Origin of the sequence: Kurthia senegalensis (assembly GCF_000285595.1) — a bacterium.
Taxonomy (GTDB): Bacteria; Bacillota; Bacilli; order Bacillales_A; family Planococcaceae; genus Kurthia; species Kurthia senegalensis.
In genome coordinates this window covers 102,170-159,840 of record NZ_HE611068.1, presented here as the reverse complement: position 1 = coordinate 159,840, position 57,671 = coordinate 102,170, and the positions used below count along the sequence as shown (strand labels likewise).

Annotated in this window: 54 protein-coding genes, 4 pseudogenes and 1 other annotated feature (1 of these 59 cut by a window edge); of the genes and pseudogenes, 44 read left to right on the top strand and 14 right to left on the bottom strand. The window is 39.1% G+C overall.

Annotated features, from left to right (window positions below):
• The 9 genes from KSHG_RS12340 to KSHG_RS12300 all read left to right on the top strand — a co-directional run.
• A protein-coding gene (locus KSHG_RS12340) for a coproporphyrinogen III oxidase (protein ID WP_010307067.1) crosses the window boundary here: on the top strand, positions 1–1,346 show its 3' portion. It extends 181 nt beyond the left edge of the window; only the last 1,346 of its 1,527 coding nucleotides appear in the window; its start codon lies beyond the left edge, outside the window; its stop codon occupies positions 1,344–1,346.
• 50 nt (positions 1,347–1,396) lie between these two features.
• Positions 1,397–2,215: a DUF2785 domain-containing protein gene (locus KSHG_RS12335; protein WP_010307062.1), complete on the top strand. Its 819-nt coding sequence runs from the start codon at positions 1,397–1,399 to the stop codon at positions 2,213–2,215.
• A 572-nt stretch (positions 2,216–2,787) separates the two neighbouring features.
• A complete protein-coding gene (locus KSHG_RS12330) occupies positions 2,788–4,407 on the top strand; it encodes a peptide ABC transporter substrate-binding protein (RefSeq protein WP_010307059.1) in 1,620 nt (539 codons plus the stop codon).
• Between the two features lie 89 nt (positions 4,408–4,496).
• Positions 4,497–5,426, top strand: coding sequence for an ABC transporter permease (locus KSHG_RS12325; protein WP_010307056.1), 930 nt, complete (start codon positions 4,497–4,499; stop codon positions 5,424–5,426).
• On the top strand, positions 5,426–6,361 hold the full coding sequence (locus tag KSHG_RS12320) for an ABC transporter permease (protein ID WP_010307053.1): 936 nt from the start codon (positions 5,426–5,428) through the stop codon (positions 6,359–6,361). The genes KSHG_RS12325 and KSHG_RS12320 overlap by 1 nt, the downstream gene beginning before the upstream one ends.
• Before the next feature lie 21 nt (positions 6,362–6,382).
• Positions 6,383–7,462, top strand: coding sequence for an ABC transporter ATP-binding protein (locus KSHG_RS12315; protein WP_010307051.1), 1,080 nt, complete (start codon positions 6,383–6,385; stop codon positions 7,460–7,462).
• A 2-nt stretch (positions 7,463–7,464) separates the two neighbouring features.
• Positions 7,465–8,364 (top strand): ABC transporter ATP-binding protein, encoded by a 900-nt coding sequence (locus tag KSHG_RS12310; protein ID WP_010307047.1) that lies wholly within the window; start codon positions 7,465–7,467, stop codon positions 8,362–8,364.
• Positions 8,365–8,636: 272 nt separating this feature from the next.
• Complete coding sequence (locus tag KSHG_RS12305; protein WP_010307044.1) at positions 8,637–10,268, top strand: peptide ABC transporter substrate-binding protein; 1,632 nt, start codon at positions 8,637–8,639, stop codon at positions 10,266–10,268.
• Between the two features lie 181 nt (positions 10,269–10,449).
• Complete coding sequence (locus tag KSHG_RS12300) at positions 10,450–11,241, top strand: HAD family hydrolase (protein ID WP_010307042.1); 792 nt, start codon at positions 10,450–10,452, stop codon at positions 11,239–11,241.
• Positions 11,242–11,893: 652 nt separating this feature from the next.
• Here the strand turns inward: KSHG_RS12300 and serA are convergent.
• Positions 11,894–13,480, bottom strand: coding sequence for a phosphoglycerate dehydrogenase (gene serA, locus KSHG_RS12290; protein ID WP_010307038.1), 1,587 nt, complete (start codon positions 13,478–13,480; stop codon positions 11,894–11,896).
• Between the two features lie 15 nt (positions 13,481–13,495).
• On the bottom strand, positions 13,496–14,668 hold the full coding sequence (locus KSHG_RS12285) for a pyridoxal-phosphate-dependent aminotransferase family protein (RefSeq protein ID WP_010307035.1): 1,173 nt from the start codon (positions 14,666–14,668) through the stop codon (positions 13,496–13,498).
• A 72-nt stretch (positions 14,669–14,740) separates the two neighbouring features.
• Positions 14,741–14,976: a binding site (T-box leader), on the bottom strand.
• Positions 14,977–15,326: 350 nt separating this feature from the next.
• Here KSHG_RS12285 and KSHG_RS12280 point away from each other — a divergent pair.
• Complete coding sequence (locus KSHG_RS12280; RefSeq protein ID WP_010307030.1) at positions 15,327–16,109, top strand: enoyl-CoA hydratase; 783 nt, start codon at positions 15,327–15,329, stop codon at positions 16,107–16,109.
• 53 nt (positions 16,110–16,162) lie between these two features.
• Here the strand turns inward: KSHG_RS12280 and KSHG_RS12275 are convergent, their stop codons facing one another.
• The gene (locus KSHG_RS12275; RefSeq protein WP_010307025.1) at positions 16,163–16,348 is read right to left on the bottom strand and encodes a YhzD family protein; all 186 of its coding nucleotides are present in this window, start codon (positions 16,346–16,348) and stop codon (positions 16,163–16,165) included.
• Between the two features lie 198 nt (positions 16,349–16,546).
• Here KSHG_RS12275 and yhaM point away from each other — a divergent pair, with 198 nt between their 5' ends.
• Together yhaM and KSHG_RS12265 are read left to right on the top strand one after the other, a co-directional pair.
• Entirely contained in the window at positions 16,547–17,485 is a 939-nt protein-coding gene (gene yhaM / locus KSHG_RS12270; protein WP_010307021.1) for a 3'-5' exoribonuclease YhaM, read from the top strand.
• A 73-nt stretch (positions 17,486–17,558) separates the two neighbouring features.
• Positions 17,559–18,278 (top strand): alpha/beta hydrolase, encoded by a 720-nt coding sequence (locus KSHG_RS12265; protein WP_010307017.1) that lies wholly within the window; start codon positions 17,559–17,561, stop codon positions 18,276–18,278.
• Positions 18,279–18,332: 54 nt separating this feature from the next.
• On the opposite strand, the gene KSHG_RS12260 is transcribed toward KSHG_RS12265, so the two are convergent.
• From KSHG_RS12260 to KSHG_RS12230, 7 genes are all read right to left on the bottom strand, one after another.
• On the bottom strand, positions 18,333–19,238 hold the full coding sequence (locus KSHG_RS12260; protein ID WP_010307013.1) for a peptidylprolyl isomerase: 906 nt from the start codon (positions 19,236–19,238) through the stop codon (positions 18,333–18,335).
• Positions 19,239–19,395: 157 nt separating this feature from the next.
• Complete coding sequence (locus KSHG_RS12255) at positions 19,396–19,581, bottom strand: hypothetical protein (RefSeq protein WP_010307010.1); 186 nt, start codon at positions 19,579–19,581, stop codon at positions 19,396–19,398.
• 59 nt (positions 19,582–19,640) lie between these two features.
• Complete coding sequence (locus KSHG_RS12250; RefSeq protein WP_235728381.1) at positions 19,641–20,189, bottom strand: DUF3267 domain-containing protein; 549 nt, start codon at positions 20,187–20,189, stop codon at positions 19,641–19,643.
• Between the two features lie 150 nt (positions 20,190–20,339).
• The gene (locus tag KSHG_RS12245) at positions 20,340–20,858 is read right to left on the bottom strand and encodes an HTH-type transcriptional regulator Hpr (RefSeq protein ID WP_187119981.1); all 519 of its coding nucleotides are present in this window, start codon (positions 20,856–20,858) and stop codon (positions 20,340–20,342) included.
• 150 nt (positions 20,859–21,008) lie between these two features.
• Positions 21,009–21,413, bottom strand: coding sequence for a YtxH domain-containing protein (locus tag KSHG_RS12240; RefSeq protein WP_010307001.1), 405 nt, complete (start codon positions 21,411–21,413; stop codon positions 21,009–21,011).
• 165 nt (positions 21,414–21,578) lie between these two features.
• Positions 21,579–22,106, bottom strand: coding sequence for a tryptophan transporter (locus tag KSHG_RS12235; protein WP_010306998.1), 528 nt, complete (start codon positions 22,104–22,106; stop codon positions 21,579–21,581).
• A 211-nt stretch (positions 22,107–22,317) separates the two neighbouring features.
• A complete protein-coding gene (locus tag KSHG_RS12230) occupies positions 22,318–22,740 on the bottom strand; it encodes an HIT family protein (protein ID WP_010306995.1) in 423 nt (140 codons plus the stop codon).
• 125 nt (positions 22,741–22,865) lie between these two features.
• On the opposite strand from KSHG_RS12230, the gene KSHG_RS12225 reads away from it, so the two are divergent.
• Both KSHG_RS12225 and KSHG_RS19280 read left to right on the top strand, forming a co-directional pair.
• Positions 22,866–23,606 (top strand): ABC transporter ATP-binding protein, encoded by a 741-nt coding sequence (locus tag KSHG_RS12225; RefSeq protein WP_010306992.1) that lies wholly within the window; start codon positions 22,866–22,868, stop codon positions 23,604–23,606.
• A pseudogene (locus KSHG_RS19280) lies at positions 23,599–24,785 on the top strand (ABC transporter permease). Before KSHG_RS12225 ends, KSHG_RS19280 begins: the two are co-directional and overlap by 8 nt.
• Before the next feature lie 48 nt (positions 24,786–24,833).
• On the opposite strand, the gene KSHG_RS12215 reads toward KSHG_RS19280, so the two are convergent.
• On the bottom strand, positions 24,834–25,376 hold the full coding sequence (locus KSHG_RS12215; protein ID WP_010306982.1) for an antibiotic biosynthesis monooxygenase family protein: 543 nt from the start codon (positions 25,374–25,376) through the stop codon (positions 24,834–24,836).
• A 221-nt stretch (positions 25,377–25,597) separates the two neighbouring features.
• Here KSHG_RS12215 and hemE point away from each other — a divergent pair, with 221 nt between their 5' ends.
• The 8 genes and pseudogenes from hemE to KSHG_RS12175 all read left to right on the top strand — a co-directional run bounded on the left by hemE (position 25,598) and on the right by KSHG_RS12175 (position 33,762).
• Positions 25,598–26,644, top strand: coding sequence for a uroporphyrinogen decarboxylase (gene hemE / locus KSHG_RS12210; protein ID WP_010306979.1), 1,047 nt, complete (start codon positions 25,598–25,600; stop codon positions 26,642–26,644).
• 18 nt (positions 26,645–26,662) lie between these two features.
• Positions 26,663–27,595 carry a ferrochelatase gene (hemH, locus tag KSHG_RS12205; protein WP_010306976.1) on the top strand — a complete coding sequence of 311 codons (933 nt, stop codon included), beginning with the start codon at positions 26,663–26,665 and terminating at the stop codon, positions 27,593–27,595.
• An 11-nt stretch (positions 27,596–27,606) separates the two neighbouring features.
• Positions 27,607–29,055, top strand: a complete 1,449-nt coding sequence (gene hemG / locus KSHG_RS12200; protein ID WP_042232003.1) for a protoporphyrinogen oxidase — start codon at positions 27,607–27,609, stop codon at positions 29,053–29,055.
• A 133-nt stretch (positions 29,056–29,188) separates the two neighbouring features.
• Positions 29,189–30,127: a hypothetical protein gene (locus KSHG_RS12195; RefSeq protein WP_010306969.1), complete on the top strand. Its 939-nt coding sequence runs from the start codon at positions 29,189–29,191 to the stop codon at positions 30,125–30,127.
• Between the two features lies 1 nt (position 30,128).
• A pseudogene (locus tag KSHG_RS16970) lies at positions 30,129–30,817 on the top strand (response regulator transcription factor).
• Positions 30,814–32,217 carry a sensor histidine kinase gene (locus KSHG_RS12185; protein ID WP_010306959.1) on the top strand — a complete coding sequence of 468 codons (1,404 nt, stop codon included), beginning with the start codon at positions 30,814–30,816 and terminating at the stop codon, positions 32,215–32,217. The pseudogene KSHG_RS16970 and the gene KSHG_RS12185 overlap by 4 nt, the downstream one beginning before the upstream one ends.
• The gene (locus KSHG_RS12180; RefSeq protein WP_010306955.1) at positions 32,201–32,563 is read left to right on the top strand and encodes a hypothetical protein; all 363 of its coding nucleotides are present in this window, start codon (positions 32,201–32,203) and stop codon (positions 32,561–32,563) included. Before KSHG_RS12185 ends, KSHG_RS12180 begins: the two co-directional genes overlap by 17 nt.
• Before the next feature lie 164 nt (positions 32,564–32,727).
• A complete protein-coding gene (locus tag KSHG_RS12175; RefSeq protein ID WP_010306951.1) occupies positions 32,728–33,762 on the top strand; it encodes an LLM class flavin-dependent oxidoreductase in 1,035 nt (344 codons plus the stop codon).
• A gap of 178 nt (positions 33,763–33,940) precedes the next feature.
• Here KSHG_RS12175 and yhfH read toward each other — a convergent pair whose 3' ends face one another.
• A complete protein-coding gene (yhfH, locus tag KSHG_RS17800) occupies positions 33,941–34,066 on the bottom strand; it encodes a protein YhfH (RefSeq protein ID WP_010306947.1) in 126 nt (41 codons plus the stop codon).
• A 137-nt stretch (positions 34,067–34,203) separates the two neighbouring features.
• Between yhfH and KSHG_RS16965 the strand changes: the two are divergent.
• The 6 genes and pseudogenes from KSHG_RS16965 to KSHG_RS12140 all read left to right on the top strand — a co-directional run bounded on the left by KSHG_RS16965 (position 34,204) and on the right by KSHG_RS12140 (position 41,083).
• Positions 34,204–35,195 (top strand): annotated as a pseudogene (locus KSHG_RS16965) (lipoate--protein ligase).
• A gap of 27 nt (positions 35,196–35,222) precedes the next feature.
• On the top strand, positions 35,223–35,930 hold the full coding sequence (locus KSHG_RS12160; RefSeq protein WP_010306937.1) for a response regulator transcription factor: 708 nt from the start codon (positions 35,223–35,225) through the stop codon (positions 35,928–35,930).
• A gap of 3 nt (positions 35,931–35,933) precedes the next feature.
• Complete coding sequence (locus tag KSHG_RS12155) at positions 35,934–36,926, top strand: sensor histidine kinase (protein ID WP_010306934.1); 993 nt, start codon at positions 35,934–35,936, stop codon at positions 36,924–36,926.
• Positions 36,927–36,937: 11 nt separating this feature from the next.
• Complete coding sequence (locus KSHG_RS12150; RefSeq protein ID WP_010306932.1) at positions 36,938–37,711, top strand: ABC transporter ATP-binding protein; 774 nt, start codon at positions 36,938–36,940, stop codon at positions 37,709–37,711.
• Entirely contained in the window at positions 37,683–39,614 is a 1,932-nt protein-coding gene (locus tag KSHG_RS12145; RefSeq protein ID WP_010306928.1) for an FtsX-like permease family protein, read from the top strand. The genes KSHG_RS12150 and KSHG_RS12145 overlap by 29 nt, the downstream gene beginning before the upstream one ends.
• 68 nt (positions 39,615–39,682) lie before the next feature.
• Complete coding sequence (locus tag KSHG_RS12140; RefSeq protein ID WP_010306926.1) at positions 39,683–41,083, top strand: AMP-binding protein; 1,401 nt, start codon at positions 39,683–39,685, stop codon at positions 41,081–41,083.
• A gap of 245 nt (positions 41,084–41,328) precedes the next feature.
• Here the strand turns inward: KSHG_RS12140 and KSHG_RS12135 are convergent, their stop codons facing one another.
• Together KSHG_RS12135 and KSHG_RS12130 are read right to left on the bottom strand one after the other, a co-directional pair.
• The gene (locus tag KSHG_RS12135; protein ID WP_010306923.1) at positions 41,329–41,619 is read right to left on the bottom strand and encodes a hypothetical protein; all 291 of its coding nucleotides are present in this window, start codon (positions 41,617–41,619) and stop codon (positions 41,329–41,331) included.
• A gap of 122 nt (positions 41,620–41,741) precedes the next feature.
• Positions 41,742–43,109: an amino acid permease gene (locus tag KSHG_RS12130; protein WP_010306921.1), complete on the bottom strand. Its 1,368-nt coding sequence runs from the start codon at positions 43,107–43,109 to the stop codon at positions 41,742–41,744.
• Positions 43,110–43,326: 217 nt separating this feature from the next.
• Between KSHG_RS12130 and KSHG_RS12125 the strand changes: the two genes are divergently transcribed.
• The 16 genes and pseudogenes from KSHG_RS12125 to hisIE all read left to right on the top strand — a co-directional run bounded on the left by KSHG_RS12125 (position 43,327) and on the right by hisIE (position 57,621).
• Positions 43,327–45,303: a S9 family peptidase gene (locus KSHG_RS12125; RefSeq protein WP_010306918.1), complete on the top strand. Its 1,977-nt coding sequence runs from the start codon at positions 43,327–43,329 to the stop codon at positions 45,301–45,303.
• 117 nt (positions 45,304–45,420) lie between these two features.
• Positions 45,421–46,062, top strand: coding sequence for a VTT domain-containing protein (locus KSHG_RS12120; protein ID WP_010306915.1), 642 nt, complete (start codon positions 45,421–45,423; stop codon positions 46,060–46,062).
• 129 nt (positions 46,063–46,191) lie between these two features.
• Positions 46,192–47,418 (top strand): EAL and HDOD domain-containing protein, encoded by a 1,227-nt coding sequence (locus tag KSHG_RS12115; protein WP_010306913.1) that lies wholly within the window; start codon positions 46,192–46,194, stop codon positions 47,416–47,418.
• 66 nt (positions 47,419–47,484) lie between these two features.
• Entirely contained in the window at positions 47,485–47,784 is a 300-nt protein-coding gene (locus KSHG_RS12110) for a c-type cytochrome (RefSeq protein WP_042232013.1), read from the top strand.
• Between the two features lie 126 nt (positions 47,785–47,910).
• Positions 47,911–48,840 (top strand): HPr(Ser) kinase/phosphatase, encoded by a 930-nt coding sequence (gene hprK, locus KSHG_RS12105; protein ID WP_010306907.1) that lies wholly within the window; start codon positions 47,911–47,913, stop codon positions 48,838–48,840.
• 19 nt (positions 48,841–48,859) lie between these two features.
• A pseudogene (gene lgt / locus KSHG_RS16960) lies at positions 48,860–49,670 on the top strand (prolipoprotein diacylglyceryl transferase).
• Positions 49,671–49,779: 109 nt separating this feature from the next.
• Entirely contained in the window at positions 49,780–50,430 is a 651-nt protein-coding gene (gene ppaX / locus KSHG_RS12095) for a pyrophosphatase PpaX (protein WP_010306900.1), read from the top strand.
• Complete coding sequence (locus KSHG_RS12090) at positions 50,423–50,926, top strand: acyltransferase (RefSeq protein WP_010306897.1); 504 nt, start codon at positions 50,423–50,425, stop codon at positions 50,924–50,926. The genes ppaX and KSHG_RS12090 overlap by 8 nt, the downstream gene beginning before the upstream one ends.
• 254 nt (positions 50,927–51,180) lie before the next feature.
• Positions 51,181–52,347 (top strand): ATP phosphoribosyltransferase regulatory subunit, encoded by a 1,167-nt coding sequence (locus KSHG_RS12085; RefSeq protein ID WP_010306894.1) that lies wholly within the window; start codon positions 51,181–51,183, stop codon positions 52,345–52,347.
• Positions 52,344–52,979 (top strand): ATP phosphoribosyltransferase, encoded by a 636-nt coding sequence (gene hisG / locus KSHG_RS12080; protein WP_010306891.1) that lies wholly within the window; start codon positions 52,344–52,346, stop codon positions 52,977–52,979. Before KSHG_RS12085 ends, hisG begins: the two co-directional genes overlap by 4 nt.
• Before the next feature lie 3 nt (positions 52,980–52,982).
• Entirely contained in the window at positions 52,983–54,269 is a 1,287-nt protein-coding gene (gene hisD / locus KSHG_RS12075) for a histidinol dehydrogenase (RefSeq protein ID WP_010306888.1), read from the top strand.
• Positions 54,266–54,856, top strand: a complete 591-nt coding sequence (hisB, locus tag KSHG_RS12070) for an imidazoleglycerol-phosphate dehydratase HisB (RefSeq protein ID WP_010306884.1) — start codon at positions 54,266–54,268, stop codon at positions 54,854–54,856. Before hisD ends, hisB begins: the two co-directional genes overlap by 4 nt.
• An 11-nt stretch (positions 54,857–54,867) precedes the next feature.
• Positions 54,868–55,518, top strand: coding sequence for an imidazole glycerol phosphate synthase subunit HisH (gene hisH, locus KSHG_RS12065; protein ID WP_010306880.1), 651 nt, complete (start codon positions 54,868–54,870; stop codon positions 55,516–55,518).
• Complete coding sequence (gene hisA / locus KSHG_RS12060) at positions 55,515–56,252, top strand: 1-(5-phosphoribosyl)-5-[(5-phosphoribosylamino)methylideneamino]imidazole-4-carboxamide isomerase (RefSeq protein WP_010306876.1); 738 nt, start codon at positions 55,515–55,517, stop codon at positions 56,250–56,252. Before hisH ends, hisA begins: the two co-directional genes overlap by 4 nt.
• The gene (gene hisF / locus KSHG_RS12055; protein ID WP_010306873.1) at positions 56,252–57,010 is read left to right on the top strand and encodes an imidazole glycerol phosphate synthase subunit HisF; all 759 of its coding nucleotides are present in this window, start codon (positions 56,252–56,254) and stop codon (positions 57,008–57,010) included. The genes hisA and hisF overlap by 1 nt, the downstream gene beginning before the upstream one ends.
• The gene (gene hisIE, locus KSHG_RS12050; protein ID WP_010306870.1) at positions 57,007–57,621 is read left to right on the top strand and encodes a bifunctional phosphoribosyl-AMP cyclohydrolase/phosphoribosyl-ATP diphosphatase HisIE; all 615 of its coding nucleotides are present in this window, start codon (positions 57,007–57,009) and stop codon (positions 57,619–57,621) included. Before hisF ends, hisIE begins: the two co-directional genes overlap by 4 nt.
• Positions 57,622–57,671: the final 50 nt, after the last annotated feature.

Below are 57,671 nucleotides of genomic sequence, written 5' to 3'. Positions count from 1 at the left end.
AAGATGTTGCAAGCCAAGCTGTTTTTTATACGAACCATACGCAAGCATACGAAGAAGAAGGAACGGAGCGGGAGCAAAATATCCGTTTGAAGCGTGGTGTTTCGTACGTACTATTAGAAGCGTTAGAACAATTAACGGATATGCATCAAAAATGGGGCATTTTAACGGGGATTCGTCCGACGAAACTGTATCATAAATTCCGCAAAGCCGGCATGGATAAAAATGAAATTCGCGAAAAATTAATTAGTGAATTCCGTCTTTCGAATGAAAAGATTGATTTGCTTGAAAAAATTGTCGACGTACAATTAAAAACGATTCCGGATTTAGATACGATCGGCAATGAAGTGAGTATTTATATCGGTATTCCGTTTTGTCCAACGAAATGTGCTTATTGTACATTCCCAGCATATGCAATTCAAAGTAATCGAAAACAAGGTCGTGTGAACACGTTCTTAGACGGCTTACACATTGAATTAGAACGCATGGGTCAATGGTTAACGGAAAGAAATATGCGTATCACTTCTGTTTATTGGGGTGGTGGTACACCGACATCAATCGAAGCAGATGAGATGGATGAGTTGTACGATACGATGTATAAAAACTTCCCACATCCTGAAACAATTCGTGAAGTAACGGTTGAAGCGGGACGCCCAGATACGATTACTTCTGAAAAACTAGCCGTTCTTCGTAAATGGGGAATTGACCGTATTAGTGTAAATCCACAATCTTATACCGATGAAACATTGAAGGCGATTGGTCGTCATCATACGGTACAAGAAACGATAGATAAGTTTTGGCTTGCGCGTAAAGAAGGTATGAACAATATTAATATGGATTTAATTATTGGTTTACCGAACGAAGGAATTCCAGAGTTCGAGCATTCTTTAGCAGAGTCGGCTAAAATGTTACCAGAATCCTTAACGGTGCATACACTTTCGTTCAAACGTGCATCTGAAATGACGCATAACCGTGATAAATACCAAGTAGCAGATCGCTACACTGCTGAAAAAATGATGCAACGCGCACATGAATGGACGGCGGAGCAAGGCTACACACCGTATTATTTATACCGTCAAAAAAATATTCTCGGTAATTTAGAAAACGTCGGGTATTCGAAACCAGGGGAAGAAAGCATTTATAACATCGTTATTATGGAAGAAGTCCAAACGATTATCGGTCTTGGTTGTGGTGCTTCAAGTAAGTTTGTTGATGCGAAAACAGGACGTATTACACAACATCACAACCCGAAAGAACCAGCTGCGTACATTTTAACGTACGAAGAAGCAATCGAGAAAAAAATCGAAATTTTAAATGAGATGTATCCTTCTACTGAAAATAGGGAATAACCTTGAACGTAATCGTTTATTTACGATGAAATGGAAAGGGGTGCGGCGCATTGACATTCACAAATGAACAACTCATGAAACATATAAGCGAAGAGACGCTCGACCTATCTGATTCACAAATAATAGAAGAAATCCTACCACTTCTTAGCACATTGGATTGGTCGGTTCGCGAAAATGTCCTTCAACTATTGCAGCGTATTTCAACAGAACGACAAATAAAGACGACGAGTAAAGCGGCCGTTTTGAATCAATTGATAGGGGATCGCTATTTATTTTTCAATATCGGTTCTTTACAAAGTACGGATCTTTTAAAACGAGCAGCGACTGTGCAAACGATTGCCACTTTCGTAAAAGACGACGCAACGATGGCATTCATTGATAATGAACTGTACGAAAAAATTTCCCATGCATTATTACTTTATGTTGATTTAGAAGCAGACGTACGTAGTTATATAGAAGATTGGCAATTTGTTGAGCCCGTACGCTATGCGACGGATGCTATTTTGACCTTGCTACGTGACGAACGTTTCCATATGGAGGATTGTAAAAAAGTATTTCGCGTTTTAGCGAATAAAATTGTAACATCGTCGACTTTATATGTCGGAAAAGAGCAAGATGTACTGTCTGAAACGTTTCTATATTTACTTTCAATTCATTTGGATGAAAAAATGATTGAAGATTTCTTAGTTCGTATACCGAAATTTATTCAGAAACAACAAAATAAATTAGAACGAAAAGAAGCGTATTATTTAAAACGTAATGTATATCAATTTTTAACGATTTTTCATGTGTATTTATATCGTCAAAATCCACATCATAGCTTATTAAATAGCGTTGCTCATTGCTTAGAAAAAACCGTATCACTTTAAAATAGGAATAATTGAAAAGAAGATGGAAGCCTTTCCATCTTCTTTTTTTGTAGTTTGAAACGTATGAATATGCAAATATAAATTATTTTAATATATTTAAAAGGAAATAAAGAGGATAAATATGAAATATCTGACGTCTAACTTTAAGTAAAATAGTTTAAAAATTCAGAAAAAATATATTGTAATAGCGAGAATTAAATTTATTTATGGATAAAAATCCTTATTTTTACATAAAACTGGTTGTAAATGGATAGTGTTGTGCAGGAAGAAGAAAAAACAAAAAATTTTTTCTGAAATGTGAACGTTATTTATTTATTCTGAAATTTATATTTATTAATAAAAAATAATAAAAATTGAGTATTAGCGAGAAAATAATTGCTTCATTTTATAAAAATACAAAATATGTTGAACTTTTCTGACTACTTAAACATCTAAATGAATTGCTTCAATTGTTTATGATTTGAAAATTTTCGGAATACTTCTTTTCTTCTATTTATTTGTTTGATATAGTATTCATATGCTATTGAACATAGCAAAAAATTTTTACGGTTATAAAAGGGGATCTCAGAATTATGAAGAAAAACTTCTTATGGTTAGCAATCCTCGCAGCTCTTACTCTTGTACTAGGTGCATGTGGTTTCGGTGGCGATAAATCTTCTGATGACAAATCAGGTGAAAAAACGCTAAACCTTGCAATCGCATCAGAACCACCTAGCTTAAACCCACAATTAGCAACAGATACTCAATCTGGATCAATTTTAAACGGTGTATTCGAAGGATTAACTCGTGTAGATGATCAAGGTAAGGTTGAAAATGCAATGGCTAAAGATGTAAAAGTTAGCGACGACAAACTTACTTACACATTCACATTACGTGATGCAAAATGGTCGAACGGTGACCAAGTTGTTGCAGGCGACTTCGAGTACGCTTGGAAATGGGCTTTAGAGCCTAAAAACGCATCACAATACTCTTACATTTTCTACGCTATTAAAGGCGCAGAAGCGTACAACACAGGTAAAGGTAAAGTTGAAGACGTAGGTATTAAAGCAATCGATGACAAAACGTTAGAAGTGACATTAAACAACCCAACTCCTTACTTCTTAGAATTAACAGCATTTTATTCTTACATGCCAGTTAATAAAAAAGTTGTAGAGAAAAATGACAAATGGTTCGCAGAAGCTGGCGATAACTACGTTACGAACGGACCGTACACGTTAAAAGAATGGAAACATAATGACTCAGTAACTCTTGCAAAATCAGATACATACTGGGATAAAGAAAACGTAAATGTTGATAAAATCAACGTAGCAATGGTTGAATCATCAACGACTGCTGATCGTATGTTCCAATCAGGCGATCTTGATTTCTTAGGAGCACCTTTCCAAAGTATCGCGCTTGATAAAGTCAACTCTTACAAAAAAGACAAATCATTAAACATCAAAGATACTGCTGCAATTTATGTTTATAAATTCAACACGAAAGATGATGTAATGAAAAACAAAAACATCCGTAAAGCATTAACTTTAGGGATGGATCGTCAAGGCTTAATCGATAATGTGACAAAAGGTGAACAAAAACCGGCTAACGGTGTTGTTCCTAAATCAATTAACGGTTGGGATTCACAAACAACGTTTTTCAAAGACAATGATATGACAGCTGCAAAAGAAGCTTTACAAGCTGGTATGAAAGAATTAGGAATTAAAGATGCATCAGATATTAAAGTGAAATTATCAATTAACACAGATGAAGCGCACGCTGCAATCGCACAATATATCCAAGAAGGCTGGAACAAAAACTTAGGCATCAATGTAACAATTGATAACTCAGAATGGCAAGTTTACTTAGATAAAGTTGATAATGGTGATTTCCAAGTCGCTCGTATGGGTTGGTCTGGTGATTACAATGATGCAACAACTTTCTTAGATCAATATACAACAGCTTCAAACGGCAATAACCAAACAGGTTGGGAAAGCAAAGAGTACCAAACTTTAATGGCGAAAGCTCAAAAAGAAACGAATGATGAAACACGTCTTGGTTACTTACAAAAAGCTGAGCAAGTATTAATGGCAGATTATCCGGTAGCACCAATTTATGACTACACAACATTATATGTAGTGAAAGATGGTATTACAGGTATGGAACCAGATGTTCTTGGTAACATTAATCTGAAAAATGTAAAAATTTCTAAGTAGTTTTAAGTGAAGAAGTTTCAAATTGGACTGCCAAATGACGAAAGTTTGGGCAGTCCTATTATTCTATAAGAGGTTAAGGAGGTAGCAAAATGATTAAGTACATTTTTAAACGTTTAATGTATATTTTAGTAGCGCTTTTTGTCATTGTTTCATTAACATTCTTCCTGATGAGAATTGCTCCTGGTAGCCCGTTCGCATCTGAGAAAAGTTTATCACCAGAAATTGAGGCAGCACTACAAGCCGAATATGGTTTAGACAACCCCTGGTATGTTCAATATAAAGATTATTTAATTTCAACTGCTAAATTTGATTTCGGTGAATCAATGAAATACAAAGGTCGTTCTACGAATGACATGATTAGTGAAAGTTTCCCGATCTCGTTAACATTAGGGATTGAGGCGATGATTTTAGCAGTCGGCTTAGGTGTTTTAATCGGTGTTGTTACAGCACTTTATCATAACCGATTCCCTGACTATTTAGGTACGACGATTGCCGTCCTCGGTATTTCCGTACCATCCTTCATTTTAGCGGGTCTATTACAATACTTTGTCGGACTGGAAATGAAACTCCTTCCTATTAGTGGGTGGAATGGGTTCGCCTATAGTATTATGCCAGCGCTCGCTATTGCAATCACGCATATGGGGTTCATCGCGAAACTCGTGCGTTCTTCTATGCTTGAACAAAATAGTAGCGAATACGTAAAAATGGCACGAGCAAAAGGGCTCGGTAAATGGACAACCGTCTTCAAACACACTCTTCGTAATGCGCTTCTACCAGTCGTTACGTACTTAGGACCATTGTTCGCTGGTGTTATTACAGGTTCTTTCATCATCGAGCAAATCTTCGCTATTCCTGGTCTAGGTAAATACTTCGTAACGAGTATTACAAACCGTGACTATACAGTAATCATGGGTACGACAGTATTCTACTCAATTATTTTACTGTTCGCGGTCTTAATTGTGGATATTATTTACGGATTCGTAGATCCACGTATTAACTTGAAAGGGGGCAAAAAATAATGAATCAGCCAAAACAAGAAATTCAGAAAATTTCAAAAGAAAAATTTAATATTGTAGGTGGACGTCACGAACAAACTGAACAATTAGCCGAAACATCGGTATCGTTCTGGAAGGAAGTACGTATACGTTTCTCTCATAATAAATTAGCAATCGTTGGTTTCGTTATTTTAATCATCGTTGCCTTAATGGCTATTTTTGTACCTTTCTTATCTCCTTACAGCTATAAAGAAAACTTAGGTGCATACAACGCAGCACCTTCATCAAAATATTGGTTTGGTACAGATGATCTCGGTCGAGACGTTTTCGTCCGTGTTTGGATTGGGGCACGTATTTCACTGTTTATCGGTATTACAGCAGCTGTCATCGATTTAATTATCGGTGTTGCCTGGGGTTCAATCTCAGGTCTAGTAGGTGGACGTGTTGATGATATTATGATGCGTATTGCCGACGTATTAACAGCTGTACCGTATCTTTTAGTTGTCATTATCCTTTTAGTCGTATTACAACCAGGTTTAGTACCAATGATTATCGCATTATCTATTACAGGTTGGGTGAACATGGCACGTATCGTACGTGGTGAAGTTCTTTCTATTAAAAATAGAGAATTTGTACTTGCAGCGCGTACGCTTGGTGCAGGTACAGGACATATTATTATGAAACATTTAGTTCCGAATGCATTAGGTGCGATTTTAGTAACGATGACATTAACAATTCCAAGTGCTATTTTCACAGAGTCATTTTTAAGTTACTTAGGTTTAGGGGTAACACAACCAATGGCTTCTTGGGGTACGATGGCATCAGACGGTAATAACGCATTAGATACTGCACCGTGGCGATTAATTTTCCCAGCCATTTTAATTTCTATTACAATCTTCGCATTTAACGCGGTAGGCGATGGCTTACGCGATGCATTAGATCCAAAACTTCGTAAATAAATCATAAAAGTAGGTGAGAACATGAGTGAAAAGTTATTAGAAGTCAAAAATTTAAAAATCAATTTCAAAACATATGCAGGCGTCGTTCAAGCGGTACGTGGTGTGAATTTTGATTTAAAACAAGGTGAAACACTTTGTATCGTAGGTGAATCAGGTTCTGGGAAGTCAGTAACGAGTAATGCTTTAATGAAATTAATTCCACAACCACCAGGTATTTATGCAGAAGGTGAAATTTTATTTGAAGGTCGCGACTTAATTAAGCATAGCGAAAAAGAAATGACGAAAATTCGTGGGAATGAAATCGCGATGATTTTCCAAGATCCGATGACGGCATTGAATCCAACGATGCGTGTCGGCAAACAAATTATGGAAGTTATTTTGAAACATAATAAAAAAGTGACAAAAGATGAAGCGAAACAACGCGCAATCGAATTAATCGATCAAGTAGGGATTCCATTCCCCGAAAAACGTTTCAAACAATATCCACATGAATTTTCAGGTGGTATGCGACAACGTATCGTCATCGCAATCGCACTTGCAGCAGAACCGAAATTATTAATTGCCGATGAACCAACGACGGCACTTGATGTAACGATTCAAGCACAAATTATTGAGTTAATGAAAGAAATTCAACGTACGAGTAATACATCTATTATTTTCATTACGCATGACCTTGGTGTCGTTGCAAATATCGCGGACCGTGTAGCTGTTATGTATGCGGGACAAATTGTAGAATACGGTACGGTGAATGAAATTTTCTACAATCCAAAACATCCATATACTTGGGGACTTTTAGGTTCAATGCCAGACTTAGATAATAGTACGGATGAACTTCTTCGTACGATTCCGGGTTCTCCACCGGACTTAATTCATCCACCTGTTGGGGATGCATTTGCACCTCGTAATGAATATGCGATGCAAATTGATTACGAACAAGATCCACCGATGTTCGCAGTTAGCGAAACGCATTTCGCTAAAACGTGGTTATTGCACCCGGATGCACCAGAAGTGCCAATACCAGAAGCAGTTCGTAAACGTATCGATGGATACTTAGAAAAAAATAAAGCGAACGGCATTAACATCGAAAAGGTAGGTGAATAACAATGAAAGAGAAAATTTTAGAAGTTAAAAATTTAAAACAACATTTTGGTTCTATTAAAGCGGTAGACGGTATTAGCTTTGACGTATATAAAGGCGAAACGCTCGGTTTAGTTGGAGAATCAGGTTGTGGTAAATCAACGACAGGTCGTTCAATTATTCGCTTGTATGATATTACAGATGGTGAAGTGATATTCCAGGGCGAAAATATTCACGGAAAAAAATCAAAAAAAGAATTGAAAAAATTCAATAAAGATATGCAAATGATTTTCCAAGATCCATATGCGTCTTTAAATCCACGTATGACTGCTGGTGAGATTATCGCAGAAGGTTTCGATATTCATGGGATGCACAAAGACAGTAAGAAGCGTAAGCAAGTTATTGGGACATTGCTTGAATCTGTCGGTTTAAACCGTGAACATGCGAATCGTTATGCGCATGAATTTTCAGGTGGTCAACGTCAACGTATCGGGATTGCACGTGCACTTAGCTTAGATCCGTCATTCATTATTGCGGATGAACCGATTTCGGCATTAGACGTATCAATCCAAGCACAAGTCGTAAACTTACTGAAAGAACTTCAAAAAGAACGTGACTTAACGTATTTATTCATCGCGCATGATTTATCGATGGTTAAATATATTTCGGATCGTATTGCGGTAATGCGCGCAGGTAAAATTGTTGAATTAGGAAGCTCAGAAGATATTTACAATTATCCTGTGCATCCGTACACGAAATCATTGTTATCTGCTATCCCATTACCAGATCCGATTTCAGAATCAACACGTACACGTATTCCGTATAAAGAGGAAGAAGCAACTGGTGAATTATCAACGCATGAAGTATTCCCAGGGCACTTCGTATACGGCACGGATGAACAAGTAAAACGTTGGTATAAAGGATAGGTCTTTACTCTTACAATAGAAAAACAGTCATTCAATTTAAAACAGTCAAGAGCATCGCAAAAGCGATGCTCTTTTTATGTCATTTTGACTCTCAAAATATAGTTGTATAGTATATACATTTATGAATACAGCAGAAATTGCTTTAAATAAATATAATTTTCGGAAAAATAAATATATTTGTTTTTTCTGAGAATAATTTTGGTATAGTTATATGTAGTTACTCACGGTTAGTAACTCAAAAAAATTTTAGAATATGATAGGGGGATATACTTATGAAGAAAAAATTCTCATTACTCGCTTTATTATCTGCATTGATGCTTGTGCTAGCGGCATGTGGCTTCGGTGGATCAGATGATAAAGACAGCGGCTCTTCAGATGATAAATCAAAAGACAAAACATTAAATTTATCGATTACTTCTGAGCCACCATCACTAAATCCACAATTAGCGACAGATAGTACATCTGGTGCAGTTGTGAAAAATGTATTTGAAGGCTTAACTCGTGTGGACAACAAAGGCGAAGTGCAAAATGCACAAGCTGAAGATGTGAAAGTGAGTGACGATAAATTAACGTACACATTCACTTTACGCGATTCAAAATGGTCTAATGGCGACACTGTCGTAGCTGGCGATTTTGCTTACGCTTGGAAATGGGCATTAAACCCAAAAAATGCATCTGAATACGCTTCAATCCTTTACCCAATCAAAGGTGCGCAAGCATATAACGAAGGTAAAGGGAAAGAAACAGATTTAGGTATCAAAGTAGTAGATGACAAAACTTTAGAAGTAACTCTAGAAGCACCAACACCATATTTCTTAGAATTAACAGCATTCTATACGTATATGCCAGTAAATGAAAAAGTTGTTTCTGCAAATGCAAAATGGTTTGCTGAAGCTGGCGATAAATACGTAACAAATGGTCCATTCACTTTATCTGAATGGAAACATAACGACAAAATCGTATTAAAGAAAAATGCAGATTACTGGGATAAAGATGCTGTAGCACTTAACACAGTTAATATCCAAATGATCGAATCAGAAGCAACTGCTGGCCGTGAGTTCGATAGTGGCAACCTAGATTACTTAGGTTCTCCTTACAACACTGTTGCACTTGATAAAATGAACGCTTACAAAGACAAAGGTATTTTAAAATCTCAACCTTATGCTGCTGTTTATGAGTACAAATTAAACACAACAAAAGGTCCAACGAAAAACGTTAATATCCGTAAAGCGTTAGCGATGTCAATCGACCGTGATGGTTTAATCAAAAATGTTCTAAAAGGTGGCCAAACAGCTGCTTACGCGGACGTTCCAGTTGCCATTGAAGGTTACAAAGATGACAACAACTTATTCGAAGGCAACAACCTTGATGAAGCGAAAAAATATCTTGAAAAAGGTATGAAAGAATTAGGTATTTCTAAAGCGTCAGATCTAAAAATTGGCGTATCAATCAACACTTCTGAAGCACATGCTGCAGTTGCACAGTACATTCAAGAAGGTTGGGAGAAAAACTTAGGCATTACAACAAAAATCGATAACTCTGAATGGCAAGTATTCTTAGATAAAGTATCAGCACTTGATTACCAAGTAGCACGTATGGGTTGGATTGCTGACTACAACGATGCTTACACATTCTTAGAGCGTTACAACACAGCTAGCAATGGTAACAACGATACTGGTTGGGAAAATGCTGAGTACAAAGATTTAATGGCGAAAGCTGCTAAAGAAACAGATGAAACAAAACGTACTACTTATTTAAAAGATGGCCAAAAAATCTTAATGGATGAAATGCCTGTTATCCCAGTTTACTTCTACTCAAATGAGTACGTAGTAAAAGATGGTGTTAAAAACATGGCTCCAGATGCATTAGGAAATGTTTCACTTAAAGAAGTAGACAAAGACTAATTGTATAGTCGAAGAAAAAAACCTTGAGGTCCACTTGGATTTTAAGGTTTTTTTCTATTTCGAAATAGTGTTTGATTCGCTTAAAAAAAACGAAATGTAATTGTTGTTTGAAATTTCTGATATTTGAAAGAGGAAATATGTTACGATTGAAACATAGAAAATGATTAGGGAGATGTGGAAAGTGACGATAAAAACGATTATTTTTGATTTAGATGATACGCTGTTGTGGGACAAGTATAGCATTTCGAAAGCTTTTGAAAAAACATGTACACAAGCTATAGAAAAATACCCACAGCTACAACTCAATGAATTAGAACGCCAAGTACGTGAAGAAGCGCGTCATTTGTATGAGCATTATGACATTTATCCGTATACGGTAAACATCGGTATTAATCCATTTGAAGGGCTGTGGGGACATTTTGACGATCCAACAGAACAATTCCAACAAATGAAAGAAATCGTACCGACGTACCGTAAAGATGCATGGACGAGGGGGTTGCGTGCTTTTGGTATTGAAGATGCTACATTTGGTCAGCAACTAGGGGAGCAATTTATTCAAAATCGTATCGAAAGCCCGTACGTTTATGCGGAAACTTATGAAGTGTTAAATCGTTTAAAAGAAGAGTACCAATTAATTTTGTTGACGAATGGCGCACCGAGCTTACAAAATAAAAAACTCGAAATTACACCTGAACTCGTACCGTATTTTGACCATATTGTAATTTCAGGTGATTTTGGGATTGGGAAGCCGGACGCTTCTATTTTCGAATATGTGTTAACGTTAGCAGAAGGAAACGTAGACGAGTGTATAATGGTTGGAGATAATTTAATGACGGACATTTTAGGCTCTTCACGTGTAGGTATGCGCAACATATGGGTTAATCGTGAAAGTAAAAAACCAAACGGTCTTGTGAAGCCGACGTTTGAAATAGATAAATTAACGAAGATTGAACAATTGGTAAGCGAGCGATAGCTCATATGTTGCCGTAGTGAAGTTCATTTCATGTGCGAAAGGAAGCGACATCTTATGTTTAAGAAAAACAAACGACAAACAGCTTTTGCTGCATTTTTAGCTACCGCTGCCATCGTACTTTACCGGTTGTATACGAAAAATTTATAGTGCCCACAAACAACAAATGAAGTAGGCATGGGCACGGGCTTGCGAAAGTGAGCTAGTGAAAAACACTTCGTTTAATTCGAATTTGATGGATTTTTTTCTTGAGCAGGATGGACGCCTCCTCGTTTGCAAGCTTTTTGCGAGTTCTTCCGTTTATGCTTTTATTAAGAGTCACTGTCAAATTTTTGTTGAACTATCTTTTTCCGATATTGAATCGGTGAAAGGTGGTTTCATTTCAACAAAATTCGTGTGTTATGACAGTAGTGGATGTAGTATTGAGCAACAATGTCAGTTTTTGTGTTTAAAAATTATTCAACATCAAATGTTTCTATATTGTTTACTGATTGATTGTTGTCATCAAAAAAACACTTTCAAAGATCTGATGTCTTTGAAAGTGTCTTTTTCTTTTTATATTGTTTCAGATGGTTAGATTAATTCCTATATCATTTCATTTTTAACATTAGAAAGCCTCTTTTATTTCCCAAGAAATAAAAGAGGCTTTCGTCGGTTATAATTTGATTTCTTTTGCGTCAAATACGCCCTCTGTTGCGACGACGAAATCTAAGCTTTCCACGACATTGTCGATTGCTAACATCATGATGGCATCGCCACCTTCATCTGCACGCCCTACTTGCATCGTTGCGATATTGACATTTTGCTCAGCTAGAGACGTACCAACGCGACCGATGACACCTGGTTTGTCGGTATGTTTAATGAACAGCAGATTACCTTCTGGTACGACGTCTACTACGTATTGATCAACTTGCACAATACGTGGACCTAGTCCGTTTAATAAAGTGCCTTTAACCGAATGTTTATCTTTATCCGTTATAACTTCAACTGTAATTGAACTTAAAAATGCACGTGCTTGAGTTGATTTTTGTTCACTAATTTTAATGCCATTACGATCTGCTAAATAACGTGCATTCACATTGTTTACGTGATTACCTAAGTGACGAGTTAACACACCTTTAACCGTATTGTTCGTTAAAGGACGTACATCGTAGTTTGCGACATCACCTGAATAATAAATGTTCACTTCGTTAATTGGCTCGTCTGTTAAATTCGTTACAAAGGCACCAATTTTTTCTCCTAAGTCGAAGAAAGGTTCCACTTTTGCAACGACATCTTTCGGAACAGATGGCATATTAACAGGGTTTAATACAGTGCCCATCTTGAAGTAAGATAAAATATCGTTACTTACGTCGACAGCTACAGACTCCTGCGCTTCAATAGTAGAAGCACCTAAATGTGGTGTTGCGATGACTGCAGGAAGGTCTAGTAAACGATTTCCTACGAAAGGTTCTTCTTCCATTACGTCCAGTGCAGCACCGACAACTTTGCCAGATTCGATAGCATTGTACAATGCTTCTTCATCGATAATACCACCACGTGCACAGTTCACGATACGTACGCCGTCTTTCATGATATTGAAAATATCTTCATTAATCATATGGCGTGTTGAGTCGAGTAGCGGAGTATGCACAGTAATGAAGTCCGCTACTTTTGCAACGTCTTCTACAGAGCCATAATCGACACCTGCTTTTTCCGCTTTTTCGGCTGTTAGGAATGGGTCATAAGCGATTACGTTCATACGATTTCCTTTAGCACGATGCGCTACTTCTTGTCCGATTCGACCGAAGCCGATGACGCCGAGTGTTTTATTTTTAAGTTCGACGCCGACGAATTTTTTACGGTCCCAACGACCTTCTTTTAAAGAAGTGTATGCTTGTGGGATGTGGCGAGATAAAGCAAAAATCATCGCTGTCGTATGTTCCGCAGCAGAGTTTGTATTACCATCTGGTGCATTGACGACGATAATCCCTTTTTCTGTTGCAGCGTCGAGGTCAATATTATCGACACCAACACCCGCACGTCCGATTAGTTTAAGTTGACTTGCAGCTTCGATAATGTCACGCGTCACTTTCGTTTGAGAACGAACGAGTAACACGTCGTAATTGCCGATAATTTCTTTTAATTGCTCTGGTTGAAGGCCAGTTTGAATATCGATATTTAAATCTAATTCTGTTTCTTGTCTTAGTGGATAAATACCGTCTTCGCTTAGTGGGTCACTGATTAAAATGTTAATAGCCATCGTAAAAATCTCTCCTTATTGTGTCACAGTTGTAGTAGTATGCTGTAAATAAATTTGTTGTGCAGCTCGAGTGCCAGCGCCGAGTTCTACACGCTTACCAACTTTCGTTAAGGCAATTTCAAATGCGCTAACATATTGCAGCACATCTGTCGGTGAGCAATAGCCCATATGACCAACGCGGAAAATTTCATCCGTCATTACGTCTAAGCCACTCGCTACATCGATGTTGAAATCTTCTTTTAAAATTTTTCGGAATGCTTGCGCATCGAAGTCATCAGGTTTCACGGATGTCACAGAAGGGGAGGCAGCATCATCACTCACAAGAAGTGGCACGTTTAATGCTTTAAAAGCAGCACGCGTCATATCTCTCATAAGTAAGTGTCTCGCATAAACATTTTCAATGCCTTCTCTCTCTAGTTGATCCAATACTTCTTTTAATCCGTAAAACAAGCTAAGTACAGGTGTGAATGGGGTCGTTCCATTCGTTAAAGCATCGCGATGTTTTACTAAATCTAAGTAATAGCCACGTGTTTTATTTTGTTCGATTACTTTCCAAGCACGCTCACTTACAGCGATGAAAGCAAGACCTGTCGGTAACATGAATCCTTTTTGAGAACCTGTAATGACGAGGTCAAGACCCCATTCATCCATTTTCGTTTCGACGCATGCGATAGCTGAAACACCATCTGCAATAACGATGATTGAATCATTAATCGCATGAATTGCTTGTGCTAATTCACCAACAGGGTTTAAAACACCTGTTGACGTTTCACAATATGTCGTATAAACAGCTCGCAAATTAGGATGTTCGCGTACGTAATCGATGACCGCCGCAACGTCAAATGCTTGACCCCATTCAACGGTCAGTTCATGCACGTCTAATTCATAGCTTTCGCAAATTTCGGTATAGCGATGGCCGAATACACCTGTTGAGATGACGAGAACGTGATCTCCTTTTGAAGCAACGTTTACAATTGCTGCTTCAAGGCTAGATGTACCACTACCTGGGACCATTAAAATATCTTGTTCAGTTCCGAAGAATTTCTTCAGACGAGGTTTAATATTTTGAATAATCTGATTAGTTAAGGGGGCATGATGCCCTGCCATTGCTTGCGTCATTGCGCGGTTCACACTAGGTGGAACGGGAGTTGGACCTGGAATACGTAACACTTGATAATCTTGTAACATAATCAAAAGCTCCTCTCAAAGTTATAAAATAAAAAGCCTTTCATCCCCAACGATTGCACAAAAAGACAATCTGTTAGGGGCGAAAGGCTAAATCATTTTCATTTAGACACGCGGTACCACCCTAATTTCTCATTCAAAAAAGAATGAGCTTCATAAATGCATAACGGACATGGACCGGACTTCTATACTATGATTTCCAGAAGTCTACTCAAGAGTGGAATGAAAAATTAGAAACCGCTGATTTGCACCGACCACCAGCTCGCTGTGAGGCTTTCTAAAAGTTCATATGTCTCTTTCAATGTATTTTTGCTTGATTTGAATGTAAACCAATCTTAAAGCTATTGGTCGGGATTGTCAATTATAATTTAAAAAATAATTTAGAAATGTCTGAAAAATAATAATAAAGACGTCTAAATACGAATATTTAATTGAATTAAAGTTTTAATTATTCGTTCTTTTCAGGGAGACAATCTAGAATAATATTTACTGCGCATCGTTGAGGATGAATGAAATTGGTACTACATATAGTGTACGTTTTTTCGGTAAAATGAACAGCGATAAAAATATATTTACTAATAAAGTTAAAAATATTCTACTTTAAGTATAAAATATAGTGTAAAATGATGAATGAATGACTATTCATAAAAGGGGTGTTTTCATGAATTACGAAACGATTTTATGTGAAATTGAAGGACGAAAAGCAACGGTCACATTAAATAGACCAAAGGCGATGAACACTTTAAATGAACAGATGGCTATTGAATTAGCACAATGTTTTGAATCGCTTCATGAAGAGAATGTTCAGATTATTGTGTTACGTGGGGCAGATCGTATGTTCTCAGCAGGTGGCGATATTAAGGAAATGCTTCAAGGAATGGCTGTCGGCGCAGATACGAAAGAAGTCATGCAATATTTAACACGCGCAGTGAAAGCTTGGTACACGCTACCAGCAATTACAGTAGCAGCTGTACAAGGTGCAGCTGCAGGATTTGGACTTAGCTTAGCACTTGCTTGTGATTATGTGTACGTAGAAGAAAATGCGAAAATCGCCATGAACTTTATCGGCATTGGCTTAATTCCAGATGGCGGTGGCAACTTCTTTATGAAGGAACGTGTCGGCCCGTTAAAAGCGAAACAACTTATTTGGGAAGGTCGTATGATGAGTGGCGACGAAGCAGCAGATTGGGGTCTTGCAGACGTCGTCGTAGAAGATGGTACCGTTCATGAAATGGTACAAAATTTCGTAGAAGAGCAGTTGGCAACACCGTTATTAGCAAAAATTGAAACGAAGAAAATGATGAACACTTCACAATTAGGTGAGCTACAATTTTTCTTGAATGCAGAAGCATCGATTCAACCAGAAATGCGTAGAACGGGGGATCATTTGGAAGGCGTACAAGCATTTGTTGAAAAACGTCAGCCTGTATTCAAAGGCGTATAACGATTAATAAAAAAGACATCATCCGTAAAGGAGAGATGTCTTTTTTGCCGGTCTTATATGTGGAAAACGATTAATTTTCCTTTATTGTTTACTAAACGATGCGTTTTATTACTAACTTGCAGTTCTTCAATTTTTGGAATGGCTTGTACTTTGGCAACATCATCTGACTCGAATTGCCATTCTTCATCAAATAATGTTTCACCAGTCGGTTCAAAAGCTGTAAAACGATATGCTTGCATAAAAATCACACCCCTGAATAGTTTAATAAAAAATGAATCTCCATTCATTATATAAAATCTTCACTGAATTTGCATTAAAAAAGTACATCTTTGTCTTATTAATATCACAACTTTCATTGAAATGGTACAATGAAAGCGGTATAACAAATAAGTGCCCTTGTTAGAGGCAAATTGAATACGAAAGGGGACTAACTCCACATGAACGGCATTGCGACGTTAAGAGCAGGAGATCCAGTCGATCAATATTTATTAATTAAACAATCTACAAAAGGTGTTACAACGATGGGAAAACCATTTTTAACGCTTATTTTACAAGATAAAAGTGGTAGCATCGAAGCAAAATTATGGGATGCGGGGGAAGAACAAGTTAAATTGTACCCAGCAGCTCAAGTCGTGCATATTATCGGTGAAATTCAAGATTATCGTGGTAAATTACAATTACGCATTAAACAAATTCGTCAATCACAACCAGAAGAAAATATTGGCGTAAATGATTTAATCCAATCTTCTGAAACACCGAAAGAGGAGCTTTTCGAAGAATTACGTCAATATTTCTTTGAAATTAAAAATCCAAACATTTCACGCATTACACATCATTTATTGAAAAAATTCCAAGAGCCGTTATTAACGTATCCAGCTGCAACTAAAAATCACCATGAATACGCTTCAGGTTTATTAGAACATGAAACGTCTATGTTGCGTCTTGCTAAATCAATTTGTGATTTATATCCAACATTAAATCGTGATCTTTTATATGCAGGTGTCATCTTACATGATATCGGTAAAGTAATCGAACTTTCAGGACCTGTATCAACAGTGTATACAGCGAAAGGGAACTTACTTGGACACATTAATATTATGGTGTCAGAAGTTGAAAAAGCAGCGACTGAACTTGAAATTGATGGTGAAGAAGTCATGTTATTAGAACATATGGTTTTATCACATCACGGTAAAGAAGAATACGGTAGTCCTAAAAAACCAATGTTACAAGAAGCAGAAATGTTATTTTACATCGATAATATCGATGCGAAAATGAATATGCTAAAACGTGCATTAGGTAAAACAGAACCAGGCGAATTCACAGAGCGTTTATTCGCATTAGATAACCGTTCATTCTACAAACCAACGATTGATTAATTCAATAAATAGTCAAAAAACACTTTCAAAGCATTTATGTTTTGAAAGTGTTTTTGTATAAGGAGGTGCACGTTTGGAATTTCACTACGAAGGGAACGATTATAAAATAGAAGTGAGCGTTCCAGAAATGCCTTTTCCAGAGCAAGGGTTTCCCGTTTTATACGTATTGGACGGGGAGTGGAACGGCACACTCGTAAATGAAATTGTACGTACGCAAATGCAAATGCGCAAGCAAACGAAATTGCCTCGTATGATTGTCGTTACGATTGCTCAACCGGCGCAACAACGCTTTCAAGATTTCACCCCTTTCTCGGAAACATATGCCGTCTCGACACAATTTCCGATGTCAAAAGAAGGACCGTTTGGAGGTGCTGAAACTTTTTCTACATTTATAGAGGAAGTGTTGAAACCGTATGTATCAACGCATTATCCAGCAGGAGAGAGAACAATTTTACTTGGACATAGCTTATCGGGCTATTTTGTTATGTGGCAAATGATTACGCAACCGATGCGTTTTAGGAGCTATATCGCGATTAGCCCTTCTGTTTGGTGGAACGACGAAGCGTTAGTGTATGAAGATTTCACTGAACTAGCAATTCATCCACCGGCATCACTTTACGTGGCAGTCGGTGAATTTGAAGGCTCGATGATTAGTCCGATTGAACGACTTCTATCGAAGCTGCCGCAAAACTTTCCACAAAAATTCGATGTGGCGGCAGAAGAAAATCATCTTTCAGTTTTTCCTTCTGTGTTAAGCAAGGCACTACGCTACGTACAAGCGCATAAAAAATAAAAAGCGAAATCCATTGGATTTCGCTTTTTACAATTATATATCGAGTAAGAAAAATTATTTAGATGATGAAGTACTTAGGAAGCTAGCTAATGCGTCTTTTAAATCTTTATCTTCGATTTTAATGTCAGCATCTTTCATCATTTTAGAAATTTTTTCTTGTAGTTTTGTTGAGTTAGGATCTTCAGCTTTTGCTTTTGATAATTGAAGAGTTTCTTTGATTTCAGCTTTCTTATCATCTAAAGAACCATCGACTTTTTTCGTACGAGTATCTTCTAATTTGATGATATGGTAGCCGTAATCAGATTTAATTGGTTCAGAGATTTCGCCTTTTTTCAATGAATAAGCAGCATCTGTGAATGCAGCAACCATTTGATCTGGACCGAACCAACCAAGTTCTCCACCTTTTTCAGCAGAAGAAGTATCTGTAGAATTTGCTTTCGCTAATTTCGCGAAGTCAGCACCTTCGTCTAATTCTTTTTTCAGTTTTTTAGCTGTTTTTTCGTCAGCAACTAAAATGTGGCTCGCTTTTACTTCTTTACCTAAGCGATCGTAGTAATCTTTAATTTCAGCATCAGAAACTTTTACGCCATCACGTTGAGCTTCTTCTTGTAATAAGTTTAATTTTGCATAGCGTTTGAATGTATCTTCATCCATGCCTTGAGAAGCTAAGTATTGTTTGAAGTCAGAACCTTGTGCTTTGATTTGTTTCTTCTGTTCTTCTACTTTTGCATCCACTGCTTTATCTGTCACTTTGTATTTATCTTCAAGAACTTTTTCAATCATCATTAATTGAATTGCTTGGTCCCCAGCAGTAGCTTTCATTTCGTCATAAAGGTCTGCTTTTGTAATATCGCCAACTTTAGAAGTTACGACTTTTTCGTCCATTGAGTTGCCACATGCAGAAAGTGCAAGTACAGATGCTGCAAGTGATAATGTTAAAATACTTTTTTTCATTTTCATTTGATTTTGTCTCTCCCAACTTTTCTTCATAAAACGCTGCTTTTGTAACTATAACATAAACGTTTTTAAAAGGAAAAGGTTTCCTATAAGAGAGTATAAATAACGTTTTTTTCCAAAAGAAAAGCTATATCGGCATAGTGCGATATAGCTACATGGGTTACGCTAACATCGTTACTCGAAGGTAAAGAGAAACGAGCAAGATCGTGATTAAGATGTTAATAGTTTTATAAATTTTCGGTTGTTTTTCTTCGGGAATCTCTTTACGGGCACATAAAGTGGCGGTCATTTTATTTATTTGGAATAAATAAAAGACAGAGAATAAAATGACAAAAAGAACGATCAAGTCAATTCCTCCTTTATACTACTCATTAGCATATCAAATGACAGGGGACTATGACAACTTTAATGTAGTGGAACTAATATTTGGAACCCTTTTTCATTTTCTTCAATCAATGCTTTTTTAGGAGCCTTTACTAAATGTTTCACGTAAAGTAAGTCAACTAAACATAACCCACAATGAAATGCGAGTAACAATGCAAAATAGTGGCGATACGAGCTAAATTCCATTGCGCCGATGACAAGTCCACTATTTAATAAGAAGAATGGCACGAGTAAAGAAGTAATGTAGTGTGATTTTCTAACGGGTTCTGCGACGTGCATTTTAACAGTTGGTATGACTTTATAATGTATGTTGAGTTGAAATTGTATTTTTCGTTTTGCGTGTATAAGTGGCAAGAAATGTAATACTTTGTGTATCGGATAGATCATCAATAGTACGATAATGAACAACGGGAACAGTTTGTCTGTAACCGGTCCATGACGGAATACATTTAATGCGATGTAAAAGACAGAAAAAACAGCGAGCATACTCATAATCGATAAAAGGATTAGACGGTCATGACCGTACTGCTTCTGTACATTAATCGTTTTCCAGCAATGCAAGATTGACATCTCCATTCATTTAAAATTCTCGATACATAACATTAATGTTTTTTATAAAGAAAAGCAAGCCTTTTTTATTGATGAAGGTAGAAAAACGTTTCTATCTAGAAAATTTAAGCATAAGAAAAAGCCTCCTGCTTAGCAGAAGGCTTTTATTTATTATTCTTCAATATTGAATGTCTTTTCGAAAATTTCCATAAAGTCATTTCCATAGACGTTGCGGATGACCGCTAACAAATCTAAAAATTGAGGGAATTGACCGTACATATCTTTTAATGGTTGAGAACCTTCTAATACTGCGTGTTTATTTTTTACGAAGTTGTTGTCGATTTCTTTTAGTAAATCTTCGCCTTTTTTCGTAATTTCCACGTATGTATTTCGCTTGTCATCATCACGTTTAGAAAATGATAGCAGACCGCGTTCTTCAAGGTTTTTTGAGAAGTTGAAGGCCGTTGACACATGCATAACGCCAAATTTTGCGATATCAGAAATCGACGCACCTTGCAGACGAGACGCAATACTTAATACATGATGTTCGTTTATGTTCAAATCAAATGGTTTAATCCACGATTGCCAATCTTTTTCGACAGCTTTCCAAAGTGCCTTAGAGAGATGGGCAATACGCTGATTGTAAAGCATGGCTTCTCGAGCCGAGTTTACTTCTTCAGACATTGCTATCACCACTTTCGTAATTTTCTTTATATTATAACATTATTTCCAAAAAACATACAATATCGTTTTCATGAAAATACAAATTATTCAAATAATTTAAGCATTAAGACGTCAATACATTATTTAATGACGTCTTACGTTAAAAGAAGTTACGCACTACGCTTTTTTAAACGTTAAACGATTTGTTAATTTTTCTACTTCTGACGTTATTTCGTCAGCTGCTTGCTCTAATTCGCTCGCACTCTTACTTACGGCATCAATATTACCTTTTAGGCGATTTTGAATAGGTGCAGTTTCTTGTTGCCAATTTTGAACGGAAACTTTTACGTCTTCTACGACAGAAGGTACAGTAGTTTGGACTTCATCTTTAATCGATAACACGGCATCCTTTATACTAGAAAAACGTTGTTTAAATTCTGAGTTGAGTTGTTGACCAGCATCTTTCGTTGACTTCATTGTAAGGCGAACGTCTTTACCAGATTGGGGTGTTGTTAATAGCACAGTTGCTGCGCCCCCCACAATTCCGACTGCTAGACCGATAACGGTTGATTTTAAATGCATATACACGACCCCTTTCAATAAGTATATTTCCTTGATTTACTTTATTAAAACATATTATTACGATATAAAGCTATGAAAAGCCAATAATTGGACATTTTCTTCCAGCAAACGTAAAAAAAGCTTTCATTATGCGAGTGCACAATGAAAGCTTTTTCGTTCGACTGCTTACGCGTGAGAAACAGACGTGTCAAATTTTGAACGTTTGACAAGGCTTGTAACAATCGGATAAATAATCACGAAAGCTACGATGTTAATAACAATAGCAGGAAGTACCACCGAAACGATTAACGCTACGAATGGAATGTTGGCACCGATGACTACAATAGCTGATCCTAAAAAGACACTGCCCGAAATGAATGTTCCTAAACCGACAAGAACAGCTGAAACAGCCGTTTTTTGAGCTGCTTTTTTCAATACGACAAGAAGCGCAAAGAAAATGAATGCAGTGACAAATTTATCGATAATGTTCGGAACGAAACCACCAGGGAATGTAGAAAATAGACCAGATAAAATACCCGTCGTTAACGCTAGTAAAAAGACATCACGCGAATTGGGAAATAGTAAAATACCGATGAACATCATCGTTAACATGAAGTCTGGTTTCATACCACCCATAATGCCGGGAATTACGAGGTACAATGCTGCACCAACCCCTACAAGTAAAGCCATTAACACTAAATTTTTTGTTTTCATAATCTCATCTCTCCTAAGCTAATCATTTGTTTCGTTTCCGCATGTCTCCTCGTGAGCATACGCGAAACTTATCCTGATTCTACAGGTCCTCTACAGTAAAAGCAAGACGTTGGACATCTATTATAGAAGAAAGTGAAAAAGGCTACAGTGTTGTTACGACGTTTCAATAAAAAACGAGCCGATTGAAAATTAGGCTCGTTTTGATCGCATCTTAAGAAAGATGTGATTTGATTTCGTTTGATAATTGTGTAAGAAGTTCTGGTGTATATTCATCTTGTTTCGTATTCCAAGTAGCTTTGAAGCCATCTGTTTCATCGTAACGTGGAATGAAGTGAAGATGGAAGTGGAAGACGCTTTGCCCAGCAGCTTCACCGTTGTTGTTTAATAAGTTCATCCCTACTGGATTGAAAGCTGTTTTAATCGCGTTCGCAATTTTAGGAGCAACAGAGAATAAGTGACTTGCTACTTCTTCAGACATTTCAAATACGTTTGCAGCGTGTTCTTTCGGAATTAATAATGTGTGACCTTTTGTAAGAGGACCGATATCCATGAATGCGAATACGTGTTCATCCTCATAAATTTTAGTACTTGGAATTTCTCCAGCGATAATTTTGCAAAAAAGACAATCTGACATGTCAACACACACCTTTCAAATATTTGTTTCCATTTTACCACATGACAACTGCGTGAATTTAGGATTTTTGCTAAACTACTAAATAGCGAAGCTTTTCAAAGCATAACTAAAATGGAGTGACGACAATGACGATTTTAGAAGTAGAGCAATTAACAGGCGGTTATACGAGAAAACCGGTTATACATGATTTAAACTTTGCTATTCAACCTGGAGAACTTATCGGATTGATTGGATTGAACGGAGCGGGGAAAAGTACGACGATTAAACATATTATCGGAACGATGACGCCTCAAAAAGGAACGATTCGTATTGATGGCATGACGATGAAAGAAAATATGGATACGTATCGTACATCGTTTTCATACATTCCAGAAACGCCGGTTTTGTACGATGAACTAACATTAAAAGAACATTTAGAACTAACAGCGATGGCCTACAACATTCCATTAGAAGTTATGGAAGAGAGAGTAGCTCCTTTATTGAAAGAATTCCGTATGGAAAAACGTTTAAATTGGTTCCCATCTCACTTTTCAAAAGGGATGCGCCAAAAGGTCATGATTATGTGTGCCTTTTTGGTCGACCCAGCACTTTACATTATTGATGAACCTTTTCTTGGATTAGATCCATTAGCGATTAGTTTATTGTTAGAACAAATGGATGAAAAGAAAAAAGCGGGAGCGGGTATTTTAATGTCGACTCACGTTCTTGCGACAGCAGAGCAACATTGCGACAAAATTTTATTATTACATGAAGGTTATGTTCGTGCGTTCGGAACGATGGATGATTTGCGCCAATCATTTAATATGCCGGGAGCAAGCTTAGACGACCTTTACATTCAAATGACGAAAGAACAAACGAATGCGTAATTTAGATGAATTATGGCGCAAACGGTCGACGTACAATCGACAAGAAGTTCAAAAATATATGCGCTTCGTATTTACAGGGCATATGGCTTTAGTCATCGTCTTTTTACTCGGAGCAGGTATTTTTCAATATAGTCACTTTTTAGATACGTATCATGGAGACGATGCGATTCCAGCGACGCTTATTACCGCTTTAGTCGTCGCCTTATTTATGACATTAAGCCGCCCGACAACGCTAATTAAAAAACCGGATGAAGTGTATTTATTGCCACTTGAAACGAAGTTGATGACGTATTTCAAACATGTGCTCATTTCTACGTACACATCTCAAGTTGTCGTAAGCGGTCTTTTGTTTATCATCATGTGGCCGATGCTTCGTCAAGTAGCCTTACTGCCAATTTCGACGATTGTGATCGGTTTAGCAAGCGTATTCGTCTTGAAATGGTTAAACGTGCAACAAGAATTTACGTACCGCTGGGTGATGATCGGTCGTCGTCTTTGGTTAAATCGTTTCATTCGTTACGTATTGAACGGCGGTATTTTGTATACGTTACTTGAACAAATGTGGCTCGTTGCAATCATTTTGATTATCATCTTTGTTTTTATTTTATGTATTATAAAAAGCAATTAAACGGACAACCTTTCCCGTACGAACATTTCGTTCCGGTAGAAGCGAACCGGATGATGGGGATTTATCGTTTTGCGAATTACTTTACGAACGTACCGCAAGTACACGGCAGCATTAAGCGCCGTCCGTACTTCGACTTCATTTATAAACTCGTACCTAAAACGCATCAACAAACATTTTCATACTATTTATTCAGAAGCGTACTTAGAACGGACGACCATTTTTATTTATGGTTACGCCTCGTTGTCATTAACGGACTTGTTGTAGCTTTCGTAGACTTACCAATCGTATCGATTATCGTGTCAGCTGCGCTAGCTTTTGCGGTAGCGATTCAATTGAAACAAGCACTCGGTTCTACACATGAATTTACGATGAGCATGCTGTATCCGTTGCCACAAGACGCACGTAAAAAAGCGACTATTAAAATTAGTCGCTACATGATTTTGGCACATGCCATCATCGTATTACTTTGTAGTATCATGCAACCGTACTTTTACGTATATGCACTCGTCGTTTTCCTCATAGGGGAATTGACGTTACGTATTTCTAAATAACAAAAAGCTTCCGAGGAGATGGTCGTCTCGGAAGCTTTTTAAATTGTTTTAACGATTGTCATCTTCATCTGGATAGTCGACGTCGTCAATATTTGTCGTATACGTTTTCGTAAAGATAGTCGGTTCAAACGATTGGCTATTCATATTGATTGTTCCGGCTTCTGCATAGCTTGCAATAGCCTCTTTGTAATCATCTGTTAATTTCCAAGCATCGAAAGAAGCAGGACCTGTCCATTCTGTTAACACGAGATAATCGGTATCATTTTTCGGACGTAATAAACGGAACGCAACGAAACCAGGTTCTTGTGAAATGGCATGTTGGCGTTGTAAAAAACGATCTTCAAATACGTGGTGTTGTTCGCCCATAATCGATACGTAAATGAGTGCGAAGAAGCCGTGTTCAGCTAAGTCACCTTCAGACGCTACGACTTCGAACTTTTTAGGCGCTGCAAACTTCGTTTTTTTGTCCGTTTCATGTAAAAGTAAAGAATGGACACCGTTATGCAACAAAATCATACGTTCTTTTTCATACTTTTTCCACAGTGTTGTCATATAATCGGCAGTGCCGAGTGCGATATAGAAATTTTTCATTGTAAGAGCTCCTTTAAATTCGGATGTCTATTTAGTATATTACCTGAATTTTTCAAGGTAAAACGATAATCGACAAAAAACTGTCACCAATTCGTAAAATTGTATGACAAATTGAGCCGAAAACTATACATTAAACGATTGAAAGATTATAGTGAAAAATGGATGCAATTGTCGGATTTATAATAGGAAGTAAAAACAGAGAGAAGGGAAATAACAAAAATATGACAACGTTTAATGATACATTGTTACGAGCAGCGAAGGGTGAGCGTACGGAACATACACCCGTTTGGTATATGCGCCAAGCAGGACGCTCACAGCCGGAGTATCGTAAAATTAAAGAGAAATATTCATTAGAAGAAATTACACACCAACCGGAACTATGTGCATATGTGACACATTTACCTGTCCAAAACTACGATGTCGACGCAGCTATTTTGTACAAAGATATTGTGACACCACTACCTGGTATGGGCGTAGACGTGAAAATTCAAGCGGGCGTGGGACCTGTTATTTCAAACCCTATCCGTAGTGAAAAAGACGTGGATCGCTTACAAATTTTTAACCCAGAAGAACATGTTCCATTCGTGTTAGATACGATTAAACTATTAACGACAGAACAATTAAATGTACCGTTAATCGGTTTTGCAGGAGCCCCCTTCACATTAGCGAGCTATATGATTGAAGGCGGTCCTTCTAAAAACTACGCATTAACGAAATCCTTCATGGTTTCACAACCGCAAGCGTGGTTTAAATTAATGGATAAACTAGGCGACATGATCGTGACGGACTTAAAGGCGCAAATCAAAGCAGGTGCGAAAGCATTCCAAATTTTTGACTCTTGGGTTGGGGCTTTAAGCCACGAAGACTACACGATTTTCATTAAGCCAGTGATGACACATATTTTTAACGAACTAAAAGGGGAAGGCGTTCCGATGATTATGTTCGGTGTTGGAGCGAGCCACCTCGTATTAGACTGGCAAGAGTTACCTTTAGACGTCGTAGGGCTTGATTGGCGTTTGCCGATTAAACAAGCGCGTCAAATGGGGATTACAAAACCAGTACAAGGAAATCTAGACCCTACATTGTTATTAGCGGATTGGGACGTTTTAGAAGCACGTACGAAAACAATCATCGATCAAGGATTAGAAGTACCGGGTCACATTTTCAACTTAGGACACGGTGTTTTCCCATCAGTTGATCCAGATGTATTGAAACGTTTAACAGCATTGATTCATGACTATAGTAGCGAGCAAATTCGCTTAAAATAATTTTTGAGGTGAACAAACATGAAAAAACAAGTTGGTTTATTAGTGATGGCCTATGGCACACCACAAAAAGATGAAGATTTAATTCCGTATTACACACATATCCGTCACGGACACCGTCCAACAGACGAACAAATTGAAGATTTACGTAGCCGTTACCAATCAATCGGTGGTATTTCACCATTAGCGGCGACGACTGAAAAACAAGCATACGCATTAGGTGCACGCTTAAACGAAGTACAAGATGAAGTAGAATTCAAAGTGTACATCGGTTTAAAACATATCGCACCATTTATTGAAGATGCGGTAGAACAAATGGTAGCAGATGGTTTAACAGAAGCTGTAGCAATCGTTCTTGCACCACACTTCTCATCATTCTCTACGAAAGCTTACCAAACACGCGCGATTGAAAAAGCGACTGAACTTGGTAGCACATTAGCGATTACAACAATCGATAGCTGGTATAAAGAAGAGAAATTCTTACAATACTGGACAGAAAAAATTACAGCAGAATTTGATGGGATGGATGAAGCAGAACGTAAAGACGCTTGTTTAGTCGTTTGCGCACACTCATTACCAGAAAAAATTATTGCGATGGGCGACCCATACGCAGAGCAATTGTTCGAAACGAAAGATATTTTAAAACAACGTACAGGGATTGAAAACGTTGAGTTCGGTTGGCAATCAGCTGGTCAAACGAAAGACCCTTGGTTAGGACCAGACGTTCAAGATTTAACACGTGATTTATACAACGAAAAAGGTTATCGCTCATTCACTTACGTACCAGTAGGTTTCGTAGCGGAGCATTTAGAAGTGCTTTACGATAACGATTATGAATGCCAAACAGTATGTAATGAATTAGGCGCTGCTTATCACCGTCCAGCGATGCCGAATGCACAGCCATTATTCATTGATGCGCTAACAGACGTCGTATTAAACGCATATAAAAAATAAAGTAGAAAGTGATGATAGATGTGACTGAACAGAAGCGAAAAATTGCTGTCATCGGTGGAGGAATCACTGGATTAACGGCAGCGTTTTATTTGCAGGAACAGGCGAGATTACATCACTATCCACTTGAGATCGTATTAATCGAAGGTTCTCACCGATTAGGTGGTAAGCTTCAAACGCTGCGCAAGGATGGTTTTATAATTGATCGCGGGCCAAGTTCTTTTCGAGATCCTAAAGGAATCGTTGCACAGTTGGCAAAGCAATTGAATATAGAAGATGAAATTGTAACGACAACGAATGCAAAAACCTTTATTGCGATTGACAAAGATCTTCAGCAAGTCCCTCAAAATACAATTATGGGAATACCTACGAAATTCAAACCATTTATGGCATCAGAATTAGTGTCATGGAGCGGAAAAGTTCGAGCTACAGCAGATTTAATTATTCCACCGAGTAAGGTTGATGGGGATCGATCTCTCGGTAAATTTGTACGTCGCCGTTTTGGCGAAGAATTTGTCCAAAGTTTAATTGAACCTCTTTTATCAGGCGTCTATTCAGGCGACATTGATGAATTGAGTTTACAATCTACATTGCCATCGCTACTTCGTTACGAACAACAGCGTGGCAGCGTTATTAGAGGGATGCGTCACGAGATGAAATCATCCGAGCCGGGTGATTTTACGGTGCGTCATAATTCTAAAAACGTTCAAAAATTCAGAGGTGGTATGAGTACACTTACGCATGCTTTGACGGACGAACTAACAGATTGTGAAATTTTGAAAAGTGTAAAAGTGCAATCGATTACGCCATTTCAAGACAAAACATGTCTTTCTTTAAATAATAAGTCTACGATATTAGTCGATGGCGTGATTGTTGCGACACCGCTTCATATGGTGACAAATCTTTTTGAAGAAGAAGAAGTGCGACAGTTACAAACTGTACCGTGCAATACAGTAGCGACGGTGACGATGATTTTTAAAGAAGACTCGTTGCAGTCGTTTGATGGAACGGATGTCTATATTTCACGTAACAGCGACTATTCATTTACGTCGGTTACGTTTGAACATAAAAAATGGCCGTTCATTGCACCGGAAGGCTATGCCGTCGTCAATTGTTATATTGGTCGCACAGGCGATACTGCAATTGTTGATTTATCTGATAGTGAGATTGAAAAGGCGCTATTAGAAGATTTTCAACAGTTGTTTGGTCTAGATCAACTGCCACTTGAGACAATCGTTTCAAGATGGAAAGACTCTATGCCACAATATACGATTGGGCATGCAGACCGTGTTAAAAAAGCAAAAGATACGTTGCGAAAACTGTATCCAACGATGCGTTTAGCAGGAAACTCTTACAACGGTATTTCGATTCCGAAATGTATTAAACAAGGAAAACATAGCGCGGATCAATTACTATGCGAATTGTTTGAGCATACACCACAATTTACGAATTCTTTTGATTAACGATCATTATTTGGACGGTTCTTCGGAGCCGTTCTTTTTTATGTGAAAATGACCATTCGTTGCAATTTTTATGAAAAAGTTTCACACACATTTCACAACCATTCGGTACAATGAAAAAAAGGAGGCATGCATCGTGAAAAAAATCATTCTTTGTTTCGCTATCATTTTCGGACTTGCGGCTTGCAGTCATCCAACATATCCGAAAATCGAAAAAGGCGACCCTTTTCTCGCATCTGTGAACATTCAAGAACCGTCTATTCAGTTTTTTGATAAACGAAAAGAAGTTATGGCGACGTGGTCGTTGAAAGAAGCATATACAGGAGCGGTACTTGTAGGGGATGATCGAATTTTCTTATATGGACACGGTCTCGATCATGGAGATCTAGTACAGTTAAGCACAGGCGAGCATGTCGGGAAAATAAAAACAGCTACAGGCATTTCGAATGCGTTATATGACGAGCAGACGAAAAGCTTATTTCTCGCAAATAGCACTCAAAATACGGTAACATCATACGATATAAATGGACGAAAGAAAGCGGAAGTAGCAACGGGGAATTATCCGATGGCGATGCTCGTATACAATGCCCGTCTTTTCGTCGTGAATTTTAAAGATACGCAATTAATGGTGTTCGGTACGGATTCTTTACGAAAAGAAGCGACGTGGACGATTCCAAAGTCATCGACAGGCATTGAAGTTATAGATGATACACTTTGGCTCGGAGGACATGGAGACGGCAGTACACCGAACGATACCGTATTACAACTAAATCCTTCTACAGGAAAAATTGTTGGCAACATTCAATTGCCGATGATGCCCATTGCCTTTTTAGCGAAAGGTGATGACGTCTACGTTTTGAGTCACGGGGAAAGTATGTTGTATACACTCTCTAAAAAAGGGCATATACGTGCGAAACAAGAAATTGCGGCAAACCCTTTTACGTTTACGCAATTTCAACATGATATCGTCGTGGCAGGATACGACGATCAACAACTTTATTGGACAGACGGTCAAAAAATAATTCAAAAGAAAAAGGTAGATCAAGGGCCTTTTCAATTGTTAGTGAGGGAATAGCATGGCAACGATTTTAATTGTAGATGACGAAAAACAAATGCGTGATTTAATTCGTATTATGTTGCAGCAAGAAGCACATACGACGTACGGGGCTTCCAACGGACAACAGGCACTCGATATTTTAGCGCAAATGGACGTCGACTTATTGTTATTAGATGTCATGATGCCAGAAATGGACGGCTTTGTCGTTTGTCAGCGTATTCGAGAGCAGTCGAATGTACCAATTATTTTTTAACGGCAAAAGATGCGAAAGAAGATAAAGTAAAAGGACTTCGTATGGGAGCGGATGATTATATCGTTAAGCCGTTTAGCGGGGAAGAGTTACTCGCACGTATCGAAGCGGTACTTAGAAGAATGCCGAAACATACGAGTGTAGCCCAACCGAATACGACACTTCAATTTTGTGGAATTGTACTCGATGAACTTTCTAGAACGGTACACGTTGATCGAAAGAAAGTAACGTTGACGATGAAAGAATTCGAGCTGCTACATTTATTTATGAAGCATCCGAATACTGTTTATGACCGAGAGCAACTGCTCGAACAAATTTGGTCGCTCGATTACGAAGGGGGTACGCGAACGGTCGATACGCACATAAAAACGCTACGCTTGAAACTAGGGAAAAAAGTGAGTGCCTATATTCAAACGGTATGGGGCGTCGGCTATCGTTTCGGGAAAGAATCATTATGAAAAAAATCGCAACGAAAATTTGGTTGCTCGTGTTAGGGTTTTTAGTCATTACGATTTTATTCATGTATAGCTTAACGAACTTTTTGTATGAACGGTTGTACGTTCAAGATAAAGAAAATAATATGGTCGGTGTCGGTCAAAAATTAGCGACGATGTATGAGGGTGGAAAAGTGACGAATGCTTTGATTGACGATGTAGACCGATACAATATGTATGCCGACGTCAACGTATTCGCCGTTCGAAACCCAAGGGAATTAAGTGCTTGTGTACCATTTGATATTGATTACGATACGCTGATTGGACCGCAAGAAAGAAAGCAATTACTCGCAGGAGAAACGGTGACGAAACAAGGATATGAAAAGCGTTTTGATCGACAAGTTATCTCAGTCATCGTACCACTCGTACATGAAAAACGTTTAGAAGGCATATTATATTTGTATTTCCCACTCGAAAAAATTGTTGAATTGGCGAAAAAAGATATTTTACTCATTAGTACCGGCGCATTGCTCTTTTTAATGATGATGGCACTTGCGGTCATGAAAGGCATTCAAGTCGTCATGAAACCACTTAATCGATTGCAACTAGCAGCGAAGCGAATGGCAGACGGTCATTATGATGAACGTGTCGTCGTGACGTCGAAAGATGAAATTGGACAATTGACGCATACGTTTAACGAAATGGCGACAGCTATTCAAAAAACAGACGATACGCAAAAAGAATTTTTAGCGAATGTGTCCCACGAGTTGCGCACGCCGATTAGTTACGTAAAAGGATATAGCGAAGCACTTGCAAAAGGACTTATTCCGAAAGAAGAATGTACGGAGAAATTGAATTTAATTACGCAGGAAGCGGATCGAATGGAGAAACTGACGGCTGCCTTATTACAGCTTTCTCGTTCGGAAAAACTGGAAGAATTTACGAAGATGCCGATTGTATTAGCAGAGAGCTTAAGAGAAGCTTTACAGCTATCACAACAACGTGCAATGGAGAAACAAATGACGTTGCATTTAAAAGCAGATGAATCGCTTATCATTGCAGGTGACGATGAAAAGATGAAACAAATTATGCTCAATTTAATTGAAAATAGTTTGCGTTATTCTGACAAAGAAACGGCTATTTACGTAGAAGCTTCCGCAGAAAAAACATATGCTAAAATAACTGTCCGAGATGAAGGGATTGGCATTGCAGACGAACATCTACCGCATTTAGCGGAGCGTTTTTATCGCGTGAATAAAGCGCGCACACGAGCAGATGGAGGAAGCGGTCTTGGATTGTCGATTGTTGACCAACTCATTGCGTTACACGGTGGGTCTTGGCACATAACGAGTACGTGGCAAGTCGGAACGACCGTCACACTATTTATTCCATTATGGGAGGACTTTGATGAAGTGGATGATTAGCATTTGTCTCGCCTTATTAGTAGCAGGGTGTAGTAATGCATTTAGTTTAGCAATTAGTTTAAATATGCCAAAACCGACTGTTGATGCAAATGGTAACGTCAGCATTACGATGGACGTCGTGACGGAAAAAGGGGAAGCTGTACCGGAGGAAGAGTTGAAAACTGTTTCTTTTGAGGTCTTTCTGAATGACGACGAAGAGGCGATTCAGCGACTAGCTGCGGTTCGACAAGAAGACGGCACGTATAATGCAAGCGTTACGCTATCAAAAGGAACGTATACGGTAACGGGTCACGTTGAAACGATTACAGGTCATGCGGCGATGAATCAAGAAATAACCGTGAAATAAAATCATACGATACGAACAGTTTGAACACCGACTGCAGTTTCTTTACGAATACATCGTGAAAGGAGCTGTAGTTTTTTGTATGTAAAAGTTGTTGTCTTTGACAATAGAAAGTTACAATTATAAACTAAGTTACGAATAGTAAGTAAAAATAAGAGGTGAACAACATGGAATTTGGTATTTATACGTTAGCAGACTTAGGTGAAAATCCATTTACGAAAAAAGTGCCGACTGCGCCTGAACGTTTGAAAGAAATTATTGAAATGGCTAAAGCAGCAGACGAATTAGGACTCGATTTGTTTGGTGTCGGAGAGCATCATCGTTTAGATTATGCGGTGTCAGCCGTACCAGTCGTTCTAAGTTATATTGCTGCGCAAACAAAAAACATTCGTTTGACGAGTACGACAACGGTACTAAGTACGGTCGACCCAGTACGTTTATACGAAGACTTTTCGACATTAGACGTTTTATCGGGTGGACGTGCTGAAATTATGGCAGGACGTGGTGCTTTTATCGAATCGTTCCCATTGTTCGGCAAAGATCTTCATGATTATGATGCGTTATTCGAAGAAAATATCGCACTGTTTCAACAATTGAATGCACAAGAAAATGTAACGTGGCAAGGGGAATTCCGTTCAGCTATTCAACGTGCGGACATTGCACCTCGTGCCATTCAAGATGGCATTCCACTTTGGATTGGCGTCGGTGGTACGCCCGAAAGTGCAACGCGTGCTGGTCGTTTCGGGGCAGGAATGGCATTAGCTATTTTAGGAGGCTCTCCGCATTATTTTGAACCACTCGTGCAACGATACGATGCAGCGTTACGAGAAGCAGGACACGACGCTACAAAACGAAAAGTCGGTGTGACAGCGCATACGTACATTTCAGATACGGCAAAAGCCGCACGCGATGAGTTTTATCCGTATTATAACAATTACTGGACGTACGTTAACGCACAGCGTGGACAACGTTTTCATATGAGTAGAGAAGGATTCGACCGTGCAACGGATGCAGGAAGTGCGTTGATGGTCGGTAGTCCAGAAGAAATTACAGAAAAAATATTGATGCAACATGAACTGTTCGGCCATGAACGTTTCTTAGCGCAGCTTGATATTGGTGCTGTGCCATTCAACCAAGCGATGCATTCACTTGAGTTGCTCGCAACGAAAGTAATGCCAACTGTGAAAAAACATTTAAAATAATGTGTATCATAACAGAGAAAAATGAAACTGTTATATATCAAAAAAAACCGAGATGCTGGGGACATCTCGGTTTTTCATCGTAAGCAATTTAATTATAGATTCATAGATTTGTTATGACGATAAGCGTTCAGTGAACCGAAAATCATTGGGGTAATTTTCGGCTAATCAGCATGATGTATTACAGATGATCACAGTGTTCACAAGTATTAGAGTAGCATTCGCTTTGTTCATTGATTTTTTCACCGCATTCCGTACAATGTTTGTCTGGTAAGTTTTTGAAAAATTCTACAACGTTTTCTAACATAGTGTTCTCCTCCTTCAATCTGTTATATTACTGATTTGTTGTTACCTATTGTATTATAACAGATAATAAAAAGTCAATACAAAAACTAAAAATTAAGTTAAAATATTTATAAGAACATAGAAGGAGGATTTTTATCCATGTTATTTATTGATAATAAAGGTATTCACGATCCACGTATTAACTTAGCTATTGAGGAGTACGCATTAAACGAATTGAATGTTGATGAGGGCTTACTTCTTTTTATATTAACCAACCATCAATTATTATCGGTCGTAATCAAAATACAGTAGAAGAAATTAATACGAACTACGTCGACGAAAAAGGAATTATCGTCGTACGTCGTCTTTCTGGTGGCGGCGCTGTTTACCATGATTTAGGCAACTTAAACTTCAGTTTCTTAACGAAAGATGAAGGAGACAACTTCCAAAACTTTAAAAAATTCACGCAACCTGTAGTCGATGCACTTCAAAATATGGGCATCGAATCTGAACTTTCTGGTCGTAACGACATTTTAGCGAACGGTCGTAAAATTTCTGGGAATGCGATGTTCTCAAAAAATGGTCGTATGTTTAGTCACGGCACATTAATGTTCGATGCAGACATCGACGAAGTTGTGAATGCGTTACGTCCGAAAAAAGAAAAAATCGAATCAAAAGGTATTAAATCTGTTCGTTCACGCGTGACGAACGTAAAAGAAATGTTAGAAGATAAAACGATGTCGGTTGAAGATTTCCGATTAGAAATTTTAAAATCGATTTTCGGTGGTCTCGATCAAGTGAAATATTATGAATTAACGGATGAAGATTGGGCAGCGATTCATAAAATTTCAGAAGAACGTTATCAAAAATGGGAATGGAATTACGGAAAATCACCTAAATTCAACATTCAACGTTCTAAAAAATTCGCATCCGGTTTCATTGATTTACGCTTAACCGTGAACAAAGGAACGATGCAAGACGTCCATATATTTGGCGACTTTTTCGGAATCGGTGATATGAAAGATATTGAAGAAGCGTTAATTGGTAAACGCTATGAGAAACAAGCAATTGAAGAAGCGGTGGCACACTTAGACATTCCACGTTATTTCGGTGGTACGTCATTAGCTGATTTTATTGATTTGATGTACTAAAAAGGAAAGAAACGGAGGGAAGAAAAAATGAATACGACCCACCGCATTTTAATAGTAGAAGACGATTTGAAAATCGCTTCGATGCTAGCAGATACACTAAGAAAATATCATTACGAAGTGAAAACAGTCGAACAGTTTGATCAAATTATAGAAGAATTCAATGCGTTTAATCCGCATATCGTATTACTTGATATTAACTTGCCAGCATATGATGGCTTTTATTGGTGTCGTCAATTGCGTCAATTTACGACTGTGCCGATTATTTATATTTCAGCACGTTCAGGTGAGATGGACCAAATTTTCGCATTAGAAAATGGCGGCGATGATTTTATTACGAAGCCATTCCACTATGAAATTGTTTTAGCGAAAATTAAAAGCCATTTGCGTCGTAGTTTCGGTGAATATGCGATTAAGCAAGAGGAACGCACAGTGAAACAAGGGCAGCTCGTTTTGTATTTAGAAAGAATGGAACTGCATACGAAGACAGATGAAATTGCTTTGCAAAAAAAAGAATGTGTCATTTTAGAATTGTTAATGAAAGCTTCACCGAAAGTCGTATCACGTGAAAGTTTATTAGAAGAACTTTGGGATGACCAAGCGTTTGTAGATGAAAATACGCTCAACGTTAATATGACGCGCGTACGTAAAAAATTAGCCGACTATCACATTCAGTCAACAATCGAAACGGTTCGTGGTGCTGGCTATCGCTTCGTTTTAAATGAAAAGGAAGTGTAGTGAATGACGACGTTCATGCTATTTCTAAAAGAACATGCCTCGATTATATTTTTTGAATTATTTTTAGTCGTCTTTATTTTACTTTTGTATTGGCTAGATGGGTTCCGAGATCTGAATACAGCGATTTATTCAATCTTAATTTCGCTCGTCTTAACGCTTACTTTTTTAGTGGCTCGGTATGTGATGCGTCAGCAATATTATAAAAAAATCACCTCGATGCCACATACGATGGAAGATGCGCTCCGTTCTACAGCGAAGACGCCTGACCATTTGCAAACGGAAGAGTACGTACATGAGTTGTATCGTATTTATCAATTGGAAGCGCAAGAGTTGTACGCTAAGCAAAATCGACATTTGCAATTTATGAATCAGTGGGTGCATCAAATGAAGACGCCACTCGCTGTATTAGAGCTTATGTTACAAGATGATGCACCGCTTGATAAGAAAGGTGTACATGAAGAAACAGAACGTCTGAAACACGGGTTAGAGATGGTATTGATGAATGCAAGACTCGATACGTTTGAAGAAGATATGAAAATCGAGAAAGTAGAGTTGAAACATCTCGTTTCGACAGTCGTCAATCAACATAAACGACTGTTCATTAAAAATCACGTGTTTCCAAACGTTACGCTTTCTGATGATTTGTACGTAGCAACAGATGCGAAATGGATGAGCTTCATTATCGGGCAATTTTTGACGAATGCGGTGAAATATACATTTGAAGATAATAAAAAAGTGTATATCGAAGCGGTTTCTACGAAAGATACGGTGACGCTACACGTACGAGATGAAGGAATCGGCATTCCACCGACGGATTTGAAACGTGTGACGAAAGCCTTTTTTACAGGAGAAAATGGTCGTAAGTCAGGAGAATCTACAGGAATGGGCTTGTTTTTAGCGAATGAAATTTGTCATAAGCTAGGGCATGATTTAACGATTGCTTCAACTGTAGGAGTCGGCACGACGATTAGTGTGACGTTTAATTTGTCAGAGTAGGGGGCAAAATGATGGCTATTTTATCAATTAATGACGTGACGAAAGTATATGAAGGAAAAGTTACACATCGCGCAATCAATCAACTGAATTTTGAAGTGGAGAGAGGCGAATTTGTGGCAATCATGGGTCCGTCTGGCAGTGGGAAAACGACGCTGTTAAATATGATTTCGACAGTGGACCGCCCGACTGCCGGGGAAGTTTTAGTCGATGGCGTCAATCCACAAGACTTGAGTAAAAATGAGTTGGCTTATTTTCGTAGACGACAACTAGGCTTTATTTTTCAAGATTTTAATTTACTACAAACGTTGAACGTTGAAGAAAATATAGTACTTCCTTTGACGTTAGACGGGATGAAAGTGGAGGAAATGCAAAAGCGCGTTTCAGAAATCGCGGCGCATTTAGATTTAGAATCCATTTTACAACGGTTACCGAATGAAATTTCAGGAGGACAAGCGCAAAAAACGGCAATTGGTCGTGCGCTTATTCATAAGCCATCACTTATTTTAGCAGATGAACCGACCGGGAATTTAGATTCTAATTCATCGAAAGACGTTTTGGAATTGCTCGGTAAAATTAATAAACGAGACCAGACGACAATTGTGATGGTGACGCATGATCCGATTGCAGCAAGTTATTGCGACCGCGTGTTATTTATTAAAGATGGTGAATTTTTCAATGAAATTTACCGAGATGATCAACGCCAAACATTTTTCCAACGTATTTTGAACGTGTTGAGCCTTTTAGGAGGTCATGTCGGTGACTTTTCGTCAGTTCGCTTATCGTAACGTTATACGGAATCAACGTATTTATGCGGCTTATTTCATGGCGAGTGTGTGCTCGGTTATGGTATTTTTCATTTATTCGATGCTCATGTATCATCCGAAAGTAGAAAATGAATTTATGATTGAGATTGCCTTCCGCGGCATGTATTTTGCACAAATTGTGCTCGTGTTGTTCATGCTATTCTTTTTATTTTATTCGATGCGTGCTTTTTTAGAAGCGCGTTCAAAAGAATTCGGCATTTTAATTCATTTAGGAATGGAAAGGCAACAGTTGAATAAACTCGTCCGTATTGAAACGACGATTATTGGCGTCGCTTCCATTATTGTCGGTATTTTATTTGGCTTTGCTTTTTCGAAATTTTTCTTTATGGTCATTCGTGAAATTTTACAAATTTCTGCGTTACCTCTTTATTTTTCTTGGAAGCCATTCGCTTTAACGATTGCGACTTTTTTAACATTGTTCATCGTCGTATCGTATTTGAGCGTTTGGACGATTAAAGATGGAGAACTCGTCCACTTATTAAGAGGGACAGATGTGGCACCGAAAAAGAAATCGTATTCAAAAGTAAGTGGTATAGCGGGTTTACTTATTTTAGCGTGTACGTATTTCACGATGGTGAATATCGAGAAATCGAACTTGTTGTGGCTTGCCATTGTCGTGCCGCCTGTCATGATGATTGGAACGTATTTATTTTTCACAGATTCCGTCGTCATGATTATTATGTGGCTACGTAAAAGTAAGTGGCTATATTGGCGGAAATATCGTCTCATTTCATGGTCGGAGTATGCGACGATGGTCAAAGAAAATGCAAAAATGTTTTTTATTTCGTCGCTCGTTTCGACACTTGCTTTTATGGCAATTGGGACGCTCAGTTCGATGTCTACATTTACGCATCAATATCATCAAATTAATCCAGTGAGCATCATTTATACGAGCAAATACCAAAATTCGTATGAAGATGCGCACATTGACCAATTGACGAGAGAGTTGCAAGAAGCGAATTTGTCTTATCAATTGACTGCACTTGATATTCGAACACAAACGTCTGCTAATAGTAGTCAAAAAATCGAAATTATCGATGAACAGCAATTTAATCAAATGGTGCGTACGCTTAAACTTCCTACCGTTCAGCTAGGCAAAGGCGAAGCGATTTTTTTACCGTACTCAGAAGACTCTTATGCGAAACGTAAAAATATGCAAATCGCAACCGTTTTAGAAGAAAATCACGTACCGATTACGATACGAGGTGCGTACAAAACGGCTATATTCTCAGCAGAACAGCTCGGAACGAATGTTATTATTTTAAACACAGCCGATTTCAAAAAAATCATCTATAACGTGCCGGGTTCTTATGAATCTAATTATGTGAATCGCGTGTATGCTTTTAATGTCGGAAATTGGACGGAAACGCAATATATCGGTAAAGAGTTAGACCAGTTAATGACGAATACGTATGCGAGTAATATGGAAAGTCAGCTACCGTTTTACTATGAAAACACGGGAATTGATTATGAAATATTACGCTCTACGTTTGCGTTGATTTTATTCATTGGTATTTTAGCATCCGCCGTTTTTTTCTTAGCTGCGGGGAGTTTTATTTACTTCAAATTGTATGCGACGTTGCCGAGGGAACAACAACAATATACGACGTTGCGTCAAATGGGCGTGACGGATCGAGAAATTCGTCAACTCGTTAATCGCCAGCTCATTCCACAATTTTTCTTGCCGTGGGGTGTTGCGGTATTGAATAGTTGCTTTGCCTTTATCGGACTGCAAGTATTTTGGTACGGCGTAGCGGACATTTCGATTTTCAAAACGATTGTCATTATGCTTGGTATTTTGACGACGGTGCAATTGCTTTATTTTTATTTAATACGTTGGCGCTATTTAGCCCATTTAAGATAAGGACTAGTTGGAAGCGCCTCGCTTTCAACGGTTCTTTTTTTATGACATAAATTATGGGGGATGAGCAAATGAATTTATGGACACAACTTCAATTACAACGAGATGAACAAATTGCGATTCAATTTGAACACCGAACGATGACGTATCGCATGTTGCGGCATCGTATTCGTTTAACGGCGGAGACGCTGCGTTTAAAAGGTGTCAAACGAGGAGACCACGTCGCAATTGCGATGGAAAATAGTCCAGGTTTGATTGAAGCATTGTATAGTATTTGGACGCTTGGAGCAGTCGCCGTTCCATTGAATCCGGCTTATACGGAACAGGAACTAGCGTACATAATGAAAGATGGGGATGTGACGCTAACGATTGTTGAAGAGGGGGATTTTAAATTGCCGGTTCCAATTATGCGTATGACGGAAGTCGGTACGATTCCATGTGAGGTGGAAGCGACGCATTCACTTGCTATGATTTTATATACGTCTGGGACGACAGGAAAACCGAAAGGCACGATGTTAAGTCATGCAAATTTATTTTCGAATGCTCGTGATGTGGCGACTTTTTTCACGTATGAACAACGAGATCGCTTTGTCGTTACGCTACCACTGTTCCACGTTTTTGCATTGACGGTCGTCTTGAATGCTCCTCTATTTGTCGGTGCGACATTATTATTAATTCGACAGTTTAGTCCTTCAAAAGTGAGCGAGTTAATTGAACGAGAGCGTGCGACGATTTTTGCAGGTGTGCCGCTTATGTATAACTATATTTTGCAAGCGTGTATTCCAATGAAAAAATGGGCAACGATTCGTCTGGCGATTTCAGGTGGTTCACCGTTACCGAAAGCCGTGCATGACCAATTTATGACCGATATGGGGATTGCCGTTTCAGAAGGATACGGATTGTCAGAAGCATCGCCAGTTGTTTGCTTTAATCCAATTGGTCGTGAGAAAGTAACGACTGTCGGGACAACGATTCCTAATGTAGAGGCGAAAATTATCGACGAAGGATGCAATGAAGTACTGAAGGGGCATGTCGGTGAACTGTGTATTAAAGGACCGAATGTTATGCAAGGATACTACAAAAATGAAGTGGCGACGAGAGAAGCTTTTGCCGGCGATTATTTACGTACGGGGGATTTAGCTAAAATAGACGAAGAAGGTTATGTCACAATCATTGACCGGAAGAAAGATGTCATTTTAGTCGGAGGCTATAACGTATATCCGAAAGAAGTAGAAGAAGTACTTTATGCGCATCCGTCTGTTATCGAAGCGGCTGTCATTGGACGGAAAAGTGAGCAGCTAGATGAAGAAGTTGTTGCTTACGTTGTCGCAAATAAAACATTGACCGTGCCTTTACTAAATGAATATTGTGCGAAACAACTCGTTCGTTATAAATGTCCGCGTCATATTATTTTTTGCGATACGATTCCTAAAAATAGTACAGGGAAAATGAAAAAATATGAATTAAAGTAGAGGTTGTTCGGTTTGAGTGACGCTTTTTCATATTAAACAATAGATGGCGTATGAAAGGCTGTTTTGTTTTAAACTAAACGGTAAAAAAGACATTTCTTTTAAGCGGAATTTGCCGGACGCTTTTCTGTGGCATGAAATGTTTCAATTTTGTCCATCAAAAAAACACTTCCAAAGATTGTGTACTTTTGGAAGTGTCTTTTTTGATGCTCTTTTAGATTTTAGATTCGTTTCATCGCATATGTCTTTTATTTTTTCATCCGAGGTTTGCGGAAAGCGAAGTAAACAGTTAAGACATTTAATGTAACGGCAACGATGCCCATCGTAAATGTTTTTTCGTCGCCAGTTAAGTCAAATTGAGCGACGATTAAACTTTCTGTAATGAATAAAAAGATGATAAGTACGATGATTGCGACGCTCATAAATGTCGGATATAGACGCGCGCGGAATTTAGGCATACTCGTGAGTAATAGTAAGATGAGCGATAATAAGACGATGAAATAAAAAATCGGTTCAAATAGCGTAAACGTTTGTGGCATAGTATACTCCTTATGTTTAAAAAAATAATGTGAAAAAGGAGGAAACGCATTAGGACGGCGTTTCCTCCTCTTTATACGAACGTATATAAGAAAAGCGAATTGCTATTCTCGTTCATATTCATTTAGTTTGAAAGTCTTTTTTTATAGTAACCAAAGTAAGCGGCTAATAAAAGAATGAACCAAATAGGTCCGACAATTAAAGCAATCCGTGTGCTGGAGTTGAAAGCCATTAAGACGACGACGAACAGTAAGAACGCAATCGAAATGTATGAACTAGCAGGGTACCATAACATAGGGAATGTTAATTTTTCTTTCTCGCCTGATTGTAATTTTTTACGGAATTTTAATTGTGTGATCAAAATAATAATCCAAGTGAAGACAGCGCCGAATGTAGAAACGCTCGTAATGTATGTAAACACACTAGATCCTTCAAAGAAATAATTTAATGCTACGCCAACGAGTAAAATAATCGATGAGAAAATAATAGCATTGAATGGGACACCTGATTTACTAATTTTTTTGAAAAATACAGGTGCTTGTTTTTGTTCACTTAATGTTAGAAGCATACGTCCTGTACTGAAAATACCAGAGTTACAACTAGATAATGCAGCAGTTAAAACGACGAAGTTAATAATACCGGCCGCAGCACGAATCCCAACGTTATCGAACATAAGAACGAATGGGCTGTTATCAGGACTAATTTGGTTCCAAGGATAGATGGCCATAATAATTCCTAATGCACCAATATAAAAAACTAAAATACGAATAATTACTGTGTTGATTGCTCTTGGAATAACTTTTTTCGGATTTTTTGCTTCACCAGCTGTGACACCAATCATTTCGACACCTAAGTAAGCGAACATAACGATTGGTAGTGCAGCGATAACACCGCTAAAGCCATTTGGCATGAAGCCTCCGTGGGTCCATAAATTACTAATCCCTAACGGTTGACCACCATTTCTGAAACCGAATAAAATAACTGCAAGACCGAGTACAATCATAAGGACGATTGCAGTGACTTTAATTAAAGCAAACCAAAATTCAAATTCGCCGAATGCTTTTGCGGCGATTAAGTTGACGAGTGTCATAATGAGAAGTGCGCCAAGTGCCCACAACCATTTTGGAGAATCTGGGAACCAATATTGCATATACATGCCGACAGCTGTAATTTCTGCCATACATGTGACAATCCATAAGAACCAGTAGTTCCAACCGGTTAAGAAACCGGCTAATTGTCCAATGTGTTCATGTGCGTAGCGACTGAAAGAACCAGCTACTGGATGATCTGTAGCGAGTTCTCCTAGTGCTCGCATAATAAAGAAGATTACCATGCCACCTAGTGCATATGTAATTAAAATAGATGGTCCAGCTATTTTAATTGCACCTGCAGAGCCAAGGAATAGTCCGACCCCAAGTGCAGCACCGAGTGACATTAAAGTGATATGTCGTGATTCTAAACCACGATTTAACTTATGTTTCTTTTGCGTCATTGAAAAAACGCCTCCGATGCTTTGTTTTTACATTAATAATGTTATCATAAAATTATCTGAATAGCATGAACAAGCCATGGTCGCACTTATTAATAACTGTGGAATATCCTTAAAAAGGGTATTGAATAATGATTAAGTATTTGTGAGAAATAATAATACATAAATAAGCGTTCCATGCTTTCTAAGTGTGGACACCTATGTTGAAAGGGGAAAAATAATGACACGTTTTGTAGAAACAAACGATTTATACCGCCTACAATCGGTAACGAGTCCCGTCCTTGCACCGAATGGAAAAGAAGCGGTTTTCATCCGTACGAAAATGGAGGCATCAAGTAATAGCTACATCGGTTATTTATATCATATTGATTTAGAAACAAATGAAGTGACGCAGTGGACGCATTTGAATGAACGTATTTCAAACATTCAATGGTCTCCGAGCGGAAAGTACGTGAGCTTTTTAGCGAGTCGCACGAAAAAAAATCAATTGTATATTTTGCCGACGAATGGTGGGGAAGCGAAATGTATGACGAACTTCATGTTCGGACTTACACATTACGCATGGACGCCAGATGAAGAAACGATTTGGTTTAGTGCTAACGTAGAAGATGGCAAGTCGTTCGGAGATGTACCGACGAAACAAGATCCGAAAAAACCACAACCGTTTGCGACCGAGAAAATGCAATATAAAATGAATGGTATGGGGTTATTACGAGAAAATCGTCATAGCCAAATTGGGTTTATTCATATTGAAACGAAACGTGTGACACGCTATACAGAGGACGCTTTCGATTATCGATTTGGTTCACTTTCTCATGACGGTAAAAAAATCGTCTATTCAGTCAATCGCCATGAAAATACGGATTTTGATTTCCGTGCGCCACTTTATATAGTCGATATCGAAACGAAGGAAGAACGACTAATTGTCGATATGGAAGGGTATTTCGGAGAGGTGGCTTTCTCTTTAGACGATGCATACGTATCATTTGTCGGAGCACCATTAGAGCCATTTAAAAATGCAGCGCATAGCGAAGTGTATATTTACAATGTGGCAGAAGATTATTTTAGCTCGTTAACAGCGATGATGGATTTACCGGTCGGCGATTATCAAACGGCAGACGTACAACAAGGAGCAGTTGCACCAGGTGTCGTTTGGTGTGACGACCATGCCCTTTATTTCCAATTGTCTACGATGGGCGATACACGTCTCTATTATGCAACGCTTGACGGAGCCATTTATCCAGCGACGCCTGAAGATGAACACGTGTACGGTTATGATATTGCACACGATGCGATTCATGCGTTAGCGACAATTAGCAGTCCGACTTCTGTTGGTGAATTGTATCATTTAAACATTTCAACAGGTGAAAGAGAACAACTGACGCATTTTAACGATGCATGGCAACAAGAAGTGATGTTATCGAAACCGGAACCAATTAGTTTCCCTTCGTTTGATGGTACGACGATTTTTGGCTGGTTGATGAAACCAACAGCGTATGAAGAAGGACAACAGTATCCCCTTGTTTTAACGATTCATGGGGGTCCGCATATGATGTATGGCAATACGTTTATTCACGAAATGCAACTTTTAGCAGCACAAGGATACGGCGTTTTATTCGTTAATCCACGTGGTAGTCATGGCTACAGCCAAACGTTCGTTGCAAGCTGTCAAAATGATTATGGTAACGGGGATTATCAAGACTTGATGCATGCGGTAGATTTTGCAATCGAAGAGAATGAATGGATTGATTCTACACGTCTTGCGGTGATGGGGGGCAGCTACGGTGGCTTTATGACGAACTGGATTGTCGGGCATACGAACCGTTTCAAAACAGCGATTACGCAACGTTCTATTTCAAATTGGATTAGCTTCTACGGCGTATCGGATATTGGGTATTACTTCACAAATTGGCAAATTGGTGGAGACTACGACGATATTGAACGTTTATGGAAGCACTCACCTTTAAAATATGCGAAGGACGTCCAAACACCGTTGCTTATTTTGCATAGTGAAGAAGATGATCGTTGTCCGATCGAACAAGCAGAACAATTGTACATCGCGTTAAAATCACATAAAAAAGAAGCGCGTTTCGTTCGTTTCCCTAAAGCAAATCATGACTTGTCTCGTAACGGACTACCGCATTTACGCATCGCTCGTTTAGAAGAAATGGTGCAATGGCTCGAACAACAATTGTAAAAGTATCGTAAATTAGCAACTTTCTTGTTCTTAATTTCGTTTTTTAGTAATACAATAATGAAATGATAGCGTATGATGTTACTATACGTATTTAGAAAGATTGTGAGTGAAACAAACATGGATTTTATTAAATTTTTATTTGATTTCATCATGCATATCGATGTGCATTTAGTGGAGTTAATTCAAAAGTTCGGCTTTGGTACGTACGGCATCATGTTTTTAATCGTCTTCATTGAAACAGGCATCGTTATTTTTCCATTTTTACCGGGGGATTCACTATTATTCGCAAGTGGCGCACTAGCAGCGATTCATGGGTTAAGTTTACCGCTTGTCATTGTCGTCTATTTCTTAGCAGCGGTGCTCGGGGATAGCTTGAATTTTGAAATTGGTAAACGTGTTGGGACGACCATTCGACCGAATAGCTTTTTAGGTAAATTTATTAGCCAAGAAAATATGGCGAAAGCACAAGGGTTTTTCGAACGTCACGGCGGAAAAACGATTTTAATCGCACGCTTCATGCCGATGATTCGTACGTTCGTACCGTTTGTAGCAGGTGCAAGTCGCATGAACTATCGTTATTTCTTAATGTATAACGTGATCGGTGGCGCACTGTGGACGCTCGTTTGTGTATTAGGTGGTTATTTCTTCGGAAACTTACCGTTCGTACGTGATAACTTCTCAGTCGTTATTTTAGCGATTATTTTCGTATCTATTTTACCGGCGATTACCGGGTTTATTAAATCGAAATTTAAAAAATAAAAAGTGCATAATCAAGAGCCTATGGAATAAATAATCCATAGGCTTTTTTATTTCGTTTTTATAGGAAAAAAGTGTTAAGATGAATAGGGATAAAGTAAGTGGACTTTCATAAAGAGAGAGGTGTATGTCGTGGAAACATACATTGGTCGACAACCTATTTTTGACGAGCGGGAACAAGTGTATGCGTATGAGCTTCTGTATCGTAGTGGAGAACAAAATTACTATGAATCAACAGATGCGGATTTAGCTACGTATGACGTGATTTCGAAGACGCTCGTATCTTTTGATTTTCATGAATTATCACAAGGGCATCCGTGCTTTATTAATTTTACCGAGAACTTATTAATGAGTTCTATTTTCGACCAACTATCTGCGAAACATGTCGTCGTTGAAATTTTAGAAGATATAGACATAACAGACGAAGTCGTAAAACGCGTAAAACAATTAAAGCAGCAAGGCTATCGAATTGCGCTTGATGATTTTTTATTGTTGGAACAATTAAAAGAATCACCGATTTTTAACTATGTTGATATTATTAAAGTCGATTTTATGTTAGCGAACGAAGAAGAACGTTTGAAAATTGATCGACTCGTTAATAAACAATATCCACATATTGCTTTGTTAGGTGAAAAGATTGAAACGATGGAACAATACCATTGGGCAAAATTACACGGTTATAAATTGTTCCAAGGGTATTTCTTTAAAGAACCACAAGTGATGACGACGGAAGACATTCCGATGAATTTATTAGAGTATTATCGCTTGATTGCCTTGTTACGCAATCCGAATACGAGCTTAGATGAAATTGCGACGATTATTGAACGCGATTTGTCATTAACGTATAAATTATTAAAATTAATTAATTCGACACGCCAAAAACGTCGTCCGAAAGTACGCTCGATTAAAGATGCTGTTTTGTCATTCGGCATCGTGAACTTGCAGCAATGGTTATACATATTAACGTATCGTGAAATGGCTGATCTAAAAACATCAGGTCGCATGGAAGAAGTGATGAAAGAATCACTGATTCGTGCGAAATTGTGTGAGTCTCTCGCAAGGGAAAAAGACGTAAGGCGATATTCGGAATATTTTTTAGTCGGTATGTTCTCTTTAATCGATGTTATTTTAAATCGCTCGATTACCCAAATTATGAATCAATTACCACTGCCAGAAGAAGTTGTTGCTACACTGTCAGGTAGTGCTGGCGAGATGCAGACGTATTTACAACTGGCGATGGCAGTTGAACAAATGAAAATGCCTCAAATTCACGTTTATTGTGAGCAATTGGACGTAAAAATCGACGATGTGATGACGATGTATTACAATGCATCGAATTGGGCGAGAAACATGAAGTAATATGCTATACTAATAAGAAATTGAAGGAAAAAGAGTGTAGGAGGGAATCCAGTGAAAAAATATTGGATGATGACGTTGATTGGCGCATCTCTTCTTTTAGCCGCTTGTGGGAATGACAGTGCATCGAAAGACGGTTCAAGTGCAGAGCCAGATGCAGCGCAATTAGCAGAACAAAAATGTATGGGTTGCCACGGTAAAAACTTAGAAGGTGCTTCTGCACCAGATTTGACGAAAATCGGTGCGGAAAAATCAGAAGATGAAATTCACGACATTATTAAAAACGGGACAAAGGGCGGTATGCCATCAGGTCTCGTAAATGATGCTGAAGCGAAAGAGTTAGCAAAATGGTTAGCTGAAAAAAAATAAGCGTCAAATACTCTGGAGCCCGCTCTTTCAAGCGTGCTCTTTTTAATTGGTGAAATGAGAGGGATAGCTCCTATTTTCATGTGACTTTTGCTAAAATGAATAGGAATGAGAGAGGAAGTGTCTGAAGTGGAACAAGTAAGTACAAAAGATGTCATGGATGTCTTTGATTTAACATTAGTGAGCGGAGAGCTAGGCATTGGGCGTCATATTTTGACAAGTGATATTTCACGGCCAGGTTTAGAGATGGCTGGATACTTTAATCATTATCCAGCAGAACGCGTTCAATTACTCGGGAAGTCGGAATTGTCGTTTTTCAACACATTGTCGACAGATGAAAAAAAAGCACGCATGCATCAACTTTGTGCGCCGAGTACACCGGCTATTATTATTTCTCACAATATGGAAGTTCCGAAAGAGCTACAAGATGCTTCTGAAGCAAATCATGTACCGGTATTGACGACAAAATTAAAAACGACACGCTTCTCAAGTATGTTGACGAACTATTTAGAAAGTCGTCTTGCGCCAATGACTGCCGTACATGGCGTACTCGTTGATATTTATGGAATCGGTGTACTACTAACAGGGAAAAGTGGCGTTGGGAAAAGTGAGACGGCATTAGAGTTAGTGAAAAAAGGACATCGACTCGTTGCAGATGATTGTGTTGAAATTCGCCAAGAATCTGAAAATATGCTCGTCGGAAATGCACCAAAACTGATCGACCATATGCTTGAAATTCGTGGTATTGGGCTTATTAACATTATGACGATGTTCGGAGCCAGTGCAGTGAGAAGAAATAAACGAATTTCACTCGTCATCGATTTAGAACTATGGGATGCAGATAAAACGTATGACCGTCTCGGTTTAGAATCTCAAACGATGAAAATTTTAGATACCGATTTGACAAAATTGACGATTCCAGTGCAACCTGGGCGAAATTTAGCAGTCATTATTGAAGTAGCTGCGATGAATTATCGTTTGAAAAATTTAGGGATTAATTCAGCAGAAGAGTTTACGCAACGTTTAGAAAGTGTTATTCAAGACAAAACAGATATGTAGCAGTTGAAGGGAGAACGTTATGGATTTAAGTTTATTACTAATCGATCCAGTCGCATTTCACGTATTAGGTATACCTGTGCGCTGGTACGGTATTATTATTGCGAGTGGCATCGTTCTAGCATACTTTGTTGCACAGCATGAAATGAAAAAAAGAGGATTCGATGATGAATTCCTAACAGATTTATTAATTTGGACAGTGCCAATCGCTATTATTTGTGCGCGGATTTACTACGTGATTTTTTGAGTGGGAATTTTATAGTGCGCATCCAGAGAAGATTATACAAATTTGGCAAGGTGGTATCGCCATTCACGGTGCATTAATCGGTGGGGGCTTAACTGTTTACTACTTCTGTAAAAAACGTGGCGTTAACTTTTGGAAAGTCGCAGACATTTTAGCACCTTCTATTATTATCGGACAAATTCTTGGTCGTTGGGGTAACTTTATGAACCAAGAAGCTTACGGTGGTGCGGTTTCAAGAGATTTCTTAGAAAACTTAATGATTCCGGAATGGATTATTAATCAAATGAACGTATCTGGTATTTACCATCATCCGACATTTTTATACGAATCTATGTGGAATATCGTCGGATTGATTTTATTATTAGCACTTCGCAAAGTGAATTTACGCCGTGGCGAAATTTTCTTAACGTACGTTATTTGGTACTCATTCGGTCGCTTCTTCATTGAAGGACTACGTACAGACAGCTTATTAATTATGGGCTTCCGTATGGCACAAATCGTGTCACTTGTAGCATTAATCGTTGCGGTCGTTGTCTTCATTTACCGTCGTATGACGATGAAACCACCTGTACATTATAAAGATCAGTAAAGAAATCATCTCGAAGTCGCATGCGATTTCGAGATTTTTTCATATACAGCGAGTGTTTTATGGCACATTTTCGCTATAATAGACTTACATATTGAAAGAGGTGGCATAAATGAATTTTGATGCATTGTTATTTGATTTTGATGGAACGCTTTTAAATACGAATGATTTAATTATTGAAACGTTTGCGCACGTCATTGATCCGAAGTTTCCGGGACGTTATCGCCGAGAAGATTATGTGCGTTTTATCGGTCCAACGTTAACGGAATCATTTATGGAAGTAGACCCGACGAATGTCGAAGCACTACTTGCCGAATACCGTACGTGGAATGCCGAACAGCATGATGCGCTTGCGACGGAATTTCCTCATGTGAAAGAAGTGCTACACAAACTGAAGGAGCAAGGCATTCAACTCGCTGTCGTTTCGACAAAACGTGCTGATGCACTTCACAGAGGGTTACGCTTACTCGGCATTACTGATTTATTCGATACGATTATTTCGATGGACGATGTGACGAATGCGAAGCCGGACCCAGAGCCTATAGAACTCGCACTTAAACGTTTAGGCGTTTCTAAAGATCGCGCGTTAATGATTGGGGATAATTCACACGATATTGAAGGTGGACATAATGCAGGCGTACGTGCAGCCGGCGTTGCGTGGTCGTATAAAGGCGCTGCTTTCTTACAACAATTCCAACCAGAATACATGCTTGAAACGATGCTCGATTTGTATGACGTAGTCGGAGTAAAAGGCGATGCGTAAAACGGAACGCTATCCGGTTACTGGTGGAACATCGCTTTGGCAAATTTACAAAACGGTTTCATTTTGGAAAGTCGTAAAATGTTTCATCGTCATTGAAATTGCGCGGTTCACTCCTTTTTTATCCGTGAAAAATTGGCTGTATCGTACGTTTCTGAAAATGAACGTAGGGAAGCGTGTCGCCTTTGCCCTTAAAGTGACACCCGATACGATGTTTCCAGAACGTATTTCGGTCGGGGACGATACGATTATCGGCTTCAACACGACGATTTTAGCACATGAATATTTAGTCGACGAATATCGTTTAGGGGATGTTTCAATTGGTAAAGAGGTGATGATCGGTGCGAATACGACGATCTTGCCAGGCGTAACAATTGGCGATGGGGCGGTCGTTTCGGCGATGACACTCGTACATAAAGACGTTCCAGAAGGCGCAATGGTTGGCGGCAATCCGATGCAAATCATTTATACGAAACAACAGCGTCAACAGCGTTCATAAAAAGAGAACACAACACGTCCGAACGATACAATCTTTGGACGTGTTTTATACTAGAGACAGCCGTATGAAAAGTTGAAAAAAGGAATCATTCAGCTATAAGAAAGCTGTCTCTTTTTTTCTGTTGAATAGTCAGTTAATTAAGACAAATCAGAATAGAGGTTGACGTAGTTACGTGAATAAGATAAAATAGCTTCAATGAATTAGTTCTCTAATACTCTAGTGTGTTAAAGTATTTAAATAAGGAAGTGTCGAAGATGTCATCAATTCGTAAGTTTGAAAAACCGTTAGGAATGCGAGATACATTCCCGAAAATATTTGAAAAACAAGAAAATATCCGTCGTACAGGACGCGAATTTTTACAGTTACGTGGCTATGATTTTTTAAAAACACCGACGTTAGAATATTACGATACAGTAGGCAGAGCTTCTGCAATTGTCGAATCATCATTATTTAAATTAGTCGATACGCAAGGGAATACATTAGTGATGCGTCCGGATATGACGACACCGATTGCGCGTGTCGCTTCATCGAAACTATTAAAAGAAAAAATTCCACTGCGTCTTGCGTACTTTGCGAACGTATTTCGCTCTCAAGAATTAGAAGGTGGTCGCCCAGCAGAGTTCGATCAAATGGGCATTGAAATTATCGGCGATGAATCTGTATATGCCGATGCGGAAGTCGTTTTAACAGCGATTGATTTATTAAAAGAATTAGGTGTAGAAGACTTTAAATTGACGATAGGAAATGCGGGTATTTTAGATGCGATTCTTCGTAAAAATGTGCGCACAGAAGAGCAATTCCAACAACTGCATCAACTACTCGTTCAAAAAAATATCGTCGGCTTTGAAGAAGCAGTCGCTCAGTTCCGTTTACCTCGCGAAGAAGAAGAGACGTTGTTGAACTTTATTAGCGAAGCGACGGAATTAAAAAGTATTCGTCAAATTTCTAAGTACTTATCGGAGAAACAAGCGTTATTGTATATGGAACAGCTCGCTTCGGTGTTAGAAATCGCAGACGTTGCAAAATATATCGACTTCGACTTCACATTAGCGAGTCATATGAATTATTACACAGGAATGCTGTTTGAAGTGTTCGCATCAGGAAGCGGCTTCTCGCTTGGAAATGGTGGACGCTACGACGGATTATTAAAAGACTTCGGAAAAGATGTCGGAGCGATTGGCTTCGGCTTACGTATGGATTACTTATTAGAAGTCATGCCGAAACGAGAAGAAGTAAAAGAAGACGTTCTCGTATTATTCGTCTCGACACAATTAAAAGAAGCACTCGAAAAAGCAGCAGCGCTTCGTAAAGAAGGCAAGCCGACGACGCTTCAAGCAATTGAAGGATTAGATGATTTAGCGAAGTTTGAGCAACAATTTAGTGCGGTCGTGCGCATCGGTCAAGGAGGAAACGTACAATGAGTAATACACCATTAACGATTGCGATGCCGAAAGGTCGTATTTTTGAAGAAGCGTATGACATGTTAATCGAAGCAGGTTTTAACTTACCTGAAGATGTTGAAATGTCACGTAAATTAATGATTGAAATTCCAGAAGAAAATATTCGTTTCATTTTGGCGAAACCGATGGACGTACCGACGTACGTAGAACATGGCGTAGCCGATATCGGAATTGCGGGGAAAGATGTGTTATTAGAAGAACGTCGTAGCGTACATGAATTATTAGATTTGAATATTTCAAAATGCCACGTTGCTTCTGCAGGATTACCGAATACACAACTGAACGAAATTGCGCCCCGAATCGCGACGAAATATCCGAATATTGCGTCAGAATATTATCGAGAAAAAGGGGAACAAGTAGAAATTATCGGCTTAAACGGTTCAATTGAATTAGCGCCGATGATCGGTTTAGCAGACCGCATTGTCGACATCGTTTCGACAGGACAAACGTTGAAAGAGAACGGTCTCGTTGAATATGAATTTGTCGTAGATGTTTCTTCTCGTTTAATCGCAAACCAAGCGAGCTATCGTATGAAAAATGACCGAATTCAAGATTTAGTGAAACGTCTGAAAAAATGTGTGAGAGAAGGCTAAAAGATGAACATTCAACGTTTAACAGGAGACTTATCATTGAAACGTCAATTAGAAGGCGGGAATGAACAACAATTAAAAACGGTTCGCGACGTACTCGCGGATGTGAAAGCAAACGGTGATGAAGCGGTAAAAGCGTATAGCTTGAAATGGGACGGTGTAGCATTAGACGATTTACGCGTGACAGAAGCGGAAATGCAAGAAGCCGTTGCATCGATGGATGAACAAATCGTAGCGGATTTAACAGAAGCTGCTGCGAATATTCGTTATTATCACGAGCAACAAAAGCGTGAAGGCTACGAATTGCCACTTGCGGATGGTTCATGGTTAGCACAACGAATTACACCGATTGCTTCCGTTGGTTTATACGTGCCAGGTGGTTCGGCAGCGTATCCTTCCTCTGTATTGATGAATGTGATTCCTGCACAAGTAGCAGGTGTAGAACGCATCGTCATCGCGACGCCGAGTGACCGAGATGGGAAACTTCCAGCGGCTGTGTTGACGGCTGCATCAATTTTAGGTGTGAAGGAAATTTACAAAATGGGTGGGGCACAAGCGATTGCGGCACTTGCCTACGGAACAGAAACGATTCAAGGGGTAGACAAAATTACAGGTCCGGGCAATATTTTCGTCGCACTGGCGAAACGAGAAGTGTTCGGTGAAGTCGCAATCGATATGATTGCCGGTCCGAGTGAAATAGCGGTCATTGCAGATGAAACGGCACATGCGGATGAAGTGGCAGCTGACTTACTTTCTCAAGCAGAGCATGACCCGATGGCATGTGCAATTCTTGTCACTACGAGTGATGCGTTAGCACAAGCTGTATGTGAGCAAGTAGAAGCACAGTTGCAACAATTACCACGTGAGGCGATTGCACGCCAAGCGATTGAAAATTACGGTGCGATTTACGTAGGGGATTCCATGATGGAAGTCGTTGAAGCTATTAACCAACTAGCACCAGAACATTTAGAAATCGTTACGAAAAATCCAGAAATCGTTATGGAAAGCGTGAAAAATGCCGGTGCGATTTTCTTAGGACGCTACAGTTCAGAACCAGTAGGCGACTATTTCGCCGGTACAAACCACGTACTTCCGACGAACTCTACGGCACGTTTCGCATCAGGATTAAATGTAGATGATTTTATTAAACGAACGAGCGTCGTCTATTATTCGGAACAAACATGGCAACAAAATGCACCGAAAATTGCACGACTCGCACGACTTGAAGGACTTGAAGGACACGCACGCGCGGTTGAATCACGCGGCTGGAAAAAGGAGGATGCAACATCATGACACGTTCTGCAAAAATTGCACGTCAAACGAACGAAACACAAATTAATATTTCATTAAACTTAGACGGTGAAGGTCAATCAACGGTCGACACAGGCGTTCCATTTATGAACCATATGCTCGACTTATTTATTAAACACGGTTTATTTGATGGCGTTATTACTGCAAACGGTGATACGGACATCGACGACCATCATACGACAGAAGATTTAGGGATCGTGTTAGGACAAGTTGTACGTAAAGCACTTGGCGACAAAAAAGGGATTCGCCGTTACGGACACGCTTTCGTTCCGATGGATGATGCGCTTGCGGAAGTGTTCATCGACTGTTCAGACCGTCCACATTTAGAATTCCGAGCAGAATTACCACAGGCGAAAGTCGGTACGTTTGATACGGAACTCGTACATGAATTTTTATGGAAGTTTGCGTTAGAAGCACGCATTAACTTACACGTCGTCGTTCCTTACGGCCACAATACACATCATATTATCGAAGCGATTTTCAAAGCGATGGCTCGCGCATTAGACGAAGCGGTTCAAATTGATCCACGTGTGAAAGGTGTCCCTTCAACGAAAGGCGTCTTAGGATAGGAGGAACGAATATGAAAATTGGCATAATCGATTACGGCATGGGCAATCTTTTTAGCGTCGAACAAGCGGTGAAAAGATTAGGAGCGGAAGTCGTCATTTCTCAAAATAAAGAGGAGTTACTTGCGACTGATGGACTTATTTTGCCAGGAGTCGGTGCGTTCCCGGATGCGATGACCCGATTGAAAGAAACGGGCTTAATGGAATTGTTTGATGACGTAGTGACGCAAAGTAAACCGCTTTTAGGCATTTGCTTAGGCATGCAGCTCTTATTCGAAGAAAGTATCGAAAAAGGTTCGACGAAAGGACTCGGTATTTTCTCAGGGAAAATTGCTGAATTTAGCGGCGTTGACCATTCGGGGAGTGCGTACCGTGTTCCACATATGGGATGGAACAATCTTCAATTCAAACGCAATCCGACGTGGCTTCGTAACGTGCATTTAACGGATGATTACGTATATTTCGTCCATTCATTTTACGGCACACAATTAGCAGCAGACGACCTCGTTGCGTACGCAGATTACGGGGATGAAATCGTACCGGGAATCGTGCAAAAAGGGTCTATTACAGGGATGCAATTTCACCCTGAAAAATCAGGGGCGTGTGGTGTTAGTTTGTTAACGGCTTGGTTAGAAAGTATTCAAAAAGGAGCGAGTAACTCATGACAGCGATTCAAATTTATCCAGCAATCGACATGCGCGGAGGAAAATGTGTTCGTCTTTATAAAGGGGATTACGCACAAGAAACCGTGTATGCAGAGTCACCTTTTGAGATGGCTAAAACGTTTAGCGATGCCGGTGCAACATTCGTACATATGGTCGATTTAGACGGTGCAAAAGACGGAGAACGTGTTCATGCCGCAGATGTAATTCGCGTCGCAAAAGAACTGCCAGTGAAAGTGCAAATCGGTGGCGGTATTCGTACAGAAGAAGACGTGCGCTTTTATTTAGAAAATGGCGTTGATCGCGTTATTATCGGCTCACTAGCAATTCGTGAGCGAGAATTGGTCGCTTCGTTTATTGAGAAATTTGGGGCAGAACGCATTGTCATCGGTCTCGATGCGAAAGATGGCATGGTTGCGACGCACGGTTGGCTTGAAACGTCAGATCAAAAAGCGACAGATGTAGGGAAATACTTTGCAGACCGTGGCGCTAAATACTTCATCTTTACAGACATCGCAACGGATGGGACGTTACAAGGTCCGAACATTGCCGCAAATGAACAACTTGCGGCTGCGACGGGTGCAGAAATTATCGTGAGTGGTGGCATGAGTAGTTTAGAAGATATTCAAGCGGTGAAACGAGCGAGTGCGCAATCAACAATCGGTGGGGTCATTATCGGTAAGGCGTTATACACAGGTCGCTTCACGCTAGAAGAGGCACTGAAGGAGGCAAAATAATGCTAACGAAACGTATTATTCCATGTCTAGACGTTAAAGAAGGACGTGTCGTAAAAGGCGTCCAATTCGTATCGTTACGCGATGCCGGAGACCCGGTAGAGTTAGCGAAGTTTTACAACGAACAAGGGGCAGATGAACTCGTCTTTTTAGACATTTCCGCGACGCATGAAGGACGTGCGACGATGGAAGAGGTCGTTCGTGAAACAGCTTCTACGTTGTCGATTCCATTTACAGTCGGTGGCGGTATTCGTACGCTAGAAGATATGAAGCGCATGCTACGTGCTGGCGCGGATAAAGTGAGCGTGAACTCGGCAGCACTTCAAAATCCACAGCTTATTGAACAAGGCTCGAACTATTTCGGTGCGCAATGCATCGTTGTCGCAATCGATGCGAAGTGGAGCGATGAAGATGGAACGTGGATGATTTATACGCACGGTGGTCGTGAAAAATTCCCTAAATCGGCTGTCAATTGGGCGAAAGAAGCGGTCGCATTAGGTGCAGGCGAACTACTCGTGACGAGTATGGACCAAGACGGTGAAAAACGAGGATTCGATCAAAAATTGTTAGCGGCAATTCGAGAAGCGGTGAACGTACCGATTATCGCAAGTGGCGGTGCAGGAAATGCGCAACACTTTTATGATGTACTCGTGGAAACGAATGCTGATGCGGCACTTGCAGCGTCTATTTTTCACTACAAAGAAACGTCTGTTGCAGAAGTGAAACAATTTTTAAAAGAAAAAGGAGTTCCTGTGCGATGACTTTAACATTTGATGAAAAAGGGCTGATTCCTGTCGTTGTACAACATGCACAAACGAAGGAAGTATTGACAGTCGCGTATATGAATGAAACGTCTTACAATAAAACGCTCGAAACAGGTGAAACGTGGTTTTATTCTCGCTCGCGTCAAGAACTGTGGCATAAAGGCGCGACGAGTGGCCATACACAAAAAGTAGTTGCTATACGTAGTGACTGCGACGATGATGCGCTCGTCGTGGAAGTGTTGCCGAATGGACCGGCTTGTCATACAGGTGCAGAGACGTGCTTCCACCATGTCATTCAAGAAAAGCCTTCGACAATCGGATCATTAGACATTTTAGAGAAGCTTCAAAAAATCATTGAAACACGTGCTATTGAAATGCCAGAAGGTGCGTATACGACGTATTTATTCAATGAAGGCATCGATAAAATTTGTAAGAAAGTCGGCGAAGAAGCGACGGAATCCGTTATTGCGGCGAAAAATCGTGACGCTGAAGAACTGAAGTGGGAAGTGGCAGATTTACTTTACCACGTACTCGTCTTATTACGAGAACAAAATATGAGTTTGTACGATGTGCTAGGTGTTTTAGAACAACGTCACGACAAGCATTAATAGTACAAAAAGTAGGAGAGACACTTCCGCGCGGGCGAAGTGTCTTTTCT

What these genes read in the sequence shown, in the direction of transcription:
- KSHG_RS12330 (WP_010307059.1), top strand. Translation starts at nt 2,788, where the DNA reads ATGAAGAAAAACTTCTTATGGTTAGCAATCCTCGCAGCTCTTACTCTT.
- KSHG_RS12325 (WP_010307056.1), top strand. Translation starts at nt 4,497, where the DNA reads ATGATTAAGTACATTTTTAAACGTTTAATGTATATTTTAGTAGCGCTT.
- KSHG_RS12320 (WP_010307053.1), top strand. Translation starts at nt 5,426, where the DNA reads ATGAATCAGCCAAAACAAGAAATTCAGAAAATTTCAAAAGAAAAATTT.
- KSHG_RS12315 (WP_010307051.1), top strand. Translation starts at nt 6,383, where the DNA reads ATGAGTGAAAAGTTATTAGAAGTCAAAAATTTAAAAATCAATTTCAAA.
- KSHG_RS12310 (WP_010307047.1), top strand. Translation starts at nt 7,465, where the DNA reads ATGAAAGAGAAAATTTTAGAAGTTAAAAATTTAAAACAACATTTTGGT.
- KSHG_RS12305 (WP_010307044.1), top strand. Translation starts at nt 8,637, where the DNA reads ATGAAGAAAAAATTCTCATTACTCGCTTTATTATCTGCATTGATGCTT.
- serA (WP_010307038.1), bottom strand. Translation starts at nt 13,480, where the DNA reads ATGGCTATTAACATTTTAATCAGTGACCCACTAAGCGAAGACGGTATT.
- KSHG_RS12285 (WP_010307035.1), bottom strand. Translation starts at nt 14,668, where the DNA reads ATGTTACAAGATTATCAAGTGTTACGTATTCCAGGTCCAACTCCCGTT.
- KSHG_RS12280 (WP_010307030.1), top strand. Translation starts at nt 15,327, where the DNA reads ATGAATTACGAAACGATTTTATGTGAAATTGAAGGACGAAAAGCAACG.
- KSHG_RS12275 (WP_010307025.1), bottom strand. Translation starts at nt 16,348, where the DNA reads ATGCAAGCATATCGTTTTACAGCTTTTGAACCGACTGGTGAAACATTA.
- yhaM (WP_010307021.1), top strand. Translation starts at nt 16,547, where the DNA reads ATGAACGGCATTGCGACGTTAAGAGCAGGAGATCCAGTCGATCAATAT.
- KSHG_RS12260 (WP_010307013.1), bottom strand. Translation starts at nt 19,238, where the DNA reads ATGAAAATGAAAAAAAGTATTTTAACATTATCACTTGCAGCATCTGTA.
- KSHG_RS12250 (WP_235728381.1), bottom strand. Translation starts at nt 20,189, where the DNA reads ATGTCAATCTTGCATTGCTGGAAAACGATTAATGTACAGAAGCAGTAC.
- KSHG_RS12240 (WP_010307001.1), bottom strand. Translation starts at nt 21,413, where the DNA reads ATGCATTTAAAATCAACCGTTATCGGTCTAGCAGTCGGAATTGTGGGG.
- KSHG_RS12235 (WP_010306998.1), bottom strand. Translation starts at nt 22,106, where the DNA reads ATGAAAACAAAAAATTTAGTGTTAATGGCTTTACTTGTAGGGGTTGGT.
- KSHG_RS12230 (WP_010306995.1), bottom strand. Translation starts at nt 22,740, where the DNA reads ATGTCAGATTGTCTTTTTTGCAAAATTATCGCTGGAGAAATTCCAAGT.
- KSHG_RS12225 (WP_010306992.1), top strand. Translation starts at nt 22,866, where the DNA reads ATGACGATTTTAGAAGTAGAGCAATTAACAGGCGGTTATACGAGAAAA.
- KSHG_RS12215 (WP_010306982.1), bottom strand. Translation starts at nt 25,376, where the DNA reads ATGAAAAATTTCTATATCGCACTCGGCACTGCCGATTATATGACAACA.
- hemE (WP_010306979.1), top strand. Translation starts at nt 25,598, where the DNA reads ATGACAACGTTTAATGATACATTGTTACGAGCAGCGAAGGGTGAGCGT.
- hemH (WP_010306976.1), top strand. Translation starts at nt 26,663, where the DNA reads ATGAAAAAACAAGTTGGTTTATTAGTGATGGCCTATGGCACACCACAA.
- hemG (WP_042232003.1), top strand. Translation starts at nt 27,607, where the DNA reads ATGATAGATGTGACTGAACAGAAGCGAAAAATTGCTGTCATCGGTGGA.
- KSHG_RS12185 (WP_010306959.1), top strand. Translation starts at nt 30,814, where the DNA reads ATGAAAAAAATCGCAACGAAAATTTGGTTGCTCGTGTTAGGGTTTTTA.
- KSHG_RS12180 (WP_010306955.1), top strand. Translation starts at nt 32,201, where the DNA reads ATGAAGTGGATGATTAGCATTTGTCTCGCCTTATTAGTAGCAGGGTGT.
- KSHG_RS12175 (WP_010306951.1), top strand. Translation starts at nt 32,728, where the DNA reads ATGGAATTTGGTATTTATACGTTAGCAGACTTAGGTGAAAATCCATTT.
- yhfH (WP_010306947.1), bottom strand. Translation starts at nt 34,066, where the DNA reads ATGTTAGAAAACGTTGTAGAATTTTTCAAAAACTTACCAGACAAACAT.
- KSHG_RS12160 (WP_010306937.1), top strand. Translation starts at nt 35,223, where the DNA reads ATGAATACGACCCACCGCATTTTAATAGTAGAAGACGATTTGAAAATC.
- KSHG_RS12155 (WP_010306934.1), top strand. Translation starts at nt 35,934, where the DNA reads ATGACGACGTTCATGCTATTTCTAAAAGAACATGCCTCGATTATATTT.
- KSHG_RS12150 (WP_010306932.1), top strand. Translation starts at nt 36,938, where the DNA reads ATGGCTATTTTATCAATTAATGACGTGACGAAAGTATATGAAGGAAAA.
- KSHG_RS12140 (WP_010306926.1), top strand. Translation starts at nt 39,683, where the DNA reads ATGAATTTATGGACACAACTTCAATTACAACGAGATGAACAAATTGCG.
- KSHG_RS12135 (WP_010306923.1), bottom strand. Translation starts at nt 41,619, where the DNA reads ATGCCACAAACGTTTACGCTATTTGAACCGATTTTTTATTTCATCGTC.
- KSHG_RS12130 (WP_010306921.1), bottom strand. Translation starts at nt 43,109, where the DNA reads ATGACGCAAAAGAAACATAAGTTAAATCGTGGTTTAGAATCACGACAT.
- KSHG_RS12125 (WP_010306918.1), top strand. Translation starts at nt 43,327, where the DNA reads ATGACACGTTTTGTAGAAACAAACGATTTATACCGCCTACAATCGGTA.
- KSHG_RS12120 (WP_010306915.1), top strand. Translation starts at nt 45,421, where the DNA reads ATGGATTTTATTAAATTTTTATTTGATTTCATCATGCATATCGATGTG.
- KSHG_RS12110 (WP_042232013.1), top strand. Translation starts at nt 47,485, where the DNA reads ATGATGACGTTGATTGGCGCATCTCTTCTTTTAGCCGCTTGTGGGAAT.
- ppaX (WP_010306900.1), top strand. Translation starts at nt 49,780, where the DNA reads ATGAATTTTGATGCATTGTTATTTGATTTTGATGGAACGCTTTTAAAT.
- KSHG_RS12090 (WP_010306897.1), top strand. Translation starts at nt 50,423, where the DNA reads ATGCGTAAAACGGAACGCTATCCGGTTACTGGTGGAACATCGCTTTGG.
- KSHG_RS12085 (WP_010306894.1), top strand. Translation starts at nt 51,181, where the DNA reads ATGTCATCAATTCGTAAGTTTGAAAAACCGTTAGGAATGCGAGATACA.
- hisG (WP_010306891.1), top strand. Translation starts at nt 52,344, where the DNA reads ATGAGTAATACACCATTAACGATTGCGATGCCGAAAGGTCGTATTTTT.
- hisD (WP_010306888.1), top strand. Translation starts at nt 52,983, where the DNA reads ATGAACATTCAACGTTTAACAGGAGACTTATCATTGAAACGTCAATTA.
- hisB (WP_010306884.1), top strand. Translation starts at nt 54,266, where the DNA reads ATGACACGTTCTGCAAAAATTGCACGTCAAACGAACGAAACACAAATT.
- hisH (WP_010306880.1), top strand. Translation starts at nt 54,868, where the DNA reads ATGAAAATTGGCATAATCGATTACGGCATGGGCAATCTTTTTAGCGTC.
- hisA (WP_010306876.1), top strand. Translation starts at nt 55,515, where the DNA reads ATGACAGCGATTCAAATTTATCCAGCAATCGACATGCGCGGAGGAAAA.
- hisF (WP_010306873.1), top strand. Translation starts at nt 56,252, where the DNA reads ATGCTAACGAAACGTATTATTCCATGTCTAGACGTTAAAGAAGGACGT.
- hisIE (WP_010306870.1), top strand. Translation starts at nt 57,007, where the DNA reads ATGACTTTAACATTTGATGAAAAAGGGCTGATTCCTGTCGTTGTACAA.